The 57671-nt window shown below is 66.7% G+C and carries 49 protein-coding genes and 1 other RNA gene (2 of these 50 cut by a window edge); 27 read left to right on the top strand and 23 right to left on the bottom strand.

Translation table 11 applies throughout. The features are described 5' to 3' along the window. A protein-coding gene (locus GUY23_RS13635) for a glycoside hydrolase family 3 N-terminal domain-containing protein (RefSeq protein ID WP_228282336.1) crosses the window boundary here: on the top strand, positions 1 to 1194 show its 3' portion. It extends 453 nt beyond the left edge of the window; the window shows 1194 of its 1647 coding nt (coding positions 454-1647); the start codon falls outside the window, past its left edge; its stop codon occupies positions 1192 to 1194. A gap of 56 nt (positions 1195 to 1250) precedes the next feature. On the opposite strand, the gene GUY23_RS13630 is transcribed toward GUY23_RS13635, so the two are convergent. The 3 genes from GUY23_RS13630 to GUY23_RS13620 form a co-directional block, all read right to left on the bottom strand. Continuing rightward, entirely contained in the window at positions 1251 to 2147 is an 897-nt protein-coding gene (locus GUY23_RS13630; RefSeq protein WP_166973143.1) for a C40 family peptidase, read from the bottom strand. A 463-nt stretch (positions 2148 to 2610) separates the two neighbouring features. Next, positions 2611 to 3456: a sulfurtransferase gene (locus GUY23_RS13625; protein WP_166973141.1), complete on the bottom strand. Its 846-nt coding sequence runs from the start codon at positions 3454 to 3456 to the stop codon at positions 2611 to 2613. 64 nt (positions 3457 to 3520) lie between these two features. After that, positions 3521 to 4738: a class I SAM-dependent methyltransferase gene (locus GUY23_RS13620; protein WP_166973139.1), complete on the bottom strand. Its 1218-nt coding sequence runs from the start codon at positions 4736 to 4738 to the stop codon at positions 3521 to 3523. 216 nt (positions 4739 to 4954) lie between these two features. Here GUY23_RS13620 and rsmA point away from each other — a divergent pair, with 216 nt between their 5' ends. Genes rsmA through GUY23_RS13605 form a run of 3 tightly spaced genes read left to right on the top strand, consistent with a single transcriptional unit; the run spans position 4955 to position 7571 of the window. Then, positions 4955 to 5905 carry a 16S rRNA (adenine(1518)-N(6)/adenine(1519)-N(6))-dimethyltransferase RsmA gene (gene rsmA / locus GUY23_RS13615; protein ID WP_166973137.1) on the top strand — a complete coding sequence of 317 codons (951 nt, stop codon included), beginning with the start codon at positions 4955 to 4957 and terminating at the stop codon, positions 5903 to 5905. After that, on the top strand, positions 5902 to 6852 hold the full coding sequence (locus GUY23_RS13610) for a 4-(cytidine 5'-diphospho)-2-C-methyl-D-erythritol kinase (RefSeq protein ID WP_166973133.1): 951 nt from the start codon (positions 5902 to 5904) through the stop codon (positions 6850 to 6852). Before rsmA ends, GUY23_RS13610 begins: the two co-directional genes overlap by 4 nt. Beyond that, complete coding sequence (locus tag GUY23_RS13605) at positions 6849 to 7571, top strand: FadR/GntR family transcriptional regulator (protein WP_228282335.1); 723 nt, start codon at positions 6849 to 6851, stop codon at positions 7569 to 7571. Before GUY23_RS13610 ends, GUY23_RS13605 begins: the two co-directional genes overlap by 4 nt. 25 nt (positions 7572 to 7596) lie before the next feature. On the opposite strand, the gene GUY23_RS13600 is transcribed toward GUY23_RS13605, so the two are convergent. Then, positions 7597 to 9000: a GntP family permease gene (locus GUY23_RS13600; protein ID WP_166973130.1), complete on the bottom strand. Its 1404-nt coding sequence runs from the start codon at positions 8998 to 9000 to the stop codon at positions 7597 to 7599. Between the two features lie 56 nt (positions 9001 to 9056). Further along, positions 9057 to 9620, bottom strand: coding sequence for a gluconokinase (locus GUY23_RS13595; RefSeq protein ID WP_166973128.1), 564 nt, complete (start codon positions 9618 to 9620; stop codon positions 9057 to 9059). A gap of 125 nt (positions 9621 to 9745) precedes the next feature. On the opposite strand from GUY23_RS13595, the gene gndA reads away from it, so the two are divergent. Further along, the gene (gene gndA / locus GUY23_RS13590; RefSeq protein ID WP_166973126.1) at positions 9746 to 11296 is read left to right on the top strand and encodes an NADP-dependent phosphogluconate dehydrogenase; all 1551 of its coding nucleotides are present in this window, start codon (positions 9746 to 9748) and stop codon (positions 11294 to 11296) included. Positions 11297 to 11472: 176 nt separating this feature from the next. Then, complete coding sequence (locus GUY23_RS13585; RefSeq protein ID WP_166973125.1) at positions 11473 to 12615, top strand: alanine--glyoxylate aminotransferase family protein; 1143 nt, start codon at positions 11473 to 11475, stop codon at positions 12613 to 12615. A gap of 217 nt (positions 12616 to 12832) precedes the next feature. Here the strand turns inward: GUY23_RS13585 and GUY23_RS13580 are convergent, their stop codons facing one another. The 4 genes from GUY23_RS13580 to GUY23_RS13565 form a co-directional block, all read right to left on the bottom strand. Further along, positions 12833 to 13882: a homocysteine S-methyltransferase family protein gene (locus tag GUY23_RS13580; RefSeq protein WP_166973124.1), complete on the bottom strand. Its 1050-nt coding sequence runs from the start codon at positions 13880 to 13882 to the stop codon at positions 12833 to 12835. 139 nt (positions 13883 to 14021) lie between these two features. Further along, positions 14022 to 15650 carry an acyltransferase family protein gene (locus GUY23_RS13575; protein ID WP_166973123.1) on the bottom strand — a complete coding sequence of 543 codons (1629 nt, stop codon included), beginning with the start codon at positions 15648 to 15650 and terminating at the stop codon, positions 14022 to 14024. 100 nt (positions 15651 to 15750) lie between these two features. Beyond that, positions 15751 to 16101 carry a TraR/DksA family transcriptional regulator gene (locus GUY23_RS13570; protein ID WP_166973122.1) on the bottom strand — a complete coding sequence of 117 codons (351 nt, stop codon included), beginning with the start codon at positions 16099 to 16101 and terminating at the stop codon, positions 15751 to 15753. Between the two features lie 74 nt (positions 16102 to 16175). Then, on the bottom strand, positions 16176 to 18038 hold the full coding sequence (locus tag GUY23_RS13565; RefSeq protein ID WP_166973121.1) for an ABC-F family ATP-binding cassette domain-containing protein: 1863 nt from the start codon (positions 18036 to 18038) through the stop codon (positions 16176 to 16178). 306 nt (positions 18039 to 18344) lie between these two features. On the opposite strand from GUY23_RS13565, the gene GUY23_RS13560 reads away from it, so the two are divergent. The 7 genes from GUY23_RS13560 to deoC all read left to right on the top strand — a co-directional run bounded on the left by GUY23_RS13560 (position 18345) and on the right by deoC (position 26344). After that, positions 18345 to 19409 carry a BMP family lipoprotein gene (locus GUY23_RS13560; RefSeq protein ID WP_228282332.1) on the top strand — a complete coding sequence of 355 codons (1065 nt, stop codon included), beginning with the start codon at positions 18345 to 18347 and terminating at the stop codon, positions 19407 to 19409. Between the two features lie 74 nt (positions 19410 to 19483). Further along, a complete protein-coding gene (locus GUY23_RS13555) occupies positions 19484 to 21121 on the top strand; it encodes an ABC transporter ATP-binding protein (RefSeq protein WP_166973120.1) in 1638 nt (545 codons plus the stop codon). Further along, positions 21118 to 22350 (top strand): ABC transporter permease, encoded by a 1233-nt coding sequence (locus GUY23_RS13550; protein ID WP_166973119.1) that lies wholly within the window; start codon positions 21118 to 21120, stop codon positions 22348 to 22350. The genes GUY23_RS13555 and GUY23_RS13550 overlap by 4 nt, the downstream gene beginning before the upstream one ends. A 1-nt stretch (position 22351) precedes the next feature. Beyond that, positions 22352 to 23635 (top strand): ABC transporter permease, encoded by a 1284-nt coding sequence (locus GUY23_RS13545; RefSeq protein ID WP_166973118.1) that lies wholly within the window; start codon positions 22352 to 22354, stop codon positions 23633 to 23635. Between the two features lie 118 nt (positions 23636 to 23753). Continuing rightward, positions 23754 to 24245, top strand: coding sequence for a cytidine deaminase (locus tag GUY23_RS13540; RefSeq protein WP_166973117.1), 492 nt, complete (start codon positions 23754 to 23756; stop codon positions 24243 to 24245). A gap of 108 nt (positions 24246 to 24353) precedes the next feature. Beyond that, entirely contained in the window at positions 24354 to 25643 is a 1290-nt protein-coding gene (locus GUY23_RS13535; RefSeq protein WP_166973115.1) for a thymidine phosphorylase, read from the top strand. 53 nt (positions 25644 to 25696) lie between these two features. Next, positions 25697 to 26344, top strand: a complete 648-nt coding sequence (gene deoC / locus GUY23_RS13530) for a deoxyribose-phosphate aldolase (protein ID WP_166973113.1) — start codon at positions 25697 to 25699, stop codon at positions 26342 to 26344. Positions 26345 to 26407: 63 nt separating this feature from the next. On the opposite strand, the gene GUY23_RS13525 is transcribed toward deoC, so the two are convergent. Continuing rightward, positions 26408 to 28252 (bottom strand): phospho-sugar mutase, encoded by a 1845-nt coding sequence (locus GUY23_RS13525; RefSeq protein ID WP_166973111.1) that lies wholly within the window; start codon positions 28250 to 28252, stop codon positions 26408 to 26410. Between the two features lie 11 nt (positions 28253 to 28263). Beyond that, complete coding sequence (locus GUY23_RS13520; RefSeq protein WP_166973109.1) at positions 28264 to 29073, bottom strand: purine-nucleoside phosphorylase; 810 nt, start codon at positions 29071 to 29073, stop codon at positions 28264 to 28266. 44 nt (positions 29074 to 29117) lie between these two features. Here GUY23_RS13520 and GUY23_RS13515 point away from each other — a divergent pair, with 44 nt between their 5' ends. Then, positions 29118 to 30176, top strand: coding sequence for a GNAT family N-acetyltransferase (locus GUY23_RS13515; protein ID WP_166973107.1), 1059 nt, complete (start codon positions 29118 to 29120; stop codon positions 30174 to 30176). On the opposite strand, the gene GUY23_RS13510 is transcribed toward GUY23_RS13515, so the two are convergent. From GUY23_RS13510 to GUY23_RS13475, 8 genes are all read right to left on the bottom strand, one after another. Next, positions 30148 to 33840, bottom strand: coding sequence for an FtsK/SpoIIIE domain-containing protein (locus GUY23_RS13510; RefSeq protein ID WP_166973105.1), 3693 nt, complete (start codon positions 33838 to 33840; stop codon positions 30148 to 30150). The genes GUY23_RS13515 and GUY23_RS13510 overlap by 29 nt on opposite strands. 153 nt (positions 33841 to 33993) lie before the next feature. Next, positions 33994 to 34551 carry a pilus assembly protein TadG-related protein gene (locus GUY23_RS13505; protein ID WP_166973103.1) on the bottom strand — a complete coding sequence of 186 codons (558 nt, stop codon included), beginning with the start codon at positions 34549 to 34551 and terminating at the stop codon, positions 33994 to 33996. A 1-nt stretch (position 34552) separates the two neighbouring features. Then, positions 34553 to 34987 (bottom strand): hypothetical protein, encoded by a 435-nt coding sequence (locus GUY23_RS13500; protein ID WP_166973101.1) that lies wholly within the window; start codon positions 34985 to 34987, stop codon positions 34553 to 34555. Next, positions 34980 to 35426 (bottom strand): TadE/TadG family type IV pilus assembly protein, encoded by a 447-nt coding sequence (locus GUY23_RS13495; RefSeq protein WP_228282330.1) that lies wholly within the window; start codon positions 35424 to 35426, stop codon positions 34980 to 34982. Before GUY23_RS13495 ends, GUY23_RS13500 begins: the two co-directional genes overlap by 8 nt. A gap of 7 nt (positions 35427 to 35433) precedes the next feature. Continuing rightward, positions 35434 to 35757 (bottom strand): hypothetical protein, encoded by a 324-nt coding sequence (locus GUY23_RS13490; RefSeq protein WP_166968550.1) that lies wholly within the window; start codon positions 35755 to 35757, stop codon positions 35434 to 35436. A 77-nt stretch (positions 35758 to 35834) separates the two neighbouring features. Beyond that, entirely contained in the window at positions 35835 to 36773 is a 939-nt protein-coding gene (locus GUY23_RS13485) for a type II secretion system F family protein (RefSeq protein WP_166973099.1), read from the bottom strand. Beyond that, a complete protein-coding gene (locus tag GUY23_RS13480) occupies positions 36770 to 37711 on the bottom strand; it encodes a type II secretion system F family protein (protein ID WP_166973097.1) in 942 nt (313 codons plus the stop codon). Before GUY23_RS13480 ends, GUY23_RS13485 begins: the two co-directional genes overlap by 4 nt. Continuing rightward, positions 37708 to 38931 carry a CpaF family protein gene (locus GUY23_RS13475; RefSeq protein ID WP_166973095.1) on the bottom strand — a complete coding sequence of 408 codons (1224 nt, stop codon included), beginning with the start codon at positions 38929 to 38931 and terminating at the stop codon, positions 37708 to 37710. The genes GUY23_RS13480 and GUY23_RS13475 overlap by 4 nt, the downstream gene beginning before the upstream one ends. A 490-nt stretch (positions 38932 to 39421) precedes the next feature. On the opposite strand from GUY23_RS13475, the gene prfB reads away from it, so the two are divergent. The 12 genes from prfB (at position 39422) to GUY23_RS13415 (ending at position 50747) form a co-directional block, all read left to right on the top strand. Then, complete coding sequence (gene prfB, locus GUY23_RS13470; RefSeq protein WP_166973093.1) at positions 39422 to 40546, top strand: peptide chain release factor 2; 1125 nt, start codon at positions 39422 to 39424, stop codon at positions 40544 to 40546. A 159-nt stretch (positions 40547 to 40705) separates the two neighbouring features. Next, complete coding sequence (ftsE, locus tag GUY23_RS13465) at positions 40706 to 41395, top strand: cell division ATP-binding protein FtsE (protein WP_166973091.1); 690 nt, start codon at positions 40706 to 40708, stop codon at positions 41393 to 41395. Then, positions 41392 to 42306, top strand: a complete 915-nt coding sequence (ftsX, locus tag GUY23_RS13460) for a permease-like cell division protein FtsX (RefSeq protein WP_166973089.1) — start codon at positions 41392 to 41394, stop codon at positions 42304 to 42306. Before ftsE ends, ftsX begins: the two co-directional genes overlap by 4 nt. Before the next feature lies 1 nt (position 42307). Further along, positions 42308 to 43537 (top strand): M23 family metallopeptidase, encoded by a 1230-nt coding sequence (locus GUY23_RS13455; protein WP_166973087.1) that lies wholly within the window; start codon positions 42308 to 42310, stop codon positions 43535 to 43537. Between the two features lie 314 nt (positions 43538 to 43851). Then, positions 43852 to 44919 carry an IS110 family RNA-guided transposase gene (locus tag GUY23_RS13450; RefSeq protein WP_166973085.1) on the top strand — a complete coding sequence of 356 codons (1068 nt, stop codon included), beginning with the start codon at positions 43852 to 43854 and terminating at the stop codon, positions 44917 to 44919. A gap of 225 nt (positions 44920 to 45144) precedes the next feature. Next, the gene (gene smpB, locus GUY23_RS13445) at positions 45145 to 45615 is read left to right on the top strand and encodes an SsrA-binding protein SmpB (RefSeq protein ID WP_166973083.1); all 471 of its coding nucleotides are present in this window, start codon (positions 45145 to 45147) and stop codon (positions 45613 to 45615) included. Between the two features lie 217 nt (positions 45616 to 45832). Then, positions 45833 to 46210: a transfer-messenger RNA gene (gene ssrA, locus GUY23_RS13440) on the top strand. A gap of 231 nt (positions 46211 to 46441) precedes the next feature. Next, on the top strand, positions 46442 to 47383 hold the full coding sequence (locus GUY23_RS13435; protein WP_228282328.1) for a DUF1214 domain-containing protein: 942 nt from the start codon (positions 46442 to 46444) through the stop codon (positions 47381 to 47383). 276 nt (positions 47384 to 47659) lie between these two features. Further along, entirely contained in the window at positions 47660 to 47818 is a 159-nt protein-coding gene (locus GUY23_RS13430; protein WP_166973081.1) for a hypothetical protein, read from the top strand. Between the two features lie 31 nt (positions 47819 to 47849). Next, a complete protein-coding gene (locus tag GUY23_RS13425) occupies positions 47850 to 49025 on the top strand; it encodes a sensor histidine kinase (protein WP_166973079.1) in 1176 nt (391 codons plus the stop codon). Further along, positions 49022 to 49663, top strand: a complete 642-nt coding sequence (locus GUY23_RS13420; RefSeq protein WP_166973077.1) for a response regulator — start codon at positions 49022 to 49024, stop codon at positions 49661 to 49663. The genes GUY23_RS13425 and GUY23_RS13420 overlap by 4 nt, the downstream gene beginning before the upstream one ends. 67 nt (positions 49664 to 49730) lie before the next feature. Continuing rightward, on the top strand, positions 49731 to 50747 hold the full coding sequence (locus GUY23_RS13415) for a DUF418 domain-containing protein (protein WP_228282326.1): 1017 nt from the start codon (positions 49731 to 49733) through the stop codon (positions 50745 to 50747). Positions 50748 to 50887: 140 nt separating this feature from the next. Here the strand turns inward: GUY23_RS13415 and GUY23_RS13410 are convergent, their stop codons facing one another. The 4 genes from GUY23_RS13410 to speB form a co-directional block, all read right to left on the bottom strand. Beyond that, a complete protein-coding gene (locus tag GUY23_RS13410) occupies positions 50888 to 52564 on the bottom strand; it encodes a thiamine pyrophosphate-binding protein (RefSeq protein ID WP_166973073.1) in 1677 nt (558 codons plus the stop codon). Between the two features lie 297 nt (positions 52565 to 52861). Then, the gene (locus tag GUY23_RS13405) at positions 52862 to 54415 is read right to left on the bottom strand and encodes a sodium:solute symporter (protein ID WP_166973071.1); all 1554 of its coding nucleotides are present in this window, start codon (positions 54413 to 54415) and stop codon (positions 52862 to 52864) included. 51 nt (positions 54416 to 54466) lie between these two features. Further along, the gene (locus GUY23_RS13400; protein ID WP_166973069.1) at positions 54467 to 56167 is read right to left on the bottom strand and encodes a thiamine pyrophosphate-binding protein; all 1701 of its coding nucleotides are present in this window, start codon (positions 56165 to 56167) and stop codon (positions 54467 to 54469) included. Position 56168: 1 nt separating this feature from the next. After that, positions 56169 to 57179 (bottom strand): agmatinase, encoded by a 1011-nt coding sequence (speB, locus tag GUY23_RS13395; protein WP_166973067.1) that lies wholly within the window; start codon positions 57177 to 57179, stop codon positions 56169 to 56171. 121 nt (positions 57180 to 57300) lie between these two features. Between speB and GUY23_RS13390 the strand changes: the two genes are divergently transcribed. Beyond that, a protein-coding gene (locus tag GUY23_RS13390; protein ID WP_166973065.1) for a PucR family transcriptional regulator crosses the window boundary here: on the top strand, positions 57301 to 57671 show its 5' portion. 1051 nt of this gene lie beyond the right edge of the window; the window shows 371 of its 1422 coding nt (coding positions 1-371); it begins with the start codon at positions 57301 to 57303; its stop codon lies beyond the right edge, outside the window.

Here is a 57671-nt window from a genome sequence, read left to right as displayed (position 1 = left end):
GGCCCAGTGTCCCGGCTGAGCTCGGCGGCACTGCCGTTCCCACCGCTCATGGCCCTGGCCGCCACCGATGACTCCGATCTCATCACCGAGGCGACGACGGTGCAGGGGCAGAACCTCACCGACCTCGGATTCACCATCGACTTCGCGCCCGACTCCGACGTCACCGTGGGGCCGAAGGACAAAGCGATCAACGTCCGCTCGGCCGGCACTGACCACAAGGACGCGGCCGAGGTGGTCGCTGACGCCGTCGACGGGTACGAAGCCGGCGGAGTCGGCAGCTCGGCGAAGCATTTCCCCGGCCACGGCCGCCTCGGCGTGGATTCGCATGAGAGCCTGCCCGTGTCGGAGAAGTCGATCAACGAGCTCGAAGACACGGACCTGCGGCCATTCAAGTCCGCAGTCAAGGCAGGCGTGCCGATGGTGATGATGGGTCACATCGGCCTGCCCGATGCGACAACCACCCCGGCCACGCTCAACGAGAAGGCGTATTCGGCGCTGCGGGACAAGCTCGACTTCGACGGCGTGATCATCACCGACGCTCTGAACATGAAGGCCGTGCCGCAGAACCTCAAGGGCGGGGAGACTGTCAAGGCGCTCGCGGCCGGCGCGGACCTCGCGCTCATGCCCCCGGATTCGGGCGCCGCGCAGAAGGCGATCGTCAAGGCGATGAGCGATGGGACGCTGAAGAAGAAGGACCTCGAGGAGAAGTCCGAACGCGTCGTCGCCATGCAGCTGGCTACCGCCGAAGCGCAGAAGAGCGTGAAGGCCGGGACAGAATCGGGGGGATCCGGGAACGGTTCCGACGCGAAGAAGACCCTCACCGAGGTGGCCGAGAAGTCCCTGACCGTGCTCAAGGGCGAATGCTCCTTCGACGGCACCGATTCGATCTCGATCGTCGGCGGCAGCGACAAGGAGAAAGCGGAGCTGACGAAGGCGGCCGAGGACGTCGGGTTGAGCGTCGGATCGGGCGGAACCTCCGTGAGCCTGAGCCCCTCGACCTCGGCGGATGTCGCCGTCGGCACCGCTGCCCCGTGGACGATGCGCAGCACCTCGGCGAAGTCGGCGGTGACCGCCTACGACTCGAATCCCTACGCTCTGAAAGCCGTGGCGAAATGGCTCAAGGGCGATTTCAAGGCATCAGGCCAGCTGCCCGCTGAGTACGAGGGCAGCGACAAAGCCCCCGACTGCGGGTGAGCAGAGAAAACCCCTCGCCGGCGAGAGTGCCGGCGAGGGGTTCTGCCCGAGTCCGATCAGAGCACGCGGATGAACTGAGCGCCCTGCGCGGTCATCCAATCGACGCTGCGGTAGCTGGTATCCACGCTCGAGTTGCCTGCGTCGTACATCATGCCGTCGCCCGCGTAGATGCCGACATGGCCCTGTGTCCAGATGATGTCGCCGGCCTTCGCCTCGGAGGCCGAGACGGTCTGCCCTGCGCCCTTCTGTGCCGAAGACGTGCGCGGCAGATTCACGCCGACCTTGCCGTAGACGTACGAGGTGTAGCCGGAGCAGTCCCATCCGCTGGGCGAGGTGCCGCCGGAGACGTATGGAGTGCCGACGTACTGCTTCGCGATGGCGATGACCTGCTCGGCCTTCGACCCGTCGGGAACCTTGACGTCTCCGGAACCGGAGTCCGCTCCGTCGTCCTTGCTCTTGTCCTTGCCTGAATCCGAGGGAGCGTCATCGTCGGATGACTTCTTGGGAGCGGCCGACTCCTTCGGCTCGTCGGCAGTCTTCTCTGTCGACTTCGAGTCGTCGGAGGTCTTGTCGTCAGTCTGCGAGGCAGGTGCCGGCTTGGGCTTGGGCTTCGGCTTGGGAGCCGCCTCGGCGGTGACGCCGCCAGTGTCGACGGTGACCGCAGCCGCCTGATCGCCGGACTTCGATTCGCTGTCGACGTCGACGGTCGGTGCCTGATTCTTGAACTCGACCGGTGCTTGCTTCTCGGTCTCGGCCGAGACCGAGGCCTGGTCATCGGTTCCCTGGCCCGCGGCGGGAAGGACTGCTGCGGTGAGCAGACCGCCACTGGCGGCCACGACTGCAGCCCGGCGGCCGAATGCTCCGGAGTTCGCAGCGAGCATTTCGCTCAGCTCGGTCAGCGGTGTCTTGGCCTTGGTAGCGGCGGCGCGGCGGCCGTGTTGCTTAGGTGCCACGGTTTCCTCTCATTGCCTGTCTGATCATTGCCTGTCTGGATGAAACGATAACCACCACTGTAACGAAGTTGTGATCTTATGTCACGTTATTGTTACAAAAGGATTCTCGGTGCTGTTTCGCGATATTGATCCAGGTCAGAGGGTTGGTGGTGGCATAATCGGTGGTGAGAGGGGTGTGGTTTGAGTCCAGTCGTGCGGTGGTGTCGATGCGTGTTTCTCGCTCTGAATAACGTTTCGTGACATTCGCGGACCTCGAACCACTGCGCCTCAGAGGCTGTCGCGAAGCAACTCAAGGGCGAGCTCGGGGCAACTGGACAGCCCCTCGCGGAAGACGACGGAGGAGACGAGACCTCGAAGGGCTTAGGCAGATGCCTCATTCTTTGGTCGATCCACCGCGCTCCGCCCGCCCAGAACGCGGTGGATCGACCAAAGAATCCGGGGGACGCGGGAGCAGCTCTGGTCTTCAGACCCCGGTCTCGACGGGGTGGGCGGGGTCGGAGGACCAGCCCGACCAACTGGCGGGGTAGAGGCTCGCTTCCACTCCGAGGCTCGCCAGGGCCAGGGCGTTGTGACAGGCGGTGACGCCGGAGCCGCAGTAGACACCGACCGGCTGATCAAGCGCTCCGAGGTCTGAGAAGCGCTTGATCAGGTCCGGTTCGGGCAGGAACGTCCCCGCTGGGACGTTATCGGTGGCCGGGGCGTTCTTCGCCCCAGGGATGTGTCCGGCTTGCGGGTCCAGTGGTTCGGTCTCTCCGCGGAAGCGCTCGCCGGCCCGGGCATCGAGCAGGACTCCGTTCCATTCGGCGGCATCGTCGGCGTCGATGACGGGCAGCGAGCCGGGGGAGATCGTCACCGGACTCGGCTCCACCACACGAGAGTCACCGGTCTCGAGCTCACCGCCGGCCTCCCGGTAGGCGGCCAGCCCACCGTCGAGGACGCGTGCGTTCAACCCGGCCCACCGCAGCAGCCACCAGGCCCGGGCCGCCCCGAGCGAGGAATTGTCGTCATAGACCACGACCTCGGTGTCGGCCCCAATGCCCCATGCGCGCACGGTCTCCTGGAAATCCTCGGGACTCGGCAGCGGGTGCCGCCCGGCCGTGGGGTCGGTGCTGCTGTGGTCAGCGAGCTCGGTATCGAGGTCGACGTAGATCGCGCCGGGGATGTGCCCGGCGGCGAAGTCGTCCCGGCCATCGGGTTTGTGCAGGGTCCAGCGGACGTCGAGCAGCCTCGGCGCCGGTGTCGATGCAGTGCTCGATGCCAGTCGGCTGAGCAGCTCATCGGCGGTGATGAGGACGTCGGAGCGGGTCATGGTGCCTCCTTCTGCGGGTGTCGGGCAGCGTAGCGGGTGAGCGGTGCGGCCGTCGCGAGGGCCCTCACACCGGATGCGTGAGCAGGACGACGTGCTTGTCGCCGAGGCGGGTGAACACGAGTGTCGCCTTGTCGCCCTTGGGCAGCTTGAGCTGACGGCGCACCTGGTCAGGAATGATGTCGGCGCCGCGCTTCTTGATCACGACCGAGCCGATGCCGCGGGCGACGAGAGCCTTGCGCAGGCTCGGGATCTTCGCGGGCAGAACGTCGACGATCTCAAAGGCGGTGGTCCCGGCGGCGGCCGGTCCGCTCGGTTCGACGTCGGTGGTCAGATACGCGATCGTCGGGTTGATCCGACGCGCCTGCAGGGGTGCGCACAGGGCGGTGACGAGGCCGGCGCGCACGATCGCACCGTCGGGCTCGAGCAGGTACTGACCGAGTTCCCCGATTCCCGCTTCGTCCGAATCGGGCAGGTCGTCCTCGTGGACGAGCAGGGTGCGCTCGCCCATGATCAGTGCGCTGCGGCCGGGACGTTGACGGGCGGCGCCGAAGTAGAGGCAGACCTCGACGACCTCGCCGCTGTGGGAGACCCATTGGGCCTCGGCATCGCCAGGGATGAGGCCGTGGTCGAGGGCGGGGCCGAGCTTCACTCCGGCGGCCTTCGCCGCGCTCGCCTGCTCGATGACCCAGGACAGGGAGGGGGAGAAGGCCTCGGGGTCGGTGATGCGCGCAGTCGATCCGCGCTTGTCGGCCTTGCCGATCGTGCGCCGGGCAGGGTCGAACCACAGGCCGTCGAAGCCCGTGAGGTCGACGTCCTCGGCGCGGGCGTGCTCGACTGCGGCGTCGGGGAGGTGGCGGAGGTTGAAGGCGGCGATGGCGGCCGTGACCTCGTCGGCGTCGACGGCGGACACGTGCGCCCCCATCCCGGCGAAGGCAACCGCGTCCGCACCGATGCCGCACCCGAGGTCGGCGATGCGGAACGCCGCGTCGTCCGGCACCTCGCCGATGAGGCGGCGGGCGTGGTGGGCGGCGACCGGCAGCCGGGTCGCCTGGGCGAGCCCGTCGCGGGTGAAGAGCATGTCCTCGGCGAAGGGACCGAGCTTCGCGGCCGCCTCCTTGCGCAGCTGAGCCTGAGTGAGCAGGGCGGCGGTCACCTCGGCGGAATAGCCCTCCTTCCGCAGCGCCTTCGACCGGGCGAGGTCGTCCTCGGGCAGATCGTCGATGCGATCGAGCCGGTCGAGCACGGCGACGTCGAGCAGTTCGGTCAGAGTCTGCGGATCCATAGCCTTAACCCTATCGTCCGCGGGGTGGCAGCAGATACCTCGCCGAGGTGGCCCCAGCGTCCGTCCGGATGCGGGCCGGTCCGCCCGGGCGCGGCCGGGTCCGTATGCGCAGCTGCGGGACGGTCTGTCCGACCCGATGCTGCCTGGTCCGTCTGCCGCCGAACCGCCGGACGCGCGGTGATTGTGCCAGCCGGACAGTGCTGTAAGTTGTTGGCTGTGACGTTACTGACCGCCCGCGACATCCGCGAACTTGCCGCTGACATCGGTCTGCGCCCGACGAAGCAGAAGGGGCAGAACTTCGTCATCGACCCCAATACCGTGCGCTCGATCGTCACCGCCGCCGGACTCAATGCCGCTTCGAACGTCGTCGAGATCGGGCCGGGCCTCGGCTCGCTCACTCTCGGCCTCCTTGAGGCCGGACACAGTGTCACCGCTGTCGAGATCGACGAAGAGCTTGCGAAGAAGCTGCCGAGCACCGTGGACACGTGCGCCGGCGCCGAAGCCCCCTTCGCCCTGATCAACGCCGACGCCCTCAAGGTCACCGAGTTGCCGGCCCCGAACAACCCCGACGCCCTCGTGGCGAACCTGCCGTACAACGTGGCCGTACCCGTGCTCCTGCACTTCCTCGAGACCTTCCCGAGCCTGATTACCGTGCTCGTCATGGTCCAGCTCGAGGTGGCAGAGCGTCTGGCTGCCGCACCCGGCTCCCGCACCTACGGTGTCCCCAGCGTCAAGGCCCAGTGGTACGGCGATGTGCGTCTGGCCGGACGGATCGGCAAGAACGTATTCTGGCCGGCCCCGAACATCGACTCCGGCCTCGTCCGCATCGACGTCACCCGCACCGACCGCGACCCGGCAGTCCGCCGACGCCTCTTCACCCTCATCGACGCCGCCTTCGCCCAGCGCCGCAAGACCCTCCGGGCCGCCCTGTCCGGGTGGGCCGGGAGCGCGCAGCGAGCCGAGGAGCTGCTCACCGCCGCCGGCATCGACCCGAAGACTCGCGGCGAAGCACTCGGCGTCGCTGCCTTCGAACGCCTCGCAACCGTCGCCGACCCCTCCGCCGTCGCCGACCCCTCCGCCGATGTCGACGTCGCCGGCAGCGCTCCGACCGCCGCCGACCCGGCCCCACCCGACCCCACTGACCCCGCCGAGGGATCCTCGACATGACCACGCGGCTGCACCCGTTCTCGACGGCTCCCGCACCGGTGAAGGTGTGGGCGCCGGGGAAGATCAACATCCACCTCGGCGTGGGTGAGGCCGGCGACGACGGGTATCACGAGCTCGCGACCGTGTTTCAGGCGCTCAATCTCGGCGAGACGCTGACCCTCATTCCCGGCGGGACGCGGTCGATCATCGTCCAGGGACGCTACGCGGATGCCGCGGTGCCCGGTGACGAGTCGAACCTCGCCCGGTGCGCCGTCGACACCCTCATCGCCGCCCTCGAGGACGGGAGGGACGTCGAGGTGCTGCGCGAGCTCGACATCGTCATCGACAAGCAGATTCCGGTGGCAGGCGGAATGGGCGGGGGATCGGCTGATGCGGCCGCCGCCCTCATCGGCGCCGCCCACCTCATCGGGGGAGTCGACGACGCCGTCCTCCACGAGGTGGCCGTGGCGGTAGGTGCGGATGTCGCGTTCCTCCTGCGCGGGGGCACCGCCATCGGCCATGGGCGCGGGGAGAGACTCAGCCCCGTCCTCACCCGCGGAACCTTCCACTGGGTGATGGCCACCTCGGCGAGGCCACTGCCGACCCGCGATGTCTACGCCCGCTTCGACGAACTCCACCCCACCCCGACCCCGGCTGTCGTTCCTGATGAGGTGCTCACGGCGCTCGCCGCCGGCGAACCGGAGGCGCTCGCCGACCACGCGGCCAACGACCTCACCGAGGCGGCCGTGTCCTGCATGCCCGAGATCGCCGAGGTGATGGAGGCCGGGTGCGCCGCCGGCGCCCTGCTGCCCCTGCTCAGCGGATCGGGGCCGACGATCGGATTCCTCGCCCGCGACGCCCACCACGCCCTCGACCTCGCGGTGCTGCTCCAGGCCACTCGCGGAGTCAACGAGGCCCTGCGCACGACCGGACCGGCTCCCGGCGCGCATGTGGTGGCCGGATCGTGACGGGCAATCCCCGCAATCTCCACGAGCGCCTGCGCGACCAGGTCGGTCAGGACATCGTTGCAGGTCGCCTGGCTGCAGGGACCATCGTCAGAGCCGAGGACCTGCGGGCTCGCTACGACGTGTCGCTGTCTGTCGTCCGTGAAGTCGTCCGTGTTCTCGAATCCCTCGGCATGCTGCGGCCGGTCAAGCGGGTCGGACTCGTGGTGCTCGCGATGAGCGAATGGACGCTTCTCGACCCGCTCGTCATCCGATGGCGGATGACCGAGGCCCCGGCCGGTCAGCTGCGGTCTCTGACCGAACTGCGCGTGGCCATCGAACCCGAGGCGGCGGCGCTGGCGGCGCAGCATGCCACGGCCGAGGCTGCCGAGGAGATCATGACTCTGGCCGCACGGATGCGCTCGAGCGGTCGGCAGGGAGACGTCGAGGCATTCCTCGACGCCGATGTCGCCTTCCACCGGGTGGTTCTGGGCGCCGGCGGCAATGAGCTCTTCGCGGCGTTCGACACGGTCATCGGAGAGATTCTCGCCGGACGCACCGGGGCCGGTCTCATGCCGCAGTTCCCGCATCCCGATGCCCTGCAGTGGCATTTCGACGTCGCCGATTCGATCGGCCGACAGGAGCCTGACCGGGCACGAGAGGCGATGGCGAAGATCGTGGCAAAAGCCGACGACGAGATGGGCAGCGTCTGGGCCGACGAGCCCCGTCGCCCCAGCCGGTAAGGCCGACGACTCAGGATGACGGGCGTCAGAACAGACTGACGATCCCGTAGAGGGCGAAGCTGAAGATGAAGCCGACCGCGCCGAGCAGCGACTCGGCGACTGTCCACGTCTTCAGCGTCGTCTTCGTGTCCATGCCGAAGAAGCGGGAGACCAGCCAGAAACCGGAGTCGTTGACGTGGCTGGCGAAGACCGAACCTGCGGCCAGCGAGAGCACGATGGCGACGACCTGCAGGCTCGAGAGGTCCGGACTGCCCACGACGATCGGCTGCACGAGCGCGGCCGCCGTGGTCAGTGCCACTGTCGCCGAACCCTGGGCGATGCGGACGATCGCGGCGATGACGAAGCCGGCGACGATGACCGGCAGACCGAGCGCGGCGAGCGAATCGGCGAGGGAGTCGCCGATGCCGCTGGCGCGCAGGACACCGCCGAACATACCGCCGGCACCGGTGATGAGGATGATCGAGCAGACGGGTCCGAGGGCCGAGTCGACGACGGTCTCGACGAGGCTGGGGCCCTTGTTCTGCCGCCAGCCGAGCAGCCACATGGCCATGATGACTGTGATGAGGAGAGCGATCGGTGTTTCGCCGAGCAGACGCAGGGAGGCGATGGGAGTGGACTCGACGTCGACCCAGCCGGCCTCCCCGGCGAAGTTGAGCCCGGTGTTGAGGAAGATGAGGATCAGCGGCAGGACGAGAAGGATGATGACGTGGCTGAGCTTCGGTTTGGAGGAGAACTCGGCGAAGGCGCTGTTCTTACCGCCGGAGAGGACATCGGGAACGGCGACGTCGATGCGTCGTCCGATGATGAGCCCGAAGAGGTAGCCGGTGAGGTACCAGGTGGGGATCGCGATGATGAGCCCGCAGATGAGTACGAGTCCGACATTCGCCCCGAGCAGGCCGGAGGCCGCAACGGGGCCGGGGTGCGGCGGCACGAAGATGTGCATCGCGGAGAACGCCATCGCCGCGGGCATTGCGTAGAGAAGCAGAGACCCGCCGAGGCGGCGCGCGATCGTGAAGATGATCGGGAGCATGACGACGAGGCCGGCGTCGAAGAAGATGGGGAACCCGAAGAGCAGGGAAGTCACTCCGAGTGCCAGCGGGGCGCGCTTCTGACCGAAGAGCCGGATGAGGGAGTCGGTGAGCACCTCGGCGCCGCCGGAGAGTTCGAGCATGCGTCCGAGCATCGCGCCGAGACCGACGAGCAGGGCGACGCTGGCCAGGGTGGAACCGAAACCGTCATAGAGGACCTCGATGAGGTCGCCGGGGCGGATGCCCGAGGCCAGAGCGGTGAGGACGCTGACGATGACGAGGGCGATGAAGGCGTGCAGCCGCGCCTTGATGATGAGCAGGAGCAGCAGAGCGATGGCCACGGCGGCGAGTCCGAGGAGTGCCGGCGAGGGCAGGGTCCAGGCCAATTCGAGGTCGGTCATGGTTCCTCTTCCTTGAGGTCAGGTGGACGGTCGGGCGGTGCGATGGTGAGTCATGATCACAGACGGTCGGTGTTGCCGATCGGGCCGGTGTGGTAATCGACTGTGCCAGTGTGGTTCAGCCGCTTGAGTTCGACGAGGATGGCATCGAGGACTGCCGGAATCGTCTGGTCGACATCGACGACGGAGTGAGCTTCGTCGCCGGTCAGCGGTTCGAGCGTGGCCAGCTGTGAGTCGAGCAGGTCCGGGGACATGAACTCGTGGTCGCGGCGGGCCAGATGGCCGGCAATGACCTCTCTGGGGCCGTCGAGGTGGATGAAGACGAGGCCGGGTGCTGCCCGGCGGAGCAGATCCCGGTAGGAACGCTTGAGCGCCGAGCACGCGATCACGGGAGCTGGAGTGCGGCCGGCTTCGGCGGCGACGGCGGCCAGCCACGGGGCACGATCATCGTCGTCGAGCGGTGTGCCCGACGCCATCTTCGCCTTGTTCGCCGCGGAGTGGAGATCATCGGCGTCGACGAAGCGGCGGTCGAGGGCCTGCGCCACCTGCGCGCCGAGGACGGTCTTGCCGGTTCCCGAGACACCCATGATGACGAGCGGTGAAGAGGAAGGGCGTTGGCCCATGTCCGAAACCTCTCGATAAAATATGAGGAAAAACCTATAATCGGTAATTAAAACAGATTTATTGCACCGTAGTGCTGGTGGCGAGTGACTGTCAACATCGCCGCTCCCAGGGAAGGGGAATGCTGATGAAGGCCGATGTCGCGGTGATCGGGACCGGTGTGATGGGGTCGAATCTGGCCCGCAACCTCGCCCGATCGTCTGGTCACAGGGTGGCGATCTACGACCATGACGTCGCCCGAGCGCAGTCGGTGGCAACGGACTTCCCCGAGGCGGAATTCATTGTCGCCTCGAGTCCGGGCGACCTCGCCGAGAAGCTCACCGGACCGCGGGTGGCCATCCTCATGGTCAATGCCGGACGGGCCACGGATTCGGCGATCGCCGACCTCGCCGAGGTCTTCGCTGCCGGTGACATCATCGTCGACGGCGGCAATTCGCACTTCCAAGACACCATCGCCCGCGGCCGGCGATTGGAGGGCACTGGCATCGAGTTCGCCGGTGTCGGCATCTCCGGGGGAGAGGTCGGTGCCCTGCTCGGCCCCTCGCTCATGGTCGGTGGATCCGCCGCGGCGTGGGAGCGACTGCGTCCGCTGCTCGAGCCCATCGCGGCCAGAGCAGGAGACGCATCGGCCGCCGGCTCCGAATTGGTCGCCGATTCCGCATCGACCGGCGACTCCGGTTCGCCCTGCGTCGCTCACATCGGCACGGACGGTGCCGGTCACTTCGTGAAGATGGTCCACAACGGCATCGAATATGCCGATATGCAGCTCATCGCCGAAGCGTTCACCCTTCTGCGCGACGGACTCGGAATGGCCCCGACCGAGATCGCCGAGGTCTTCGAGCGGTGGAACGACAGCGAGCTCGAGTCCTACCTCATCGAGATCACCGCCGATGTGCTGGCCCACGTCGACGCGGCCACGGGCAGCGCCTTCGTCGACATCGTCGCCGATGCGGCGAAGGCCAAGGGCACCGGTGCATGGACCGCTCAGGTGGGTCTCGACCTCGGGGTTCCGGTGCCCACCGTCGCCGAGGCGGTCTTCTCCCGATCGCTGTCATCCGCGGTCGTTCTGCGGGCGGAGGGCAGAAAGCTCGCGGGGCCGCGTCCCCACGCCGCGGGGATCCTCTGCGGCACCGAGTTCGACGACGTCAGCGCCGACATCCGCGTGAGTCCGAGTCCCGACGGTGATGAGTGTGCGGCGCAGATCGACGAGATCGGACGGGCCCTGCTGTTGGGCAAGGTGATGGCCTACGTACAGGGATTCCACGAGATCTCGGCCGGGGCACGTGAGTACGGGTGGGAGGTCGACCTCGGAGACCTCGCCTCCATCTGGCGGGCCGGATGCATCATCCGGGCGCGCCTGCTCGACCGGATCGTCGACGCCTACAGCGCCGAGACCGGGCCGGCGACTCTGCTCGCCGACGGCTATGTCCGCGACGTCGCCGGGCGTTGTCAGGATGCTCTGCGTTCGACCGTGATCCGTGCGATGGGCCGCGGCATTCCGGTGCCCGGGCTCGCCTCCACGCTGGCCTACTACGACGGGCTGCGTGCCGAGGCCGGCAGCGCGGCGCTCATTCAGGCGCAGCGGGACCGCTTCGGCTCCCACACGTATGCGCGCAATGACCGTCCGGGAGTCTTCCATACTCTGTGGTCGGGCGATCGCAGCGAAGTCGAAGTCTGATCGTTGCGGGGTCGCGGTGACAGGTGATCGGAACGCCCCGGTGACGCGGGATCGGAACGCCGCGGTCGCCGCGGTGAGGGGCGAGACTGACGTCGCGCCGCCTCGGCGACGGTCGATTCGATCTCATGCCACGCCGTTGGTGGCCCGAATGCCGGCTGAGTGGCTATGTTAGGCATATGACTTTGCCACACGAAGATGTTGACCCAGACGGCCTGCTCGAGTACTCGGTGGTCTTCACCGACCGCTCGCTCAACCACATGTCGAAGCGGTTCGTGTCCGTGATGCAGGACATCACCCGGATCCTGCGCTCGGCCTACGACGCCGAGGCGGTGGCCATCGTCCCCGGCGGCGGCAGCTACGCGATGGAATCGGTGGCCCGTCAGCTCGCCACGGGCAAGAAGGCGCTGGTCGTGCGCAACGGACTCTTCTCGTTCCGCTGGTCGCAGATCCTCGATGCCGGGTCCATCGCCTCGGAGACGACGGTGCTCAAGGCTTCGGCCGACAGCTCCGAGCACCAGTCGGCATGGTCCCCGGCTCCCGTCGCCGAGGTGGTCGCCGCCATCGAGGCCGAGAAGCCCGATGTCGTGTTCGCTCCCCATGTCGAGACCGCCTCGGGGATGCTGCTGCCCGATGACTACGTCCGGGCCGTCGCCGATGCCGTGCATTCGGTCGGCGGCCTCTTCGTCCTCGACTGCATCGCCTCGGGCGCGATGTGGGCGTCGATGACCGACCTCGGCGTCGATGTGCTCATCTCCGCTCCGCAGAAGGGCTGGAGCGGGTCGCCGTGCGCCGGCTACGTCATGCTCAACTCTGCGGGTCGCTCCGCTGTCGAGGCCTCGACCTCGACGAGCTTCGCGATGGATCTGAAGAAGTGGCTGTCGATCGCCGATGACTACGAGGAGGGCCGGACCCCGTATCACGCGACGATGCCGACCGATGCGCTCACGCACAATGTCGAGCTCATGCGCGAGACCGAGGAACGGGGCTTCGACAAGCTCGAATCGGCTCAGCGTGAGCTCGGCGAGCGCGTGCGCCGGGTCTTCGCCGATCGAGGTCTGCCCTCGGTGGCCTCGGACGAGTTCGCCTCACCGAGCGTGGTCGTCGTCCACACCGACAACCCGAAGCTGGCCACCGGCGCCGACTTCAAGGAGGTCGGGGTGCAGATCGCCGCGGGCGTGCCGCTGCAGTGCGATGAGCCCGAGGACTTCTCGTCCTTCCGCATCGGCCTGTTCGGCCTCGACAAGCTCGGAGACATCGACGGCACGGTCGCTCGCCTCGAAGCCGCCCTCGACTCGATCGGCGTGACGCTCAAGGGCTGAGCCCCGGCAGCGTTTTCCGCCGCCGGTGTCGCCTGCTGGATTCTTTGGTCGATCCACCGTGGTTTCACGCTCGGAAACCACGGTGGATCGACCGAAGAGTGCGTTGAACGGGGTGCGTGCTTGGTGTCGGAACGTGGCCGGGAGACATCGCAGTCCACCAGCTGCAGACCGGTCCCGTATCGGTCGGCCTCGGGCCTATTCAGCGGGCCGACCGGCCTCAGGCAGTGTCGCCGAGGGCGACGACGTTCTCGGCGAGGCGCTCGTTGTCGCCGTACATGAAGTGGTTGCGCATGTTCTCGGAGAACCGGCTGGCGTCGGTGGTCAGGCCGACGGCCTCGGCGACTTCGCGGATGTGCATCGGGGTCGCGCCGCAGCACACGCCGATGTAGTTGACGCCCAGATCGTAGGCTTCCTTCGCGAATGCGCCGATCTCGTAGCGGTTGGTCTGCAGTGGATCGAGCGCGGTCGGGAACGTGCGTCCGTGCGGGGAGGCCACCTCGGCGTGGGGGTCGGAGAGGTTGAAGAACGTCGGCTCGTCGGCCGTGGTGCGGTAGGGGATCGGCAGGGCGCCGACGTGGCAGGACACGGCCTCGCGGATCTGCTTCAGCCACGGCAGCATCGTCGCGGGTCCGCGGAAGCAGTTGAGTCCGACGACGTCGACGCCGAGCTGTTCGAGCTTCTGCGCGGTCTCGACGATTCCGACTCCGTCGGCCATCTCCTGGAAGGCCATCGGTGCCAGCGTGAGGACGACGGGCAGGCCGCTGGCCTTGGCGATCTCGGCGGCGGCGATGGCCTCTCCGGCGAAGTAGAAGGTCTCGCCGATGATGAGGTCGGCGCCTTCCTCGACGGCCCAGGCGACCATCTCGGAGAACATCGCGCGAACCTCGTTCTGCTTGGCCTCGTCGGCGGGGTCCCAGATGTTCGAGTTCGAGATGTTGCCGGCCATGAAGTTCCCGGGCTTGGCGTCCGCAACGCTGCGGGCGATCTGCAGAGCTGAGCGGTTGAGCGGCTCGAGGAGGTCTTCCTTGCCGATGACGCGCATCTTCTCGCGGTGGCCGTTGTACGTGAACGCCTCGACGATGTCCGAGCCGGCACGCTGGAAGTCGACGTGGAGGGAGCGCAGCGCATCGGGGAATTCGAGGGCCACCTCGGGGACGAATTCGCCGGCCGAGAGGTACCCGCGCTTCTCGAGCTCGAAGAGGAATCCTTCGGCACAGATCACGGGTCCGGCATCGAGGCGTTGGGTCAGTGCGTTTGTCGCGGTCATGGGTGCTCTCCGATTCGATGGTGGGGAATCATCCGTGTCCGGGTGAAGACCCAGACCACAGAATCACACCATGAATCGCTGCAGCGATGTACGTCACAATGACATATTCCGATGTCAGCGCCTTGAGAGAGGAGGGGGCTCAGCGTTCGTCGTCGGGCGGGGTGCTCAGGTAGACCGGCAGGCGGCGGTACCGGACAGCACGCTGTGCGGCGTCAGCGGGCACCTCCTGGGTGGTCTCGTACGTGGCGTTGTTCTGCGGAACCTGATGCGTGCCCGGCAGCGGATACTGCTCGACCTGGTCAGGGGAGGGGGAGGCGAATCCCTGCTGACTCGGCTGGTATTCGTCGCCGGCGGCCTGGCCGTAGCCGGAGGACTCGTCGTAGCCGGGGGGCTGGCCGATCGTCTGCTCGTAGCCGGCGGACTGGTCATAGCCGGCACCAGGCAGAGGCTGGACCCCGAAGCCGTGTCGGCTCGGGCCGTCGCCCTCGGCGTAGGTGTCACCGGGGTGCGCATAGCCCCTTGCCGAGAAGACCTGTGCGTCACCATGGTCGTCATAGCCCCCGCCCGGGAAGACATGCGCGTTCCTCTGGTCGTCGTAGCCGGTGCCCGGGAAGACGTGCGCGTCGTCGGAGTGGGCGTACTGTGCACCGGAACCGCGCGCAGCCGGGACTCCCGCGCCCCCCGAGGCCGCGCCACCGGCAACCGCGGCCCTCGCCGCCGCACCTCGCGCACCGGAACCCTCCGCGCTGCGTGTGCCCGCACCACTGGGTTCTCGCCGCAGGAACGGGAACGGTTTGAGGAGGAGACCCGTGATGGTCGAGGACCACCAGCGCAGGGCCCGCTCGAACGGTGACCAGGACAGCAGTCCCGTCCACACCACAGCAAGCGCGACGCAGATGAGGAGGACGATGGCGTCGTGGAGCACATTGCGGCTGTCGTCGAGGACCGGCTGAAGGCCGCGGACGACGAAGCCGTGGAGAACGTAGACCGCCAGGCTGTTCCTGCCGATCCTGGCGAAGGTGTCCTTGGTGTTGCTCAGCCACGACAGGAGCGCAAGTCCCATGAGCATGGCGGCGATGTCCATGATGAGACGCAGGCCCACGCCTTCGGGTACACCGACGTCGAAGTGCGCGAAGTTGAGGCTGCCGTAGAGCCAGTGGTAGTCGACATCGTCGAAATAGAAGTAGCCGATCGTGGCCAGGGCGGCGAAGCTGAGGCCGAGCTTCTGCCAGATCGCGAGACTGCCTGCCCAGCCGATGATCTGCTTGCCGTAGAGCTTGCCGATGACGAAGAACGGCCAGAACGCCATCGTCCGAGCCGCAGAGAGTTCGGTGTCGAGGATCGGCAGGATGCCGCCGAAGAGACCCATGACCAGCGAGGCGACGAGCATCGTGCGCGGGAACCATTCGATGAAGGGGACCGTGATCATCCACCATGCCATCGACAGCAGGAACCACGTGTACCAGAACGGGGTGAGCAGGCTGTAGTCGGGATTGAGCCCGAATGCCCACATCCACACCCACATCAGCGGCAGCACTGTGGCCAGCAGGACGAAGTAGGTCAGCACCCGCTCTGCGAGTCTGTTGGACTTCGCCGTGATGCCGGCCAGGAAGACGAAGGCCGGCATGTGGAACGAGTAGATGAGGTACATCGGAGCGCCGAGAATCGGGGACTCCCACGGTCCCGTCCGTGCGAGCAGATGCCCGAGGACCACCGTGAAGATGAGGATCCCCTTGGCGCGGTCGATGCGAAAATCACGGGAAGACACGCCGACACATTACCGCACATGACCCGATAACGATAAAGGTCCGAGGTGGTCAGGCGCGCCCGGCGCCCGCTCCGGTGCCGCGTCTTGGTCGGTCGGGGTGTCAGCCGCGCGCCGCGCAGTCCACGCACTGCGCGGCGTAGGGACGGATCTCCAGCCGCGCCTGCGCAATGGGTCTGTCGCACCTCGTGCAGATCCCGAAACGTCCCTCATCGAGCCTGGTCAGCGCCTCGGCGATCTCATCGAGTCGATCCTGTGAATGTTCGAGCAGGGTTGCGGCCTGGGACCGTTCGAAGGCCAGCGTCGCCCCCTCCGGGTCGTGCTCGTCATCACTGTTGTCGCCCTCGCGTGCGGCCGAGACCTCATCGATGCCCTGAGTCAGCCGGCTGATCAGCGACTGGGCATCGGCCCGCTCGGCTTCAAGCAGCTCACGGAACCGCTCCTCATCCGTCATCGTCCGCTCCCTCTCGCCTCGAGCTCGCCTTCACTCCGGACGCCGACCCGCCTCACGTCGGACGCCGACCCGCCTCAGGCCTCCAGCGCCTCGGTGGCCTCGAGCCAGCGCATTTCGAGTTCGTCGAGTTCGTCCTGGGATTCCCGGATCGCCGAGGTGAGCGCGCCGAGTCCTTCGAAGTCCGTCTGGTCGTGAGCGGCCATCTCCTCGTGCTTCTTCGCGATCTGCGCGTTCAGCTTGTCCATCCGCCGCTCGATCGAGGCGAGCTCCTTCTTCGTCGCCCGCGCCTCGGCGCCGGTGAGCTTGGATCCGGCATCGGATCCGCCGTTCGCCGAGGCGGTCCCACCGGAGCCGTTCCCGTCGGCTCCCGCGGAGGCCCCGTTCCGTCCCGAGGCCGAACCCGCGCCATTCGTGGCAGAACCACCGGAACGGGCCGCCTCGGCGCGCAGGCGCAGGTACTCCTCGACCCCGCCGGGCACATGACGCAGGCCCTGGTCGAGGATCGCGTACTGCTGATCGGTGACGCGCTCGAGCAGGTAGCGGTCGTGAGAGACGACGATGAGAGTGCCCGGCCACGAATCGAGGAGGTCCTCCATCGCCGCGAGCATGTCCGAATCCACGTCGTTCGTCGGCTCGTCGAGGATGATGACGTTCGGTTCGGCCATGAGCAGCAGGAGCAGCTGGAGGCGACGCTTCTGCCCACCGGAGAGCTCCTTGACCCGAGCGGACAGGTGTTCCTTGGCGAAGCCGAGCCGCTCGAGCAGCTGGGCCGGAGTGTAGTCCTTGCCCTCGATCGTGAACGAGGTCTTCGATTCGGAGAGGACCTCGCGCACCCGGTCCTCTGCGATGCGAGCCAGGTCCTTGAACTGCTGGTCGAGGACGCCGATCTGCACGGTTTTGCCGCGCTTGACCCGTCCAGAATCGGGCTCGAGAGTGCCGGCGACGAGTCCGAGCAGGGTCGATTTTCCTGCACCGTTGGGACCGAGGATGCCCGTGCGCTCACCCGGGCCGATGCGCCATGTGACGTCGTTGAGGATCGTGGTGTCCCCGAAGTGCTTGGACACATCGAGCAGGTCCACGACGTCCTTGCCCAGGCGGGCGGTGGCCATCTTCTTCAGCTCGATGGGATTGCGCACCTCGGGGACATCGGCGATGAGCTCGTTCGCGGCCTCGATGCGGAACTTCGGCTTCGACGTCCGTGCCGGAGCGCCACGACGCAGCCAGGCGAGCTCCTTGCGCATGAGGTTCTGACGCTTGGCCTCCGTGGCCGCGGCGATCCGGTCGCGTTCGACGCGCTGGAGGACGTACGCGGCGTACCCGCCCTCGAAGGGTTCGACGATGCGGTCGTGGACCTCCCAGGTCTTCGTACACACCTCGTCGAGGAACCAGCGATCGTGGGTGACCAACAGAAGGGCACCGGAGTTCTTCGGCCACCGCCGCCGCATGTGCGCGGCCAGCCAGGCGATGCCGTCGACGTCGAGGTGGTTCGTCGGCTCGTCGAGGATGAGCAGCTCCCAGTCGCCGATGAGAAGGGCCGCCAGGGCCACGCGGCGACGCTGACCGCCGGAGAGGCTGGAGACCGGTGCCTCCCAATCGAGGTCGGATATGAGACCGGCGATGATGTCGCGCGCACGCGGGTCGGCGGCCCATTCGTGATCGGCGGCGTCCCCGACGACCGAGTAGCCGACGCTCGCCTCATCGTCGAGGTCATCGCTCTGGCCGAGCATGCCCAGGCGCAGCCCGCCGCGGTAGGTGACGCGACCGGAATCGGGTTCGACGGTGCCGGCGAGCATACCGAGCAGGCTCGACTTGCCGTCGCCGTTGCGGCCGACGATGCCGATCATGTCGCCGGTCTCGACGCCGAGGGTCACGGAGTCGAAGACGACGCGAGTGGGGTATTCGAGGTGCAGGGCTTCGGCCCCGAGGAGATGTGCCATAACGCCCTCAAGCCTAGTTCACTCGGAGGCGCTCGCCGTTCGCCCTCGCGGATGCCTTCGCTGTCTCAAAGATGGCCTGATCAGTGACCGCATTTCGGACGGGCGAGCCCCCGCCGTGACGGATTATTGCGTTTTCGTATCGGTGTCCGCGATTGACGTGCTAGCGGGGCTTCTCGGAGCTCGGAAGTGCATTAGAATGACCGAAACTCACCAAAATATGACAGATCGTCCAGTGGTTTCACATCTTCGGCAGGGGCAGATAGGGGCCTCGACCGTGTCCGCTGTCTGTAAGAGGAAAGAGAAAACGTGAAGAAGCTTGCATCAGCGGTGTCGATGATCGCCGCATCCGCCCTGGTTCTCTCGGCCTGTGGTTCGGGGGGCGGGAACTCCGCCGAAGACTACCTGGCCTGCATGGTCTCCGACTCCGGCGGTTGGGACGATCAGTCGTTCAACCAGTCCGGCAAGCAGGGCATGGAGAACGCGAAGAAGAACCTCGGCATCGATGAGAAGGATGCAGAGTCACAGGGTGATGCGGACTTCAAACCGAACGTCGACAACATGGTTCAGGCCGGCTGCAACCTCACCTTCGGAGTCGGATTCCTCCTCGAGGACACGATCCAGGAAGCCGCTGAAGCGAACCCGGACCTCAACTTCGCGCTCATCGACTCCACGTTCTCCGATGCCGACGGCAAGCCGGTGACCGTTGACAATGCCAAGCCTGTCGTCTTCAACACCGCAGAGGCGGCCTACCTCGCAGGCTATGTCGCCGCGGCGACCTCGAAATCCGGCAAGGTCGGTACGTTCGGCGGCATTCAGATCCCGTCGGTGACGATCTTCATGGACGGCTTCGCCGATGGTGTGGAGAAGTACAACAAGGACAACAAGAAGGACGTCAAGCTGCTCGGCTGGAACAAGGACAAGCAGGACGGCTCGTTCTCCGGTGACTTCGAGAACCAGGGCCAGGGCCAGGAGCTGACCAAGCAGCTCATCTCCCAGGGTGCTGACGTCATCATGCCCGTCGCCGGTCCCGTCGGCCTCGGTGCCGCCGCTGCCGCGAAGGACGCCGGGGACACCAAGCTCGTGTGGGTCGACTCGGACGGCTACGAGTCGACCGAGTACGGCGACATCATCCTCACCTCGGTGGTCAAGGAGATCGCGAACGCGGTCGAGGACACCATCAAGGAGGGCACCGAGGACAAGTTCACCAACGAGCCCTACATCGGCACCCTTGAGAACGAAGGTGTGGGACTGGCCCCGTACCACGACTTCGACGACGAGGTTCCCGAAGACGTGAAGAAGAAGGTCGAGGATCTCAAGAAGCAGATCATCGACGGCTCCCTGACCGTCGAGTCCGAAAGCACGCCGAAATAAGCTCATCGGTTAAACTGCAGGGCCGGAGATCTTCGGCCCTGCAGTTTTCAAATTTGTGAGGAGAACCGGGAGCAGTGAAACTCGAGCTTCGCGGGATGACCAAGGTGTTCGGATCGTTCGTGGCCAATGACCACATCGATCTCACCATCGAACCGGGCGAGATCCATGCCCTGTTGGGTGAGAACGGCGCCGGCAAGTCCACCATGATGAACGTCCTCTACGGACTCTACGACGCCGATGGGGGAGAGATCCTCATCGACGACGAGCCGGTGAGGTTCTCCGGCCCCGGAGATGCCGTGGCCGCCGGCATCGGCATGGTCCACCAGCACTTCATGCTCGTGCCCGTGTTCACCGTCGCCGAATCCGTGGCGCTCGGCTACGAGCCGACGAAGAGCCTGGGGCTCCTCGACATCAAAGAGGCACGCAAGCGGGTCATCGAGATCTCCTCGCGCTTCAACTTCAATATCGATCCCGACGCACTCATCGAGGACCTGCCCGTCGGTGCCCAGCAGCGGGTCGAGATCATCAAGGCTCTGTCCCGCGACGCCGAGATCCTCATCCTCGACGAGCCCACTGCCGTGCTCACCCCGCAGGAGACCGACGAGCTGATCTCGATCATGCGCCAGCTCAAGGAGCAGGGCACCTCGATCGTCTTCATCACCCACAAGCTGCGTGAGGTCCGCGCGATCGCCGACTCGATCACCGTCATCCGACGCGGCAAGATCGTCGGCGAGGCCTCCCCGGATTCGACCGAGACCGAACTGGCCAGCCAGATGGTCGGCCGAGCCGTCTCCCTGACCACGGAGAAGGACGACGCCGACCCCGGCGACGCGACCTTCCAGGTCCGCGGGCTCACCGTCGTCGACAAGGCCGAGAACGTCGTCGTCGACGATGTGTCCTTCGACGTCCGCCGTGGCGAGATCCTTGCTGTCGCCGGTGTCCAGGGCAACGGGCAGACCGAGCTCGCGGAGACGATCATCGGGCTGACCGAACCCCGCCTGGGAACGATCACCCTCGACGGGAAGGACCTCGTCGGGCAGTCCGTCAAGGACCGCCTCGGTGCCGGCATCGGATTCGTCCCCGAGGATCGCTCGACCGATGGGATCATCGCCGAATTCGCCATCCGCGAGAACATGATCCTCGACGTCTACGACCGCCAGCCCTACGCCAAGGGCCTCAACCTCAGACCCAAGGTCATCACCGAAGAGGCTAGAAGCAAGGTCGACGAGTTCGACATCCGCCTCGGCAGCGTCGTCGACCCGATCTCGACCCTGTCGGGCGGCAACCAGCAGAAGGTCGTGCTCTCCCGCGAGCTCGGCCGTGAGCTGCGCCTGTTCATCGCCAGCCAACCGACTCGCGGCCTCGATGTCGGGTCGATCGAATTCGTGCACAAGCGCGTCATCGCCGAACGCGATGCCGGCACTCCCTGCATCATCGTCTCGACCGAACTCGACGAGGTCTACGGGTTGGCCGACCGCATCGCCGTGATGTACTCCGGACGCATCGTCGGCATCGTCGGACCCGACACCTCGCGGGAGGCGCTCGGCCTGATGATGGCCGGCGTCCCGGCCGAGGAGGCGCTGGCCGCGACCGCGGACTCGACCGAAGACTCCGGTGCGACCGATGCCACCGAGAAAGCGCAGCCTGCCACCACAGAGGCACCGGCTGCCGACGAAGACTCAGCCACCACCTCGGCGGAGGAGACCGAATGACGACTGATATCTCACCGGCGGCACCATCACCGGCTCCACCGCCGGAGGTCGAGGCCGAGGACGGCAAGGAGCAGAACCTGCTGCGGGAGATCCTGTCCGGATCCTGGCTCGTCTCGCTGCTGGCGATCGTGCTCGCACTGCTGCTCGGCGGCGTCCTCATCGCCGTGTCGAACACCGAGGTCGTGGCGGCCGCAGAGAACTTCTTCGCCGCGCCCGGCGACTTCTTCGCCACCCTCTTCTCCACCGTGGGCGAAGCCTATTCGGCGCTGTTCCGCGGTTCCGTCTTCGACTGGGAGGCGCGCACGACCGAACGCGCCATCCGCCCGCTGACCGAATCGATGGTCTCGGGCACCCCGCTCATCCTCACCGGCCTCGGCATCGCTCTGGCCTTCCGCTGCGGACTGTTCAACATCGGCGGTCAGGGCCAGGTCATCCTCGGCGCGACCATCGCCGGCTTCCTCGGCTATGCACTGCCGCTTCCCCCGGTCGTCCACATGCTCGTGGCCGCTCTCGGCGGCATCATCGGCGGTGCGATCTGGGCCGGCATCGCCGGTGTCCTCAAGGCGCGCACCGGAGCCAACGAGGTGATCGTGACGATCATGCTCAACTCGATCGCCGGCTACGCCCTGGGGTACCTGCTCAAACAGAACTGGTTCACCCACACCACCTCGGCGAACCCGCAGTCGCGCGTCGTCGACGATTCCGCGCAGATGTTCCTGCTGCTGCCGGCGCCGTTCCGTCTCCATTTCGGATTCGTCCTCGCGATCCTCGCCGCGATCTTCGTGTGGTGGCTGCTCGAGCGCTCGACCATCGGCTTCGAGTTCAAAGCCGTCGGCGCCAACCCGCACGCGGCCCGCACCGCCGGCATCTCCGTGTCGAAGGTGACCATCCTCGTCATGATCGTCGCCGGTGCGCTCGCCGGACTCGGCGGAGCCGCACAGGTGCTCGGCACCGAATACAAGCTCACCGGCGGCATCAGCGGCTCGATCGGATTCGACGCCATCACCGTGGCCCTGCTGGGCCGGTCGAAGCCGCTGGGCACGTTCCTCGCCGGTCTGCTCTTCGGAGCCTTCAAGGCAGGCGGTTACCTCATGCAGTCACAGACGGGAACGCCGATCGACATCGTCCTCGTCGTCCAGTCCGTCATCGTGCTGCTCATCGCGGCCCCACCCCTGGTGAGGTCGATCTTCCGGTTGCCCACGCCGGTGCTCAAGCGGAAGGAGGACTGAGATGACTGCTCAGACCGTGGAGAACACCCCTTCGACCCAGGTCAGGGCCCTGGCACCGATCGCTTGGAAGTTCCCGATCGTGTATTCGATCCTCGCGCTCGTGTCCTTCGTCTTCTTCGGCCTCATCGGCCGGGACGGTGAGACGACCTTCCGGGTCGCCACCGGCGGAGACTTCTTCGCCATCCCCGATCTTGTCGTGTCCTCGACCACGGCCGGACTGACCCTGGGCATCCTGCTCATCGTCATGGCCGCAGCCTCGATCTACCTGAGCGTCAAGCGCATCAGCATCGGTTCGTGGTTCCCGATGCTCTTCGGCGTGCTCTTCGTCATCTCGTTCCTCGCCTGGGCCGGCGGCGGCTCCGGCGGCGTGATTCCGCTGACGACTCTGCTCGCCGGTGCCCTGGCACTGTCGGTGCCGCTGATCTTCGGCGCCATGTGCGGTCTCGTCGGCGAACGCTCCGGCATCATCAACATCGCCATCGAAGGCCAGCTGCTCGCCGGTGCGTTCCTCGCCGCCGTCGTCGCCTCGGTGGTGAAGAACCCGTACGCGGGTCTGCTCGCAGCGCCGATCGCCGGTGCGCTGGTCGCAGTGATCCTCACGTTCTTCGCCGTGAAGTACTGGGTCAACCAGATCATCATCGGCGTCGTGCTCAACGTCCTCGTCGTCGGCGTGACCAGCTTCCTCTACTCGACGGTGCTCACCGAAGACCCGGCACTGTGGAACGCGCGACAGAAGCTGCCGAACCTGCCGATTCCGCTGCTCTCGGACATCCCGGTGCTCGGACGGGTGCTGTTCGACCAGAACATCCTCGTCTACATCATGTACGTCGTCGTCATCGCTCTGCAGATCTTCGTGTTCCGCTCGAAGTGGGGTCTGCGGATGCGGGCCGTCGGCGAACACCCGAAGGCCGCGGACACCGTCGGCATCAAGGTCAACTTCACCCGCGTGCGCAACACGCTCATGGCCGGTGCGATCGCCGGACTCGGCGGAGCATTCTTCACCGTCGGCTCCGGACTGGCCTTCGGCAAGGAGATGTCGGCAGGACAGGGCTACATCGCCCTGGCCGCAATGATCCTGGGCAAGTGGAACCCGAAGGGCGCACTGCTGGCGGCACTGCTGTTCGGGTTCTCGAAGAGTCTCGGCAACACGCTGCAGTCGATCGGCACGCCCGTGGCCAACGAGCTGCTGCTCATGCTTCCCTACATCGTCACCGTCTTCGCGGTCGCCGGCTTCGTCGGTCGGGTCCGCCCACCCGCTGCGGAAGGTGTTCCCTACGTGAAATGAGCCCCACCTCGGCGATGGGATGATTCCCACCGATGGACCCGGCGAATCGGGTCCACCCGAGGGTACGCCGCACCCCTCGACACACCAGCAGTCACACCCTGAAGGAAGAGGTATCCCCATGACTGTCCCCGACACCGACGCATCCGAGCACGTCTGGAGCGACGAACCCACCCCGGTCCGACCCGATGACCTCAGCGAGGGCACGTGGACGCTGCTGCGGGAGGAGGCGAAGCGGGCGATGGCGAAGGCCTATGTGCCGTACTCGTCGTATTCCGTGGGCGCCGCCGCGCTCGTCTGCGACGGACGCATCGTCAGCGGCTGCAACATCGAGAACGCCTCCTTCGGCGTGACCCTGTGCGCCGAATGCTCGCTCGTGTCCGATCTGTTCATGTCCGGCGGCGGCCGGCTCGTCGCCTTCGACTGCGTGGACCGTGACGGCAACACCCTTGTGCCGTGCGGTCGCTGTCGGCAGCTGCTGTTCGAACACGGCGGTGATGACCTCGTGCTCAACATGCCCAGCGGACGCGCCCCCATGTCCGTGGTGCTGCCCGAAGCTTTCGGACCCGACCACCTGGGCGCCTCCGAGCCCGACCACACGGCGAAGCACTGACGATCCCACCCCCGCCGAGGCGGCCGGCCCTAACCCGTGTCACCGCCTCGGCGGACGGGAGCTCAACCTCGGCGGGCAAGCGAACGATGACAGAGAAGGAATGAGACTGTGACAGTAGAGGCATTCGACGCAGTCGACGTCATCGCGATCAAACGCGACGGGAAGACGCTGAGCAGAGAGCAGATCGACTGGGTCATCGACGCCTACATCCGTGGGGTCGTCGCCGACGAGCAGATGGCGGCGCTGGCCATGGCGATCTTCATCAACGACATGGAACCGCGCGAGATCGCCGACTGGACGCAGGCGATGATCGCGTCCGGTGAGCGGATGGACTTCTCGACGCTGTCGCATCCGACGTCGGACAAGCATTCGACCGGGGGAGTCGGGGACAAGATCACCCTGCCGCTGGCCCCGCTCGTCGCGGTCTTCGACGTCGCCGTGCCGCAGCTCTCCGGCCGCGGCCTCGGCCACACGGGCGGGACTCTGGACAAGCTCGAGTCCATTCCCGGCTGGCAGGCGGGGCTGAGCAACGAGGCGATCCTGACCCAACTCGAGGACATCGGCGCTGTCATCTGCGCGGCCGGATCCGGGCTGGCCCCGGCGGACAGGAAGCTCTATGCTCTGCGCGACACCACCTCGACCGTCGACTGCATTCCGCTCATCGCCTCGTCGATCATGTCGAAGAAGATCGCCGAGGGCACCGGTGGTCTCGTCCTCGACGTCAAGGTCGGCTCGGGTGCGTTCATGAAGGACCTCGCGAAGGCACAGAAGCTGGCGCGGACCATGGTCGACCTCGGCACGGCCGCCGGGGTGAAGACCTCGGCCCTGCTCACCGACATGTCCACGCCACTGGGTCTGACGGTCGGCAATGCCCTCGAGGTCCGCGAATCCGTCGAGGTCCTCGCCGGTGGCGGACCGCGTGATGTCGTCGACCTGACGGTGGCCCTGGCCGAAGAGATGCTGCGCCTGGCCGGGAAGACCGGCGTCGACGTGCGCGCCGCCCTGTCCGACGGTCGGGCCATGGACAAGTGGAACGCGATGATCCGGGCCCAGGACGGCGATCCGGAGGCCGCCCTGCCCGTGGCCGAGCACACCGAGGTCGTCACCGCCTCCGAGTCCGGGGTGCTGACGAGGCTCGACGCTCTGTCGGTGGGAGTCGCCTCGTGGCGGCTCGGAGCCGGCCGCGCCCGCAAGGAGGACCCGGTGCAGGCCGTGGCCGGCATCGAACTCCACGCAAAGCCCGGTGACACCGTCACCGCGGGACAGCCGCTGATGACCCTGCACACGGAGACTCCCGAGCGTTTCGCCCGGGCGATCGACGCGCTCGACTCCGCGGTCGAGATCGGCGGGGACGCCGCCTCGGTGCCGGAGTCGATCGTGTTCGAGAAGATCAGCTGAGCCTCTGCCACCGCAGCCCTGAAGCCACCGTACCAGTCACTTTGGAGGAACCCATGACCAGCCGAAACGATGTCGCCGCGATCATCGACCACACCCTGCTCAAGCCCGAAGCCACCCCGGCCGACGTCGACGCGCTCGTGGCCGAGGCGAAGGATCTCGGGGTGCTCGCGATCTGCGTGTCCCCGTCGATGCTGCCGATCACCGATCCGGGCGAGCTCGTCGTCGCCACCGTCGTCGGATTCCCCTCCGGCCAGGTCAAGCCGGAGATCAAGGCCGCCGAGGCTGCGCAGGCGGTCGCGGATGGGGCCGCCGAGGTCGATATGGTCATCAACATCGGCCAGGCCATCGCCGGTGACTTCGACGGGCTCGAGGCCGACATCCGCGGAGTCGTCGAGGCTAGTGGCGACGCCCTGGTCAAGGTCATCATCGAATCGGCTGCGCTCAGCGATGAGCAGATCGTCGAGGCCTGCCGTCGCGCCGAGGCCGCGGGGGCCGGATTCGTCAAGACCTCCACGGGCTTCCACCCGGCAGGCGGCGCCAGCGCGCACGCCGTGGCGCTCATGCGCGAGACCGTGGGCGACCGCCTCGGCGTCAAGGCCTCCGGCGGCATCCGCACCGCAGAGGCGGCCGAGGAGATGATCGCCGCCGGCGCAAGCCGCCTCGGCCTCTCCGGCAGCAAGTCCATCCTCAACTCCCTCTAATTGCTACCTGACGGCGGCCCAGCAACCTCGCGCGAGGTTGTTGAGCCGCCGTCAGGTAGTAATTCAGAGGGCGAAGAAGGTTTTGAGTTCGGTGGTGATCGAGGTGAGGCGTTCCTTGAGTGCAGGAGCCAGTGAGGCACTCGCCGAGGTGGTCGGCACCTTCACTCCCGCGCTGGCCGCCGCTCGTCGGTCGGCTTCGGATGCGGCTTCGAGCTCGGAGGGCTCGGCGACGACCTCGAGGTAGCACTTGAGCTTCGGCTCCGTACCCGATGGGCGGACGATGACCCGTGAATTCGATTCCGAGAGCAGCAGGATCCCGTCGGTCGGAGGCAGGCCGTCGTATCCGGCGGAGAGGTCGTGGACCTCGGCCACGGGGGATCCGGCCAGCGTCGCCGGCGGGTTCTCGCGCAGCTTCGCCATGGCCGTGGCGATGAGCGAGACGTCGTCGAGGCGGAAGGACAGCGGCGCGGTGGCGAAGCAGCCGTCGCGGCCCCGGATCCGGTCGAGTTCGGCCTCAATGCTGCTGCCCTCGGACTTCAGACGAGAGGCCAGAGCAGCAAACGTGACAGCTGCCGAGATCCCGTCCTTGTCGCGGACGGCAGCCGGGTCGACGCAGTAGCCGAGAGCCTCTTCGTAGCCGAAGACGAGTCCGGGCACACGCGAGATCCACTTGAACCCGGTGAGCGTGTTCACCGCGTCGAAACCATGGCTCGTGGCCGCGGCCGCGAGTCCCCGAGAGGACACGATCGAATTCGCGAAGACGGGTGCCGGAGCATGAGATCCCGACAACGGTCCCGTCGCATGATGCGTGCCCGCAGCAAGCCGGTTCGCAGCATCCTCACCGAGGAGCAGCCCCACCTCGTCGCCGGTCAGCTGCCGGTAACCGGCGGCCGCCGACGAGTCGGGGATCGCTGCGGAGAACCGGTCCGCATCGGGATCGTTGGCGATGATGAGCTCGGCCCCGACCTCACGCGCGAGGTCATAGGACTCATCGAGTGCCCCAGCCTCTTCAGGATTCGGGAACGACACGGTCGGGAAGTCCGGATCCGGGGCCTGCTGCGAAGCCACCGGGTGAACATCGGTGAACCCTGTGCGGGCCAGGGCCGCCTCGGCGACGCCGGCCCCCACCCCATGCAGCGAGGTGAGCACAATCGACAGGTCCGCACTCGCTCGCACCCCCAAAGAGTCGATGCGCGCCAGATAGCGCTCGACGATGGACTCATCGAGGTGCTCCCACCCGGATTCGGCACGCGGCACCGAAGCGACCGATTCGACGGCGGCGATCTTCTCCGCGATGAGGGCATCGGCCGGGCTGACGATCTGTGCCCCGGCCCCGGCAAGGGCGGCGTCAGGATCGGATTCGATGGCTTGCAGCGGGCGCTGGCCCAGGTAGACCTTGTACCCATTGTCGGCCGGCGGGTTGTGACTGGCCGTGACCATGACCCCGGCATCGGCGCCCAGGTGGGACAGCGCGAAGGCGAGCAGCGGGGTCGGCAGCTGTTCGGGCAGCTGGATCGCGACCCCTCCGGCGGCGGTGACGACGGCGGCGGTGTCGGCCGCGAAGTCAGACGACTTATGCCGGGCATCGCAGCCGATGACGACACGGAACCCTTCGCCCACGGTCTCGGCGAGGAATGCCGAGAGGCCAGCCGCGGCCCGGATGACCACGGCACGGTTCATCCGGTTCGGACCTGCGGCGATCTCCCCGCGCAGGCCCGCGGTGCCGAAGACGAGGGGACCTGCGAAGCGGTCCTCGAGATCGGCCACGGCCGCCGCATCCCCGGCCTCAGCCTCGGCGAGGATGTGCTCCAGGGTCGTCGCGGTCTGCAGATCGGGGTCATCGGCGATCCAAGCCCGGACCACCTCGGCGTCGAATCCGGCAGTGAAACGATCGGCTACGCGGGTCATGGCGTCCTTCCTCAGAGCTTCGCGACGATGTCGGCGAGCAGGCGGGAGATCCGCGGGGCCGCGGCGGCTCCGGCCTCGATGACCTCGGCGTGGGAGAGCGGGGTCTCCTGGATGCCTGCGGCGAGGTTCGTCACCAGGGAGATGCCCATGAGTTCGAGCCCGGCCTGACGGGCGGCGATGGCCTCGAGCGTCGTCGACATACCCACGAGGTCGGCGCCGAGGATGCCCGCCATGCGCACCTCGGCGGGCGTCTCATAGTGAGGACCGCGGAACTGCGCGTAGACGCCGTCGTCGAGGGTCGGGTCGATCGCCTTGGCGATCGCGCGCATCCGCGGGGAGTAGAGATCGGTGAGGTCGACGAAGTTCGCGCCCTCGATCGGCGAAGTGCCGGTGAGGTTGATGTGATCGGAGATGAGCACCGGGGTGCCGGCGGCCCAATTCCGGTTCAGCCCGCCGCAGCCGTTGGTGAGCACGAGCGAAGAACAGCCTGCCGCGGCGGCGGTGCGCACACCGTGGGCCACGGCACGCACACCCTTGCCCTCGTAGTAGTGGGTGCGCGATCCCAGCACGAGCGCATGCTTGCCGCTGGCTTCGATTCGCACGGTCCGCAGCATCGCCCCGTGCCCTTCGACGGCGGGGGCGTGGAAGCCGGGGACCTCGGCTGCGGGAACCTCGCTGATCGTCTCGCCGAGCAGGTCGGCCGCGCCGCCCCAACCGGAGCCGAGGACGAGGGCGATGTCATGGGAGTCGATGCCCGCCGCAGAGTTGATGGTCGTGGCCGCGGCACGGGCGGCGGCGGTAGGATCGCTTAAGTCAGTCATGACGCCAAGATTATCAAGTTCCCCACCGCCCAAGGAGCGAACACATGCCCATTCGAGAGCTCAGCGACGGTGACGATCTGCGCTTGAACGAGGTGTTCGCCGACGCGACCACCCCGGCCGGGCACATGGCCAGGTCACTGTTCCGTCCTTCCTCGGATTCGCCGCTCATCCGCTCCGTCATCGCCGAGGTGGTCCCCGAGGTTCCCGTCGGAGCCGCCGCGATCGCCGAATCCCCCCTTCACCCCCACCGAGCCTGGGTGCACGTCGAGGTCGCCGCTGAGGAGCAGGGCCACGGTCAGGGACGCGAGCTCTTCGAGGCTGTGTGCGCCGAAACCCGTGGCACTGCGCTCGAAGGTCTCGACCTGCGGACCAGGGTGCAGGCGGGCAGCCCGGGGGAGGGCTTCGCCCAGGCGCTCGGGTTCACCCCGCTGACGACGACCCGTGTCATCCGGGTGCCCGCCGGTGCCCTGCCTCCGGCCGGGGGCGGCCGTGCCGAGGATCTCGAGATCGTGGCGACCGGTTCGGTGAAGCTGACGAAGGCGTTCCTCGCCTGGTACACCGCCGTGAACCGTGACGATGCCGTCGGCCCGCTGACGATCGGACAGGTGAATAGCGCCTTCCTCTCCGAGGCGGCCGGTGCCCATGGTGCGGCCCTGCTCGGTGGGGCTGCCGGGCCCGCCGAGGCGGGTGGGCTGAGCGCCTTCGCCGTGTCCTATGCCCGGGAGGCCGATGAGACCGCCGGAACCGTGCCGTCGGCCGGTGAACCCGGTGCCGGGCCGGGGGCAGGCCAGCCGGGTGCTGGTCAGGGCGAGGGCCAGGCCGTCGTCGATCAGGCCCCGGAGGAGCCCCCGACCGAACTCATCCTCGGCTCGATGTTCGAGGCCCGTGAGGACGCGGACCCCGACGACGAGAACTTCGCTGCGGCCGTCGCCGATGCCGAACTGCTCCTGGCTCGGCTGTCGGTCGATGCCGACGTCGTCATCGAGGTCACGAGCGGAATGCCCGTGATCTCGGCACTCGCCGACCGACTGCTCGAGGCGGGGACGGCCACCGAACTCTACCGTTATGAGACTCTCACGGGACCACCTGCCGATCTGAGCTGATCGGCCTTGACGGCTCCGGCCGACGCGGTCCTGCCTCGACGCCGATGTCTGTCACGGACCGGATGCGGAACAGTGTGCGGCCCTCGTCGGCGGTGAGCAGCCGCACGGCTCGGGCACGATTCTCGGTGGCGAACCACCCGGTTCCGGCCAGTCCGTCGAGCGGTGACTGCCGGAGCAGTCCCAGACCGGTGAGGTCCTGACGGGTGTGGACGCCGACGACGAGCAAGGGCCCGAGGTTCTGCGCCTTCGACAGAGCAGAACCGTAGCCGGGAGCGAAACGCGTCGGCACGGTGAGCACGTGGAATCGCCCGTCAAGGGGATCCCAATCGGCCGGCTCCTCCTCCTGGTGCGCATCGTCGTGGACGATGACCGTGTCCAGTTCTCGCATGAGCGCGGCGAACTCGCTCTTCCCGCTCTGCGGTGAACCGCGGACCGTGAGCACAGAGCCGTCGCGCTGCGGATCCCAGGTGACGAGCTCACCGAAGGCGTCGACGCCGATGGGCAGCCTGGACCGTTCGACGACGGCGGCGACCGAGCCTGAGAGGTCCCCGATAGTCGTGCTCGCGGTGTGGTCGAGACCCTGCCATCGAGGGGTGATACCGCGAGGAGTCTCACCATGAGCAGTCGCAGCTTCCGGACCCTCCCGGACATCGTACAGACCGCCCGGAGAACACTGGCCTGGGATGAGCTGCACATCGGCGCCTTCGCTGCCGGTCGACTGCACACGGGGGCCGCGGATCACGGCACGGAACTCCGGCCAGGTACCGGCGAAACGCTGTCGGCTGAGCCCGAGGCTGGTGCCGTCCTCACCGGTCTCCGGCGGGAAGATCAGTTGGGTGGCGAACCGCGAACTCCTGCGCGTCGCATTCCGGGCTCCCGAGAGCAGAAAGACGAGACCGGAGCGTGAACCATGCCCGAGCAGCCGCTCCGCCAGGTCGGCCCAATAGTGGTCGAGTGAATCGATGAGTTCCGCCCAGTTGCCGCACACCAGCAGACTCGGCGGGGCGGGCACACCAATCGGTCCGGTGAAGAGGTGATCGAGCACGGACTGCATCGTCCATCCCGTCGACATCCCGCAGCTGATCTCGGCTCCGGCGAGGGCGGCGGCGATCCTGCCGAGCGCGATGATACGCCGTGACGGTGCGGCCGCGCGTGCCATGCGCACCAGCACCGAGTCCGTGATCTCCGGGTCGCCGTTCATGAGGATCGTCGATCCGTCGAGCTCGGGATCATAGGTCCAGTTCCGCTGTCGCTGTTCGGAGGGGATGTCGATGATCCCGGTGGCGTCTCCGCCCGTCTCGTCCGGACCGGGCAACGGCGGGAGCACCACCTGCTGCGATCGTGACCGGTCGTTCATGGTCACGGCGGTGGTGATGATGTTGTCGACGCTGATTCCGCTCACCCCGCCCGGCAGGCTCGGAACCCGGCCGGCAGGCCAGGGGCGGACACGTGGGCGCAGAGCCGCCTCGGCGGGGGAATCGTCACCGAAGGGAACGGCCACACGGAATCGGGTGACGCCGAGTCCGGTGTCCAGGCAGGCGGCACCGGGTCTGTCGGCCGGCAGCAGGGCGCCGGCCTCGGTGCCGATGACGTCGAAGGAATCGGTTTCATCGCGTACTCGCAGACACACGCGGATGTTGATGTTCGCCTTCATCTGCCCGGTGACGACCCCGAGCGGTCGCTGGGTGGCGAGGATGAGGTGGACGCCGAGGGACCGGCCGAGCGCAGTGAGGTGTTCGAGCAGGTCAGCGGCTCGTGGGTGGGTGGCCATGAGGGCGTGGAATTCGTCGATGACGACGACGAGCTGCGGTGGCGGCGTGGCCAGGTCACGGATGTGGGCGCATCCGCTGACAGCGAGGAGCTGTTCGCGGCGGGTGATCTCGGCGCGCACCGACACGAGCGCGCGGAATGCGAGGCCCGAGTCGAAGTCGTCGAGCACACTGTCGGTGTGCGGCAGGTCCTGCAACGGGGCGAAGGTGGCACCGCCCTTGAAATCGATGAGGACGAATCGCAGGCGCCGAGGCGGGTGTGCCAAAGCCATCGACAGCAGCCAGGTCTGGAGGAGGAGCGATTTTCCGCTGCCTGTGGTACCGGCGACGAGAGCGTGCGGTCCGTCCGCGAACAGATCGATCCCGACGTCGCCGTCGGCTCCGCGGCCGACGAGGACCGGCCCCGGTGAGGGGTGTTGCCAGCGGGCGACGATGGCTTCGGGAGCATCTTCGCAGAGCTCGCCGAGACCGTGGTTGGGCCAGGGTTGGCAGTCCTGTCCGGACTGGTGGCGTCGGTGAAGGGTGACGAAGCGGGCGGCAGGCATGAGAGTCGCGATGAGCGGACGACCGGGGACCGGCCCACGGGGTGCGCTCGAGGCGGTGGTGCGTGCCTGGGCGAGGGGGCCTACGGTGAGGGAGATCGTCGCAGCGGGACGCGGGCCGGTCATCGTGAGCCGCGCAGGGACTGCAGTGTCGTCGAGGTTGAGGTCGACGGCGACGTCGTCCTCGGCATCGCCTCGGGCCAATGGGCTGGCGGTCTGCTCACCGGTATCGGGGGCGTATCGTGTGCCGGCCATTTCCGGCAGCTGGGCGAGCGCGCGGCAGGGCCGCCAGGCATACCGGTAGTCGGACAGCCACGCGAAGGCCATGGTGCGCAGAGTCTCGGCTTCTGCACTGACGGTCACCGAGGTGGTCATCGGGTCGATGCGGATCGGCATGGCCTCAATCACGATGCGACCGTCGACGTGGTCGGCGTCCTCCTGCAGCGCTTCATCGATGGTGAGATCGCTGAGGATCGTTCCGAAGCCCAGAGTCACGCCCGGGGCGGCGTAGGCGGTGCGGCGCTGGTCGGCTTCGAGGCTGTCGAGTCGGATGTGGGCCTCGTCGAGGGCGGCGGCGCGATCGCGAAGGCACTGCTCGCGGTCTCGGGCGAAGCGCTTCTTCTCGACGAGATAGGCGACGTAGCCGGAGAGCGGCGCGGAGACGCTGAAGAGCAGGAACCACCACATGCTCGTCATCACGGCCAGCACCACGCCGATGCCGATCGGGATGAGGAAGGTCCACCATTGGGGCGGTCTGGCCGGCTGGGGGTCGGCGATCGTCTTCGGGGCGATGTGGATGTCGTCGCTGCGACCCCAGGGCGGGGAGCGGATCTGCGGAGTCCCGGAGCTCGGGGCCGTGCCTGCCGTCGCGGCCGTCCCCGGGGCAGGGGCGAGGACCGTTGCGCCGATGTGGACAGCGGCATGGGAGCTTGTGGCATCGAGTCGCAGCGGCACCGGTGTCCGAGAGATGCAGGGGTCGATGACGGTGAGTGAACCGTCGTGGCAGAGTCGAGACAGTCGGGCTCGGCGTGGATCGACGGCGAGCGTGAAGCCTGAGTCAGGGCCGGCGAGAACCGACACCGCTGCCAGTTCCGTTTCGGCCCGGTCGACGGTGGCCAGAGTGTTCGCCCCGATGAGCGTGATCGGGTTGAGGGTCTGCCACCGACCCCAGGAGATGGTCTCGATGTCCTGGCCGTCGAGCCGGTTGCCGTCGTTGAGGTCCGCTGGTTCCAGCGTCGGGCCGAAGGCAGTCCGGAAGACGTCGAGTGCCGGTGTGGTCGAGTCGGCTTCGACGCTGGTGCTGGTGACTGCTCCGTTCGTCTCGATGTGATGGACGAGTCCGAGTGTTCTCATGACCACAGAGTCTCCGCGCTGCTTGGGCAGGGTCAAGGGGGCCGACGCGCCCTGTGGATTCGGTCGTTGCGTCCACAGGGTGTCCATGCGCGAGTGGGATGAGCATCCACAGGAATCGGCGTCGAAGTCGGCCCAGGGTGAAGGCGGTCTCGGTCAGTCCAGGCGGAGCGCGCCTCGGGCGTAGGCGGTGGCGTGGAGATCGATGAGTGCGGGAACGAACGGTGAGAGCAGAGCCGGTGAGTAGCGTGCTGTGATCCGGATCCGGACCGAATGGGCACCGTCGGCATCGGCGCTCAGCCGCAGACGGTGCATCCCCTGCGGAGTCGGGACGGCACCCAGATAGCGACCGGCAGCGCGCTCGGCCGCGGGTGGGGAGAACACGAGTCCGGGATCATCGCCTGGAGCAGGCTCGAACGAGTCCGAGGCCGCCAGGGCTGCAGAGTCCGCGAGCCCCTGCAGCTCCCTCCGTGCCATGTGCAGGTCGGTCAGAGTCGCGATGAGGAAGGCGAGCAGCAAGGCGATGGCGACGAAGCCGATGGCCAGTGGCGTGATCGAACCGGCATCCGGTTCCTGCGGCTCCACATCTGACTCGAACGGTCCCGCATCTGTGTCACTCGATTCCACACTCGTCTCTCCCAGTCCCGCGCTCGCCTCGATCGGCTTCCTCTCATCGGGCAGCGATTCATCCGCAAGTCGCTCGTCACTCGACATCTCACTCGACTCCCGCGGCGACGACGTCGGTGTGGTCTGCCCGCAGAGTGATGTGCGGCGAATGCGCGGAGCCGAAGAGCAGAGGGAACCCCGGCAGCGACACCTTCGTTTCGACCCGTGCGGTGATCAGAGAACCTGCCTGTCCACAGGGTCCTGCGCACGAGTAGGTGATCGACGTCGGTGCGTCGCCGACTCCGAAGTCGGCGAAATGCATCTGTGCCACCGCCTGCGCCCTCGCCTCGGACGGGTTCGCATCGCGGGCGGCGATACGGGAGGCGGACATCGCCGCCGAGGTGGTCGCATAGCTGGCAGCCTGCAGCTGGGAGAGCGCGAGCATGAGGTAGATGACAGGGATGAGGAGGACGACGGAGGCGAAGATGAATTCGACGACAGCGGTCCCGGAATCCGTCTGATCGGTCGCGTCGACTTCAGTCACGGTCGATGTCCTCGGCGATGGACCGACCGCGCAGATCCCACACCTCGGCCGGCCCCCACAGTCCGAGCACGGGCAACGGGGTGCGGACTCGGACTTCGACGACCTCGGCCCCACCTCGGCGGGCGGTCGAGACGGTGACCTTCTGCGCATAGCGCTCGCCGACGGACACGCGGATCAGGTCGGCGGTGAGCCTCTGCCCGTCTCGGGCGGTCTGGTCGGCCAGGCTCGCCTGTCGGGCCCCGGCGATCGCCGAGTCGATGACCGTGTTGCGGACGTGGATGACGAGCCCGATCTGCAGAGCTCCGGCGAGGATGAGCGCCAGCAGCGAGGCGACGAGCGCGAATTCGGCAACGGCCGAACCCATATCGGCGCACGCCTGACCGCCGGTGCGACCCACATCTGGATCGCCCGGCAGTGAGCACGCGTCATCATCGCCCACGTCCGGATCACCCTGCCCCGCGGACCTTGTTCATCGCGTCCTGGAACATCGAGGTGAAGGCCTCCCCGGCCAGCGCCCACAAGGCAACAACTAACCCTGCTGTCATCAAGGTGATGAGAACCCATCCGGGGACGTCTCCGCGGTCGGGCGGATCGTACTCGGCGCCGGCATCGGGGTCCTCCCCAGGATGAGGACCCGACCTGGAATCGACCTCGGCGGCGAACCCGCGGTCGGTCACCTCGGTGCGGGTGGACCCACCTCGGCGATGGGGTGCTCCGACGATCAGCCCGAGCAGGAACGGGATGAGTCGGTAGCTGAACTGGCGGAACATGGTGTCTCCTTCTTCCGGGTGATCGTCGGAGCGATCTTCGGGGTGGTCACGTGCGTCGGGGGCACTCGGGGCGGCGGTCACGGGCTGAGGTCGAGCACGGTCAGGGACGGGAAGACGGCGAAGATGACGGTGACGGGGAGGACGAAGACGACGACGGGGACGAGCATCCCGATCTCCTTCTTCCCGGAGAGCTCGAGCAGCCGCCGCCGTGACTGTTCGCGCACGTCAGCGGCTTGAGAGCGGAGAACTTCGGCCAAGGGTGTGCCGCGGGTCATCGACACGGCGAGCCCGTCGACGAATTGGACGATCTCGGGGATCGCGATGCGTGTGGCCATGCCGTCGAGCGCTTCGACCAATGGCGTTCCGGTGCGGGTGGCGGCCAGGGCTGACCGGAGTTCGTCGATGAGGTCGCCCGAGCATGTGCGGCATACCCGTTCGAGCGCTTCGACGATCCCCTCACCTGCGGTGATGGACAGGGCGAGGAGTTCGGCGACGGTGGGGAACTCGGCGAGGACGCGGGATTCGTGCCGGTTGATCGCCTGGCTGAGGCGCCAATCATTGGCCACGTGTCCGGCGATGCCGCCGCTGATGATGAGGATGAGAGCGACGATGGGGGAGAATCCGCGCTGTGTCGAGATCAGGCCGGCCAGTCCGCCGCCGACGATCATCCCCACGAGGATGCTGAGCACCTGATCGATGCGGAAGCGTTCGACCGTGGCATTACCGCCGAGGCGGTCGATGCGCTGACGCAGAGTCGCGTCCGTGGTGATGCGCGAGGTCACCCACAGCGTCGAGGTGACCAGCCACGATTTCGCCAGCCCCCAGAATCCCTCGGTGCGTGGGGTCGGGGGAGCGTAGATGTCGATCAGGGACTCCTGGTCGCGCAGGTACGGTGCGATCCGCGACGACAGGCTCGGACGGCGCAGCGGAGGCAGGGCGAAGACGAAGGCGCACAGGGCGAACCCGTTGAGCAGTCCGAGTGCGAGCACGGACAGCGGATCGCCGAGGATGCTCATACCGTCTGCCCGCCGGTTTCGTCTGCGGCGCCGATGAAGCGGCGGTGTGCCGCGCTGAGTGAGGAGCCTTCGATGACCCGGGGTTCGCTCGGGAGTCTGCCGATGCGCTTCATCGCCTGGTAGGCCAGCAGTGAGACGACGAAACCCGCGGCCAACAGGATGAGACCAGTCTGCGAATTGTAGGCTGTGGCGGTCTCCGGCCGGGTGGACAGCAGCGCGAGCACCACCCATGGTGCGGCCACCGCCAGTCGGGCTCCGTTGACGGTCCACTGCTGCCGGGCGGAGAGTTCGTTGCGGGTCCGAGCGTCATCGCGCACGAACTGCGCCAGGGCACGCAGCATCGTGCCCAGATCGCTGCCGCCGACCTGTCGGGTGACGCTGAGCGCCGCGACGATGCGGTCGGCGACGGGGTCGGCGCTGACCTGCCGAAACCGTTCGAGGGCGAGGGCGAACGATCCGCTGGCACGATACTCCTCGGCGAAGACCTCGAACAGGGGACGCAGCGGCTCCGGTCCGCGATGGGCCAGTGAGCTCAGGGCCTCGGGCAGAGACAGTCCCGCCCGGACTCCGGAGTTGAGGTGGTCGAGGGTCTCCGGCCACAGCTCGCGCCGCATCACTTCACGACCTCGGGCACGGTGCTGCAGCAGCCGATGCGGCAGCCATGAGGCGAAGAGGCCGAAGCACAGGGCGATCGCCCACGACCCGGTGAGCACGGTGGCGACGACGGCGACGACGCAGAAGACGGCGATCGAGATGAGCAGCAGGTGCACCGGTCGCAGGCGAGGAAACCCGGCCCCGGTGAGCATGTCATCGAGTTCGCGCACCCACCGCCGCTGCGTCCTCGCCCCGGCCGGTCGCTGCCACAGCGACATCCAGATCAGCAGAAGCCCGACACCGAGGCCGGCACCGATGAGCAGTGCGTACTGCGAATAGCTCACGCCGCCTCCAGAATGGCGTGCAGATCCCGGCCGATGGCCGCGAACCGTTCGCCGAGGTGGCCGAACCCCTGACCGCGGACGAGCTGTCCGCGTGGGGAGTGGAAGATCGTATCGAGTTCGACGACGTCGCCTTCGACGCCGCCGGGCACGGCGCAGATCTCGTCGACTCGGCGCACACCCGTCGGGTCTCGTCGCAAGTGGACGACGACGTCGAGGCTGACGGCGACGGTGGGGACGACGAAGGCCGAGGAGATGTTCGCCCCGGCCAGCAGGGGCAGAGTGCAGATCTTCGTGATCGCGGCCCGAGCGGAGTTCGCGTGCAGCGTCGACATCCCGGCCAAGCCTGAATTCAATGCGATGAGCATGTCGAGGCTTTCGGCTTCCCTGACCTCGCCGACGATGATGCGGGTGGGACGCATGCGCAGAGCCTCTTTGACCAGGGCACGCAGGGTGACCTCGCCGGTGCCTTCGAGGGAGGGCTGGCGGCACTGCATCGGTACCCAGTCGCGACTGGGCAGGTTGAGTTCGAAGACCTCTTCGCAGGAGATCGTGCGCTCGCGGGCCGGGATCGACCCGGCCAGCGCATTGAGCATGGTCGTCTTACCGGCCTGCGTCGCCCCGGAGACGAGGATGTTCGCTCCACAGGCCACAGACGCGTCGAGGAATGCGGCGGCGCTCTGGGTGAGTGAGCCGTTCGAGACGAGATTTCCGAGATTGCGCGGCCGGGAGATGAACTTGCGGATATTCACAGCAGGGTGGCTGCGCGTGATGTCGGGCAGCACCACATGCAGGCGGGAGCCGTCGGGAAGGATCGCGTCGACGAAGGGCTGAGACAGGTCGACGCGACGACCCGAGGTGCGCAGCATCCGCTCGATGAGGTCGTCGAGTTCTCCAGCGCTCAGCTTCGTCGTCGTCAGCTGATGGACGCCGTCGACGGCGATGAAGACCTCGCTGGGGCTGTTGATCCAGATCTCCTCAACGTGCGGGTCGTCGAAATAGTCCTGCAGGGCGCCGAAGCCGGAGAGCTGATTGTCGATATGCCGGAAGGTCTCTTCCTTGTCCTCGAGAAGGGGAAGATCGGCGACGAGGCTGCGTTCGTCGTATTCGGCGATGACGGTGCGGATGAGCTCGCGGGAGCGCTGAACATCAGCGCGCGGGTCCACATCGAGATCCCTGATCCGTTTGTGGACCTCGCTGGTGATGACTTCGGTGGCTTCCACAGTGAACCCTTGCCCAGATCATTCAAATGACAGCGAGATTTGCTGTTTAACCTATCTGTAGTCGAAAGAAGAATCCAGAGTTTCGGTGAATCTGTGGATAACTTTCTTGACGCTTATCTAATGACAGAGATGTAGTTACAGAATGCGTCTTTGCGTGTGAGTGAGAGCGGAGGGCAGGGTGTGATCGGTGCGCGAGTGCCGTGCTGGCCAGAGGCTGTCTGTGGGGCGGGCGGTCCTGTTGCGCGGGCGCGCGCTCCGGTATACATTTTCCTCACCAGTTCTCGCGATGAAGCGACTCGAGCCGCGCCGCCGGCGGGATGAATGAGATCTCCCGCCGGCGGCGCTTGTGGTTCTCGCCCCGTGCGGCGGTTTGTGTCGGCAGGCCGGCGCCCGACTGCGGGGCTGTGCGGGGGTTCCGGTGTTCGTCGACGTCGGGCGTGCATCCGCCGTTTCCTGCCCGGGGGAGGGCATGCACTAGAATCGAGGCATTATGGCCTCCACTGATTACTCTTCCGAAATCGCCAACCTCCGTCAGACGTACAAGGCGATTCTCGACGTGTCCGACCTGGACAATCTGCGCGACGAGGTCGCTGAGCTCACAGAGGAGGCGTCGTCGCCGACCTTCTGGGACGACCCGGATTCGGCGCAGAAGACCTCGGCGAAGCTCTCACATAAGCAGGGGACTCTGGAGAAGCTCGAGAAGTTCGGGCAGCGGATCGACGATGCCGAACTCCTCGTCGAGATGTCGCAGGATGAGGGTGACGCCGATTCGCTCGAAGAGGCTGATCGGGACATCAGGAAGCTGCGCGATCAGCTGGCCGAGCTCGAGATCTCGACCCTGCTCAACCACGAATACGATGAGCGCTCAGCCGTCGTCACTGTGCGCTCCGGAGCCGGCGGCGACGATGCGACCGACTGGGCGCAGATGCTCACCCGCATGTACATCCGCTGGGCGGAGAACCGCGGTTACGGTGTCCAGGAACTCGACACCTCCTACGCCGAGGGTGCCGGAGTGAAGTCTGCGACGATCCAGATCAACGCCCCCTACGCCTACGGCACGCTGTCCGTCGAGGCCGGCACCCACCGCCTCGTGCGCATCAGCCCGTTTGACAACCAGGGCCGCCGTCAGACCTCCTTCGCCGCCGTCGAGGTGGTCCCGCTCATCGAGTCGACCGACCACATCGAGGTCGACGAGAACGACCTGCGCATCGACGTCTACCGGTCCTCGGGGCCCGGCGGGCAGTCGGTGAATACGACGGACTCGGCTGTGCGCATCACGCACATCCCCACCGGGGTGGTCGTGAGCATGCAGAACGAGAAGTCGCAGATTCAGAACCGTGAGGCCGCGATGCGCGTCCTCCAGTCACGACTGCTTGAGCGCAAGCGTCAGGAAGAAGCAGCGCAGAAGAAGGAACTGGCCGGCGATATCAAAGCCAGCTGGGGCGACCAGATGCGCTCGTACGTCACGCACCCGTACCAGATGGTCAAGGACCTGCGCACCGGCTACGAGGTCAACAACCCCTCCGCTGTCTTCGATGGCGACCTCGACGGACTCATCGAGGCCGGCATCCGCTGGCGCAAGGAACAGGAGATCGCCGAGGAGGCCGAGGCCTGAGACCCGCGCCACCTCGGTGAGGGCGTCGCCGAAGTCATCAACGCCCGACTGTGAACTTCATCAGATCGCAACACACGCCCGCTCGCCTCCCGGGACATCACGGAACTGTTACGTACAGTGGAAGCGGCCGAGCCACCCGCGACATGATTGAAGACCGACTTGATCAGATTCGACTCCGTTTCGAAGTCCTACGACACGCGTTCACGTAAGGCACTCGATGACATCTCGTTCGAGGCCGATCGCGGTGAATTCGTGTTTCTCGTCGGCGCCTCCGGTTCGGGAAAGTCCACGGTCATCCGCCTCATCCTCCGCGAAGAGGTCCCGACGTCCGGGCGGATCCACATCGCCGGCAAATCCGTGGTGAAGATGCCCAGCTGGAAGGTGCCCTACCTGCGGCGGGGGATCGGAACCGTGTTCCAGGACTTCCGCCTGCTGCCGAACAAGACCGTCTTCGCCAATGTGGCCTTCGCGCTGCAGGTGATCGGGAAGTCTCGCGCGGCCATGTCGACCCTCGTCCCCGACGTCCTCGAGACCGTGGGCCTGGATGGAAAGGAGAAGCGCTATCCCAGCGAACTCTCCGGCGGTGAGCAGCAGCGCGTGGCCATCGCCCGTGCCGTGGTCAACAAGCCAGGTATCCTGCTCGCCGATGAGCCCACGGGCAACCTCGACCCGACGACGAGTGCTGACATCATGAGCGTGCTGGAGAAGATCAACCGCAATGGCACGACGGTGCTCATGGCCACCCACGACGGTGAGATCGTCAATCGGATGCGCCGGCGTGTCATCGAGCTTCGCGAGGGCGAGATCGTCCGCGACGTCGAAGAAGGCACCTACGGAGTGGCCTCATGAGGGCCGGTTTCATCCTCTCCGAGGTCGTCTCCGGCCTGCGGAAGAACTTCTCCATGGTCCTCTCCGTCGTGCTCGTGACCTTCGTGTCCCTGCTGTTCGTCGGCGCGGCGATCCTGCTGCAGATGCAGGTCGGGCAGATGAAGGACTTCTGGTACGACCGAGTGCAGGTCTCCGTGTTCCTCTGCCCGTCCGATTCGGAGGCGACGAACTGCGTCGACGGTGAGGTCACCGGCGATCAGAAGGAGCAGATCAAAGCCGACCTCGAGAGCTCCGAACTCGCCCCCTACGTCGACAAGGTCTACTTCGAGGACAAGTCCGAGGCCTACGAGCACTTCCAAGACCAGTTCAAAGGCACCAGCCTCGAAGGCACTGTGCCCAAAGACGACATGAACGAGTCCTTCCGGGTCAAACTCAAGGACGCCGAGAAGTACGACATCATCAAGGAGACGTTCTCCTCGACGCCGGGAGTCGAAGAGGTCGTCGACCAGAACCAGTTGCTCGACCGGCTGTTCGGGGTGCTCAACGTCGCGACCATCGTGGCGATCGCCATCGCCGGGATCATGCTCGTGTGTGCGATGCTGCTCATCGCCACCACTATCCGACTCTCCGCGTTCTCCCGACGCCGGGAGACCGGCATCATGCGGCTCGTCGGTGCCTCGAACACCTTCATCCAGATGCCGTTCCTGCTCGAAGGCGTCATCGCCTCGGCCGTCGGCGCGACCCTGTCCGCCGGTGTCCTGGGCCTGCTCGTGCACTACGGCATCAGCGGCTGGCTGCAGGGTCAGGCGACCGGGTTCAGCCTCATCTCCGGCTGGGACGTCCTCCTCATCGCCCCCGTGCTCGTCGTCATCGGTGTGATCATGGCCGGAGCCTCCTCGCTGATCACCCTCAACAAGTACACGAAGGTCTGAGATGAAGCACAGGCTCGGACTCGCCGTCACCGCAGCTGTACTCGCGCTGGTTCTGCCGACCGCCTCGGCGGTGGCCGATCCCAGAGACGACAAGAGCAAGGTCGATGACCGCGTCAAGGAGCTACAGCAGGAATTCGAGGGACTCGACGAGGATCTCGCGCGCGTCATCGCCGAACGCGACGAGGCGCAGGAGAAGCTGCCCGACGCCGAGGCGGAATCGAAGGCAGCCGACGATGCGCTGGCCGAGGCGATCGAGAAGGATCAGGACATGGCTGCGCGGCTGACTTCGGCCGAGAACGCGCAGAAGGACCTCAAGTCGTCGATCAAGTCGGGTACCGAGGAGATCGACAAGCACAAGACCTCGGCCGCGCGGATCGGTCGTCAGGCCTACCAGAACTCGGGCATCACCTCCGATCTGGCGATGCTTCTGCAGATGGCCGACGGTACGAGTGCCGACGGCGGGATCGGTCGAGTGGATTCGGCCGTACGCAGCCAGCAGCGCACCATTGACAAGCTCTCGGAGCAGCGCGCGCTGAACAAGAACAACGAGGAGCGCCTGTCGGGCGTGACCGAGAAGATCTCCGACCTCAAGGACGAAGCCGCCGAGGCGGTCGTGGCCAAGGAGGCCGCGCAGGTCGATGCGAAGAAGAAGGCAGACAGCCTCAACGATCTGATCTCGGCGAAGGACGATGCGGAGAAGACGATCTCCGATAACAAGGCCACGACTGAGAAGCAGCTCGCCGATGAGAAGGCCGAGCAGGACCGTCTGGCGAAGAAGGTCCGCGAATGGGAGAAGGAGCAGGAGAAGAAGGGCAACTTCACCTTCGGCGACGGTGTGTTGGCCAACCCGGCCAAGGGGTACCCGATCACCTCGCCGTTCGGCTATCGGATCCACCCGATCACGGGGGCGAAGAAGCTGCATTCTGGAACGGACTTCGGTGTTCCCTGCGGCACTCCGATCCACGCGGCCGGCGACGGGGTCGTCGTCGGGGCGGGTTGGACCGGCGGCTACGGAAACCGGGTGGTCGTCTCCCACGGCAAGATCAAGGGCGACTCGATCGCGTCGACCTACAACCACAACACGAAGGTCAAGGTCCACGCCGGCCAGAAGGTCAAGAAGGGCGACGTCATCTCGATCTCGGGAACGACGGGCGCTTCGACCGGTTGCCACCTGCACTTCGAGATCATGAAGAACGGTGGTTACGTCAACCCCATGCCCTACATCTCCTGACCCCAATTACTACTGTGAGGATTGATAGTGGCTGGTCTGGGACTGGCTGGCAGAGTAGGAACTGACCGTCCCATCGATCATCATGACTCGAATTACTGCTGACTCAGACGATGTCATCGTCAGGATCTGTCTGATGATCGGTGGGCGGTCGGCCCCGGCTCGGCCCACATCGGTAACTTGATCAGAAGGTTGTCCGTTCCTGACCGAACGTGACTCATCACAGTAGTGTTCCGACGTGACTATCTCCCGGACCGGAGCCGACCGTTCGACGGTCGGACATCATCCGCTCTAACACGGGAGAATCACGAACCGTCATGACTATCATCTCGCACTTGTACGCGTTTGTCGTCGGCGTCGACACACACGCGAAGAACCACGTCTACGCCATACTCACCAACCGCGGTGAGCACCTCGATACCCGCGAATTCCCGACCACGAATACTGGCCTGGCACGCGCGTTGGACTGGGTCGGGCGTCGCACCGGCGGGCACCTGGACACCCTGTGGGTGATCGAAGGCATCGGCACCTACGGAGCGATCCTGGCCGAGAACGTCGCTGAGGCTGGGTATACGGTCGCCGAGGCCGCGAGCATGAGTGCCCGCGACCGTCACAGCACGGGTAAGGATGACCAGATCGACGCCCGCAGAATCGCGACCACCGTCCTGCCCTTGGAGCAGTCGCGGCTGCGCGTGCCCAGACAGGCCGATGGGCCGCGTCAGGGACTGCGGATCCTCGTGGGTGCCCGCGAGTCCATGACGCGGGAGAAGACCCGCACCATCAACGCGCTGACCGCGTTGTTGCGGGCGAACGATCTCGGTATCGATGCCCGACGGAAACTGTCAGTCGCCAAGATCCGCACGGTGTCGAAATGGCGGGGCCGGAACGAGCCTGTGGCCCGTTGTGAAGCACGTCGGGAAGCGATCCGGTTAGCCAAACGCGTCATCGAACTCGATGCCGACATCAAGGATTACGCCACACGGATTCTGGCTCTGGTGAAGGACAGTCCTGCCGCTGTGCTGCTGGCCCAGCCGGGGATCGGACCGATCACTGCCGCCGTGTTCTATCTGGCGTGGTCTCAACCAGGACGGGTGCATTCCGAGGCTGCGTTCGCGAAGCTGGCGGGGGTGAATCCGATCCCAGCATCGTCGGGCAATGTGGTGAGATTCCGACTCAACCGCAGCGGGGACCGCCGGTTGAACTCCGCGTTGTACATGGTGGCCATCACGAAGCTGTCCTTCGATGAGGAGACCCGAGCGTACATGGCTAAACGACTTGGGGAAGGGAAGTCGAAGAAGGAGGCTATCCGGTGTATCAAGCGGTTTGTGGCCCGGAGAGTTTATCGGCTTCTCGAGGCGACGAGCGTGGTTGGGCAGGCCGCTTGACAAGCATAGAAGGATCCTGACGGCGGCCCAGCAACCTCGCGCGAGGTTGCTGGGCCGCCGTCAGGTAGCAAATGGAGGGTTTTGGGAATAGGGGCGGCGGCGGTGCCGTTGTGCCTGCTCGGGTCGTCGTCCGTAACGTTGGGACCCTGTCCGGGATGGGCTAGAATAGACGGCTGTGCGTGCGAACGCGTACGCCAGCGATCAGAAGCAGAGAGGAGGCCGGTCATGCCGAAGGACACAGGCAAGAAAGTCATTGCGAGGAACCGCAAGGCTCGCCACGACTATCACATCGAAGACACGTGGGAGGCCGGTCTCGTACTCACCGGCACCGAGGTGAAGTCGCTGCGCGAAGGCCGTGCCTCGCTCACCGACGGATTCGCGCTGATCTTCCAGAACGAAGCGTGGCTCGAAGGCGTCTACATCCCCGAATACATGCAGGGGACCTGGACGAATCACACCGCGCGCAGGCGCCGCAAGCTGCTCCTTCACCGCGAGGAGATCCTCAAGATCTCCCAGAAAGTCAAGGAATCCGGCCGGACACTCGTGCCGCTCGAACTCTACTTCGACGGGTCCCGGGTCAAGGTCGAGATCGCCTTGGCCAAGGGTAAGCGCGAATGGGACAAGCGACAGGCTCTGCGCGAAGCGCAGGATAAGCGCGAGGCCGAGCGCGCGATGAAGTCCAAGCAGTTCCTCTGAGCCTCGCCGAGGCGGCCGTGTCCTGGACGCGGTCGTGCAGATGCAGGTTCGATTCCCGCCATCTCCACACCCTCGCCGAGGCGGTCGCGTCCTCGGTTGCGAACGCTCGGAATACGATTGGCTCGGCCGGTGTTGAGCGAGTATGCTGGTGTTCCTGTCCAGCCGAGAAACCCGCGTCAGCGGGTGCCAGAGCCGGTCAGGATTGGTAAGAGAATATGGGGATGATCGGTTTCGACGTTGGACACTGCGTCGGGAGAAGCGGGCCGAGAATGCAGAGTCATCTCGTTAATGTCCTCTGCAAAACAATAGGTGCTAAGTCTAACAACCGCACCGATTTCGCCCTCGCTGCCTGATAGAGCGCGAGCTGCGAATCCGTCAGCCTAGAGTTGCCTCTGCTCTAGATCCTGGCGTCGCTTAAGAGGCCACTGCTTCAGGCACATGTTGGGGGTGCCTGAGGGACTCTTACTCAACTCCGTTCGTTGGCTTACGTGTTCGTGCGGTAGCCAGAACCTAAGACACCAGTTCACGAACTGCGCCCGGAGAAGTCCTGACAATCTGCCGACGGACGCGGGTTCGATTCCCGCCATCTCCACGTTTTCACAGAGCCTCGCGGGCCGGTCGTCGGACCGATCCTGCGGGGCTCTGTTCGTCCGTGCCCCGGTTGAAACGTCCTTCGTCTTCCCGCGCCGAAGAGCCCCCGTGCTATAAAGAGACAGACGGAGACTCCGATGTCGAGCACCTGCCCTGATGCGCCTCCGCTCGCTCCCGAACCGGTATGCACCACCCGAATGGACACGCTCGGCGAACGGGCATGGAGAGGACCACGATGATGGACAGTCCCATCCCCGTCACGGTGGACAATTACGCCCGTGCCGAAACCGCCCGCATGTTCACCGCGCTGACCCGTGCCGCCGGAGGGGCGAATCGGTGGAAGCACAACCGCACCCCGACCGAGATCTCGGCCCAAGAGGTGATCCGGATGAATCGGGACACCCTCTACAGCTTCCTCGTCCTCGACGTCTCACAAGGGGCGAGTGTGACGATCCCCGATGCCGGAGATCGCTACATCTCCGTCATGGTCGTCACCGAGGACCACTACGTCCCGACGATCTTCCACGATGCCGGGACCTACGAGCTGTCCGCCGTCGATCTGGGCAGCGAATTCGTCGTCGTCGCCGCACGGATCCTCGTCGATCCTCAATCGGAGAAGGACGTCGCCGAGGTGGCCCGACTCCAGGACGGCTTGTCCGCGACATCGACCGCCGGCCGGGACTACCACGCCCCGAACTTCGACCCCGAGAGCCTCACCGAAACCACTCAGGCGCTCACCGTCCTCGCACGAGGCATGACGGACTTCACTGAGGCGTTCGGACGCAACGACGAAGTCGAACGACTCAGCCATCTGGCCGGAGTGGCCGTGGGGTGGGGAGGTCTGCCCGCCAGCGAGGCACGTTACATCAACGTCTCACCCCGGCTTCCGGTCGGCGAATTCCGACTGCGGGTGACCGATGTGCCGGTCGACGGCTTCTGGTCGATCTCCGTCTACAACGGCGCCGGCTTCTTCGAACCCAATGACGCCGAAGCCTACAGCCTCAACAACATCACCGCCCACCGCGACGACGACGGAGGAGTCACCGTGCACTTCGGTGGGGACACCGATGTACCCAACACACTTCCCATCGTCGAGGGCTGGAACTATCTCTTCCGGCTCTACCGACCCCGCCCCGAGGCAGCTGCCTGGACCCCTCCGGATCTGACCGAGGTCTGAGCCTTTCGACCGCGGAAGGATCGTCATTGTCACGATCCCCGTTTCGAAGGACTCCCCATAAAGAAGGCACTCATCGCCTTCGCCGCCACTGTCTCCCTCATCGCAGTCCTCATCGGTGCACCCGTCATCGCCGACTTCCGCGCGAAGGCCGAGCTCGAGTCGAAGGCGACCGAATTCCTCGACGGCTGCGGAGTCGAGGCCTCCTCGATCGACGGCCGCGCCGACCGCCTCACCCGCTTCATCACCGTCGACTATCCCGCCGATGGTGCCGAGCCGATGCTCAACCCGGATGGTTCGCTCACCGAGGTGGCCACCATCGACGGTGACGAGTTCGAGCATTTCGACATGCCCCAGCCCACCGAGGTGAGAACCGTGGCCGCCGGCGACGACGGAGTCGTCGTCGAGGTCGAATACGCCTCGAGCGATTGCCGCTGATCACGGGACCGCCTGACTAGACTGAGAGCCGATGAGACGAATCTTCGCGTGGCTGTGGCTGGTCCCCGTACCGCTGACCCTGGCACTCGACGCCCTGACCGGCATCCACTGGCTGCTCACCGCGGCCGGTGTCCTCGCCGCCGGCATCGGCGTGCCCGTCCTCATCCGCGTCCAACGCGTGCCCGACCGAGCCCGCGAACTCCTCTTCGGCGCCCTCGGTCAGATCCTCGCCCTCGGCATCGTCGCATCCGTGCCGACCATGAGCACGACGGCAATGTGGCTGAGTCTCGTGACCATCGCGATGCTCACGAGGTTCGCGACCACGTGGCTCGGGATCCTCGGCATCGTCGTCCTCGCCGCCGCGAACATCGGCTCTCCGCTGCTCATGCCCGACGGAGTGACCTTCGGTCTCGCGGCAATGACCGTCATCGTCGTCGCCGTCGCGATCGGAGTGACGCTGCGCTCGGCCGATCGGTCCCTGATCGAACGGCAGGCCACCGCCACCGAGGCGGAGCGACGTCGCATCGCCACCGAACTCCACGACCTCATCGCCCACGAGGTGACCGGAATCGTCGTCCTCGCCCAAGCCGCCGGCCGCAGTGACAATGCGGCGCTGACCTCGACCGCCCTGCAGAGGATCGAGGAGTCCGGGACCCGTGCGCTCACCGAGATCCGCCGCCTGGTCTCCGAGAACCGGACCGAAGGCGGGGCACGAACCCCGGTCGCGGCCGGGCCGCAGGCCCTGCGAGATCGGGTCACTTCCTACGGCGACCACGCAACCATCGACATCGCCGAGAGCATCGACACTTCAGCCACCCCGAAGACCCTGGGGCACGATGGCATGGGAACCGCCTCGGCCCCCGCCATCGACGAGCACGTCTGGCCGGTGCTCGACCGCGTCCTCGTCGAAACACTCACGAACGTCCGCCGCCATGCCGGACCCGACGCCGAGGTGAAAGTCCGCCTCCACCGCGATGACTGTGCCCCGGAGACACTGCTGATGAGCGTGACGAACGCTCCGGGCACCAGGGGAGTCGGAGCCGGAAGCGGCACAGGACTGAGCAGTCTGCGCGCACGGGTGAGCCACCTCGGCGGGAGCATCGAAGCCGGCCCCGACCCCGACGGCGGATGGAGCGTACGCACCCGCCTTCCCGCGACTGCCCCGTCACCAGCACCCGCATCCGAACGATCGGAGGAACCCCGATGATCACAGTCGCCGTCGTCGATGACCAGGAGATGGTGCGGATGGGGTTCTCCCTCATCCTCGACGCCGAGGACGGGATCTCCGTGATCGGACGGGCCGCCGACGGCGTCGAGGCGATCGAACTCGCGCGGCGGGACAAACCGGATGTCATCCTCCTCGACATCCGCATGCCCCGCCTCGACGGACTCGCCGCACTGCCGCGCCTGACCGAGCATTCGAAGGTCATCATGGTCACGACCTTCGACGACGATGACTACGTCGATGCGGCGCTGGCAGGCGGTGCGAGCGGCTTCCTGCTCAAAGACGCCGGCGCCGACCTCCTCATTGCCGGGGTCAGGGCGGCAGCCAACGGCGACGCCCTCATCTCACCCTCGCTCACCCTCGACCTGCTCAGCCGCCGGGCCGAGACACAGGGCACGGACACCCACGCGGTGGACCGGCTGAGCGGGAGAGAACTCGAGGTCGCGAAGCTCGTCGCCGTCGGCCGGACCAACCAGGAGATCTGCGAGACCCTCTTCATCTCGCTCGGCACCGTGAAGACTCACCTCGGCAGCATCCAGGCCCGCCTCGAAGCCCGCAACCGCGTCGAGATCGCCGCAGCGATGTGGGAATCCGGCGTGATGGATCGGCCGAACGGCTGACCCCACCCGGGCGGAATCGGCCGCTGGGCCGATGCCCCGAGTGCGCGCGGTGACGAGGATGGAAGACATGACAACGACAGAGACAGCACCCCTCGCCCCGACCGGCCGTCGCTCCCGGATCGTCGCCCTCGACGTCGTCCGCGGCTTCGCCCTCTGCGGGATCCTCCTGGTCAACCTGCCTCCGATGTTCGATCTCGGCGTCGACGGGCAGGCGATGAGCTTCTACCGGTTCTACGAGGACGCCGTTCAGAACCGCTTCTTCCCGATCTTCTCCTTCCTCTTCGGCATCGGCTTCGGCCTGATGTGGCTGAGCGCATCCGAGCGCAGCCCTCGTCCCCGCCTGGCATTGCTGCGCCGCTTCGCGTTCCTCGCGGTCATCGGCGGCCTTCACCAGCTCCTCCAGCCCGGCGAGGCGCTCCTGCCCTACGCGATCGCGGGCATCGTCGTCCTCCTGCCCTCGACCTGGATTTCCCAGCGCTGGCTGAACATGATCACCGGCATCCTCGGCGCAATCCTGCTGATCACGGCGATCTTCAGCGGAGGCGGCATGGTGATCATCCCGGGGCTCTTCCTCCTCGGCTTCGCCACCGGCGGCAGCGGACTCATCCGCCGCGCCCTCGACCACCCCGGGCTCCTGGCATTCCTCGGCTCACTCACCGCGGCGATCAGCGTGGCAGGATTCCTCGTCACCGACTACGAGACGCGCCAGATCAACCAGTGGATCAACGCGGGCCTGGGCATTGCGATGGCCTTCACCTACGTCGTCATCCTCGTCCTGCTCCTGCGCACCCCCGCCGAGGCGGTCCTGCGTCCCGTGCTCTCCCCGCTGGGTCGAATGGCGCTGAGCAACTACGTCGGAGCGACGCTCCTCATCGTCGCCGTCCGAGCGGTGGTCCCGGACCTCAGCCGGTTCGATTCTCACGGCGGCTACCTCGCCGGTCTGATCATTTCGATCGGGATCCTCACCGTCCAGGTCATCGTATCCACGCTGTGGCTGCGGTTCTTCGGACAGGGACCGTTGGAGAAGCTGTGGCGTTTCGTCACTTGGGGCCGCTCCGACCGTACCGCGAGGACTGTCGCCTGAGAGATGAGTGTGGCCAGATTGCACATTTCCGGCCCGGATTTGGCAATCTGGCCACACCCATCGGAGCAGCAAGTCAACGGAACCCGACGAGGAGGCTGGTTCCAGGTGATCCCGACGAGGAGGCTGGGTCCAGCGGCACCTCACGAGTTCACGCGGATGACCTCTTCCTGATACGGCGCAATGACTGAGCCTGAGATCCGCAGGTCGAGAAGCAGGAACGGCCGCGCCTCGACAGCAGTCGCCTTCCACTCTTCGACGACTTCGAGATCGGCGAGCCGATGGACCGCGACCCCGCGACCACCGGCCGCCGTTGCCAGGGCAGCGAAGTCGATCTCGTCGATGAGCATCGGTGAGGTCTCGAGTCCCTTGAGTCCGTAGAGGTTGATCTCGGCGCCGTACGCGGCATCGTTGAAGACCACCGCCATTCCGCGACCGCCGGCCACGCGGATCGCGGTGTCGAGGTCGGACAGGGCCATCGCTCCACCGCCGTCGCCGGTGGCGAGCACGACGGTCGACTCGGGGTTGGCCCGGGCGGCACCGGCCACGCTGTGCCAGCCCAGCCCGATCGACTGGAACGCGGTGCCGACCATCGCGAGTCGTTCGGGTGCCGCCGGCTCCCAGAACATGTTCGCCCACGCGATGAAATGCCCGCCGTCGGAGACGACGACGCGGTCGGAGGGCAGAAGCTCGCCGAGGCGGTCGGCCGCCGCTCGCGGATCGAGCCTGCCGTCGTCGGCGAGCTCACCGCCGACATCGTAAGCACGGTCCGCTGCGGTATCGACGCTCTCACGCCACGGGGTGCGAACGGAGACACCGTCGGTGGCAACAGCACCCTCGGCCGGACGCAGCCGCTCGACGAGCTCAGCAGCGGCCAGCTGCGCATCGGCGCGGACGAACCCTCCCACTCTGGAGTGCGTGGCCCGATCATCGGTGTCGATCTGCCACACCGAAGTCGTGGGATGGAAGAGCTCGCCGAAGCGCATCGTGAACTGGTTGAGTGAGGCCCCGATGACGACGGCGACGTCGGCCTCCCGGATGCGCTCCATCGCAGCCGGTGCCCCGAATCCACCGGCCACGCCGAGGTCGAATTCGGAGTCGGGGAACAGGTTGCGCCCGAGCGCTGTGGTCGCTGTCAGGGCACCCGTGGCCGCCGCGAGTTCGCCGAGCACGGGACCTGCCCCGGCCAGCCACGCACCGCGACCGGCGAGCAGGAACGGTCGCTCCGCCTCGGCGAGCTCATCCGCAAGTCGATCGAGGGCCGCCTGCGCGGATTCCGAATCCGGTGCCAGGGGAGCAGGTCGACCCGGACCGGGCACGGCCGGGATCTCACCGATGTCGAGGGTGGCGACGTCGTAGGGGATCGCCAGCACCACGGGCACCCGGTAGGTCAGCGCATGTTCGACGGCGGTGACCGTCGCCGCGGCAGCGTCGACCCGGCCGACCGTGTACGTGCGCACACCCACGGCCGAGGCCATGGCGATCTGATCGACGTCCCATGGTCGGGGTCCGGAGGTGGGTTCGTCGCCGACGATGAGGACGAGGGGAACCCTGGCCTGGGCCGCCTCGGCGAGGGCGGTGAGCGTATTCGTGAACCCGGCACCGTAGGTCGTGGTGGCCGCCGCGATCCGCCCGGACGTGCGGAAGTGGGCGTCGGCGGCGACGACCGCTCCGGCTTCGTGGCGGACGGCGGTGTAGCGCGCCGAGGTGGTCCTCAGCAGGGCGTCGAGGAAGTAGGCGTTGCCGTTGCCCATGAGGCCGAAGACATCGTCGACGTGAGTTGCGAGTGTGTGCGCGACGTGCGCGGAAGCATGTGCCATGGCGGGCCTTTCGCTGGTGAGACGCGGAGATATGGAAGAGATGATCCATATGTGTCTCACACGCGGGCTTCCGCGGCTTCGCGCCCCTTTTTCGGGCGCCGGCTGATGTGCGCTCGCGGTACTCGCCGTCTTCCGGCGTCGCCGAGAGCGGCTCAGCCTGACTCTTCGAATATAGGTGACTGTGCCGCTCGCCACCAAGTCGCATAACGCCCCAGCGCGCAGATCGCACCCCTCAGAACTACCTGACGGCGGCGCAGCAACCTCGCGCGAGGTTGCTGCGCCGCCGTCAGGTAGTAATCAGCGGTTCAGGCGTTCTTTCCAGGCCGCGATGATCTCCGGTGACGTCGGCTTCGAGACGAAGGATCCGATGAGGTAGCCCAGCAGCGAGGCGATGAGGCCGAGGTAGATGGCCGACTCGGCATAGATGCCTGAGACGATCATGACGACCACGGTGGTCACGGCACCGAGGATCATGCCGGCCATGACGCCGACGATGGTGCCGCGCTTGAACACAAGTCCGCCGAGGATCGGGATGAAGAGTCCGGCGACGAGGAGGTTGTACGCGACCGTGAGCGCCTCGACGACGCTGGGCATGATCATCGCCAGCACCAGCGTGACGATGCCGAGACCGATGAGGTAGATGCGCGAGTCGCGGATCTCGTCCCCGGTCTCGCGGACGAGGGACTTCACCAGCGTCGATTTCGCCCCGGATGCGCTCGCCGAGGTGGCCCCACCCGATCCGTCGACCGATCCCACACCGTCGGCCGGGTCCGTCCCGACGCTTGCGGCGTTGCCCGCGCCCGATCCGTCGACCGACGTCATATCCGTGCGGGCGAGGATCGGTTCGACGATGTCCTGCCGGCACACGGTCGAGGCCGCCATGAGTGAGCCCGAGGCCGTCGACATCATTGCGGCCAGAGCCGCGGCGAGGACGAGACCGGCGAGCACCGGCGACATCGAGGCGTCGACGACGGCGACGAACACATCATCGGGAACCTCGATGCCCGGCACGATCTTCGTTGCGGCCATGCCGATGAGCGCACCCGCCGCCGCATAGAGCAGGCAGTACACTCCGGCGGAGAATCCGCCCCACCGAGCCACCCCGGGGGAGCGGGCGGTGAACACGCGCTGCCAGATGTCCTGCCCGATGAGCAGGCCGAGGGTGTAGATTAGGATGTAGCCGAGCACGGCCTGCCACCCGATGCCCACCGGTGAGGTCTGCGATGCCGGGAGCGAGGCGAACAGATCGCCCAGTCCGCCGGACTTGCTCAGCACGATCGGGAGCATGATGAGGAAGATGCCGACGGTCTGGATGAGGAACTGGACGAAGTCGGTGAGCGTGATCGACCACATCCCGCCGAGCATCGAGTAGAGGATGACGATGCCGCCGCCGATGAGCACCGACCAGAACTTGTTGAGGTCGAACAGGGCGTGGAACACCGTCGCGTAGGCCACCGTCGACGTCGTCGAGATCATCAACCCGTAGGCGGTCATGATCGCGCCGGAGATGAACCGCGAGCCCTTCCCGTAGCGGAGTTCGAGCATCTGCGAGACCGTGTAGATCTCGAGCTTCTGAATCCGCGGGGCGAATAGCAGGGACAGCGCGATGATGCCGAGGCCGATCGACAGGACGAGCCACATGCCCGACAGCCCCGCGGTGTAGCCGAGGCCGACCCCGCCGATCGTCGACGCCCCGCCGAGCACGACGGCCGACATCGTCCCCGTGTAGAGCAGCCCGCCGAGGCGGCGACCGGCGACGAGGAAGTCGTCCTGGTTCTTCGCCTTGAACCTTCCCCAGATTCCGAATCCCACCATGGCGGCGAGATAGATGATGACTACCAGTGAGTCCACTGCGACTCCTCCTTCAGTGTCGGGGCAGGCCCCGACAGGTCCGATGTCGGTTCAGTGACCGACGGTGACGTGAATGACGGTGGGTACGGTGCGATCGAGCGCCTCGGCGACGGCGGACGGCAGGTCCGAATCGATGTCTGATTCGGCGATTGCCACCCCGGCCCCGCCCATCGACGCCCCGAGTGCGCCGAAATCCGGACGGGCGAGCCGGACGGCGAAGGGAGCGATGTCGCGCTCGACCATCTGCGCCTCGATCTCCGCGTAACCGCCGTTGTCGACGACGACGAAGGGAATGCCGAGCCCCAGCTCCGCAGCCGTCATGATCTCCTGGACGGAGAACATGGCCGCCCCATCGCCGAGGATGCACACGACGGGCCGGGCCGGATCGGCGACCTTCGCTCCGAGCGCGGCGGGAATGCCGTAGCCCAGGGTCGCGAAGCCGGGCATGTAGAGCAGCTGGTCGGGGGTGCGCGCGGTCAGGGCGTGCACGGTTCCGTCGTAGGTGACCTGCGAGGAGTCGCCGGCGATGACGACGCCATCCCCGGCGCCGGCCGCGACGAGCCGGGTGACGCGGGCACCGATCGACGTGTAGTCGAAATCGGCGTCCCAGCCCTCCCGGATCCGTCCGGCCCGATCGGCCCCGGATTCCTTCGCCGAGGCGGCCCTGCCGTTGCTCTCGGGCGTCTCCGTTGCGGGACCATCCGCCGAGGAGGCCGCCGGGTTCCCGTCGCCGAGTGCGGTCATGAGTGCGGTGAGGAACTCCGCGGTGTCCGCGCAGGCGAGGACGTCGCCGGGCAGGTTCTTGTTCAGCTGGTCCGGGTCGATGTCGCAGCGGATGACGGTCTGTTCGGCAGATGGATCGCGGACGCCGATCGCACTCTGGGCGCCGATGATCCCGCCCCACAGATCCGAATCGGCCAGCTCGGAGCCGAGCACGATGAGCACATCCGCTGCGGCGGACTCGGCCTGGACACTGGGGAAGCGGACGTTCGAGCCGAGCGAGAGCGGATGGTCCTCGGGCAGGATGCCCTTGCCGTTGGCCGTCGTCGCCACAGGAGCGTCGAGCACCTCGGCGAAGCGGGCCACCTCGGTGCGGGCTCGCCGGGCTCCGCCGCCGGCGATGACGAGCGGACGCCGGGACCGTCGGACCGCCTCGGCGGCGCGGGTGACGACATGCTCGTCGAGGGCGGGACGGCGACCGATGAACGGGGTCGGGACGCTGCCGTTCCAGGCACCTTCGAGCACGTCGAGCGGAACCTCGATGTGCACGGGTCCGGGTCGAGATGAGGCGAACATCGCGAACGCCTCGGCGACGGCCTGGGCGGCACCTTCGGCGGTGCGAGTGCGCTGGGAGGACACGAGCAGCCGACCCACCGCGCCCGAGGAGTCCTTCGTCTCATGGAGCATGCCGACGTCGGCGCGCTCGAAGCCGGTGGGCACGCCGGGGGAGAGGATGAGCATCGGACGCGACTCCGCATACGCGGTCGCGGCGGCGGTGAGGACGTTCGTCAGACCCGGACCCGAGGTCGTGATGACGACCCCGGGCTTGCCGGAGACGAGGAAGTATCCGTCGGCACCGTAGCCGGCTCCCTGTTCGTGTCGCGGCGTCACCGCGCGGATTCCGAACTCCGGCAGGTGCCGGTAGAACTCGAGGTTGTGGGTGCCGGGGATGCCGAAGATCGTGTCGACGCCGTGCGCGGCAAGGGTGGCCACGACAGCCAGTCCGCCGTTGCGGAACTCCTCGGTCGTCATCTCAGACTCCGAGGGCTTCGCCGGAGGGTCCGGTCGGTCCGGTGGCGCCGGTGGCTTCGGCGGCCCATAGGGAGAGCATCTCGTAGCCGACGTGTGCGGCGGCCAAGCCGGTGATCTCGGCATGGTCGTAGGCCGGGGCGACCTCGACGATCTCGGCGCCGACGATGTTGAGGCCCTGCAGTCCGCGGATCGAGTTGAGCAGCTCGCGGCTGGTCATGCCGCCGGCCTCGGGGGTGCCGGTGCCGGGTGCGGCGGCCGGGTCGAGGACGTCGATGTCGACCGAGAGGTAGACGGGGGCATCGCCGAGGCGGGCGCGCATGCGGGCGACGACATCGGCCACCGAGGTGAACTGGTAGTCGTCGCTGCGGATGATCTGGAAGCCGAGCACACTGTCGTCCTCGAGGTCCTGCCTTCCGTAGAGGGGCCCGCGGATGCCGACGTGCAGGCAGGATTCGAGGTCGAGCAGACCCTCTTCGCTGGCCCGGCGGAACGGGGTGCCGTGCGTGTACGGGGCACCGAAGTAGGTGTCCCAGGTGTCGAGGTGGGCGTCGAAGTGGAGGACGGCGATCTTCCCATGCGTCTTGTGCAGGGACCGCAGGTTGGGCAGGGCCAGGGTGTGGTCCCCGCCGAGGGTGAGCAGCTTCGCCCCGTCGGCGCGCATCTCGTCGGCGTTGGCTTCGACGGTGGTGATGGCCTTTTCGATGTCGAAGGGGTTGACCCCGAGGTCACCGCAGTCGGCGACCTGCTGCGCGGTGAACGGGTGGACGTTCGTGGCCTGGTTGTAGGGGCGCAGCAGCTTCGAGGACTGGCGGATGTGAGTAGGGCCGAAGCGTGCTCCCGGTCGGTAGCTGACGCCGGCGTCGAAGGGGATGCCGATGACCTTGACGTCGATCTTCTCACCTGGGCGGGCGGCCTCGACCTCGTCGATGCGTGGGAGCAGTCCGAAGGTCGGGGGACCTGCGTAGCGGGGCGTCTTGCTGTAGTCGGCTGGGCCGAGTGGCTGAGACGGCATCGGCTCTCTCCTTCGTTCTCGCGGGCGATGTGCCATCAGCCTAGGACGTGGCCCAGGCAACACCGATATCCGCTATGGACGAAATGGATCGTGGGGTATCCGGTCTGGATAGTATGGGCGCATGGTCAGCCTCGAACAGCTGTGGTCGCGCAGCGAACTCGCTCTCGATGTCATCGTCGACTCACCCACCGCAGCCGAGCAGGAGGTGACGATCGTCCACTCCTCGGAGCTGCCGGAGGTCGACGAATGGCTCGCCGGAGGGGAGGTGCTGCTGACGATCGGGGTCGGGCAGGACCTCGGGGCGGTCACGGTGAAGGACTATGTCCGCCGCCTCAAGGCCGTCGGCGTCCATGCACTCGGCATCGGGCTCGGCTCCGATCTGCCGTGGCAGCAGGTGCCGCCGATCCTCATCGCGGAGGCCGAAACGGTCGGACTCCCGCTCTTCGGAGTGCCCGAACCGGTGCCGTTCGTCGCCGTCGTCGATGCCTTCAC

The organism is Brevibacterium atlanticum, from assembly GCF_011617245.1.
GTDB classification, from domain to species: domain Bacteria; phylum Actinomycetota; class Actinomycetes; order Actinomycetales; family Brevibacteriaceae; genus Brevibacterium; species Brevibacterium atlanticum.
This window is presented reverse-complemented; position numbering and strand designations above follow the sequence as displayed.

What these genes read in the sequence shown, in the direction of transcription:
- GUY23_RS13455 (WP_166973087.1), top strand. Translation starts at nt 42,308, where the DNA reads ATGAAGCACAGGCTCGGACTCGCCGTCACCGCAGCTGTACTCGCGCTG.
- GUY23_RS13625 (WP_166973141.1), bottom strand. Translation starts at nt 3,456, where the DNA reads ATGACCCGCTCCGACGTCCTCATCACCGCCGATGAGCTGCTCAGCCGA.
- GUY23_RS13570 (WP_166973122.1), bottom strand. Translation starts at nt 16,101, where the DNA reads ATGACGGATGAGGAGCGGTTCCGTGAGCTGCTTGAAGCCGAGCGGGCC.
- GUY23_RS13510 (WP_166973105.1), bottom strand. Translation starts at nt 33,840, where the DNA reads ATGAGAACACTCGGACTCGTCCATCACATCGAGACGAACGGAGCAGTC.
- GUY23_RS13450 (WP_166973085.1), top strand. Translation starts at nt 43,852, where the DNA reads ATGACTATCATCTCGCACTTGTACGCGTTTGTCGTCGGCGTCGACACA.
- GUY23_RS13580 (WP_166973124.1), bottom strand. Translation starts at nt 13,882, where the DNA reads ATGACCGCGACAAACGCACTGACCCAACGCCTCGATGCCGGACCCGTG.
- GUY23_RS13610 (WP_166973133.1), top strand. Translation starts at nt 5,902, where the DNA reads ATGACCACGCGGCTGCACCCGTTCTCGACGGCTCCCGCACCGGTGAAG.
- GUY23_RS13595 (WP_166973128.1), bottom strand. Translation starts at nt 9,620, where the DNA reads ATGGGCCAACGCCCTTCCTCTTCACCGCTCGTCATCATGGGTGTCTCG.
- GUY23_RS13550 (WP_166973119.1), top strand. Translation starts at nt 21,118, where the DNA reads ATGACGACTGATATCTCACCGGCGGCACCATCACCGGCTCCACCGCCG.
- GUY23_RS13520 (WP_166973109.1), bottom strand. Translation starts at nt 29,073, where the DNA reads ATGACTGACTTAAGCGATCCTACCGCCGCCGCCCGTGCCGCGGCCACG.
- GUY23_RS13400 (WP_166973069.1), bottom strand. Translation starts at nt 56,167, where the DNA reads ATGACGACCGAGGAGTTCCGCAACGGCGGACTGGCTGTCGTGGCCACC.
- GUY23_RS13505 (WP_166973103.1), bottom strand. Translation starts at nt 34,551, where the DNA reads ATGTCGAGTGACGAGCGACTTGCGGATGAATCGCTGCCCGATGAGAGG.
- GUY23_RS13620 (WP_166973139.1), bottom strand. Translation starts at nt 4,738, where the DNA reads ATGGATCCGCAGACTCTGACCGAACTGCTCGACGTCGCCGTGCTCGAC.
- GUY23_RS13485 (WP_166973099.1), bottom strand. Translation starts at nt 36,773, where the DNA reads ATGAGCATCCTCGGCGATCCGCTGTCCGTGCTCGCACTCGGACTGCTC.
- deoC (WP_166973113.1), top strand. Translation starts at nt 25,697, where the DNA reads ATGACCAGCCGAAACGATGTCGCCGCGATCATCGACCACACCCTGCTC.
- GUY23_RS13425 (WP_166973079.1), top strand. Translation starts at nt 47,850, where the DNA reads ATGAGACGAATCTTCGCGTGGCTGTGGCTGGTCCCCGTACCGCTGACC.
- ftsX (WP_166973089.1), top strand. Translation starts at nt 41,392, where the DNA reads ATGAGGGCCGGTTTCATCCTCTCCGAGGTCGTCTCCGGCCTGCGGAAG.
- GUY23_RS13525 (WP_166973111.1), bottom strand. Translation starts at nt 28,252, where the DNA reads ATGACCCGCGTAGCCGATCGTTTCACTGCCGGATTCGACGCCGAGGTG.
- GUY23_RS13430 (WP_166973081.1), top strand. Translation starts at nt 47,660, where the DNA reads ATGCTCAACCCGGATGGTTCGCTCACCGAGGTGGCCACCATCGACGGT.
- GUY23_RS13410 (WP_166973073.1), bottom strand. Translation starts at nt 52,564, where the DNA reads ATGGCACATGCTTCCGCGCACGTCGCGCACACACTCGCAACTCACGTC.
- GUY23_RS13600 (WP_166973130.1), bottom strand. Translation starts at nt 9,000, where the DNA reads ATGACCGACCTCGAATTGGCCTGGACCCTGCCCTCGCCGGCACTCCTC.
- GUY23_RS13420 (WP_166973077.1), top strand. Translation starts at nt 49,022, where the DNA reads ATGATCACAGTCGCCGTCGTCGATGACCAGGAGATGGTGCGGATGGGG.
- GUY23_RS13435 (WP_228282328.1), top strand. Translation starts at nt 46,442, where the DNA reads ATGATGGACAGTCCCATCCCCGTCACGGTGGACAATTACGCCCGTGCC.
- smpB (WP_166973083.1), top strand. Translation starts at nt 45,145, where the DNA reads ATGCCGAAGGACACAGGCAAGAAAGTCATTGCGAGGAACCGCAAGGCT.
- GUY23_RS13490 (WP_166968550.1), bottom strand. Translation starts at nt 35,757, where the DNA reads ATGTTCCGCCAGTTCAGCTACCGACTCATCCCGTTCCTGCTCGGGCTG.
- speB (WP_166973067.1), bottom strand. Translation starts at nt 57,179, where the DNA reads ATGCCGTCTCAGCCACTCGGCCCAGCCGACTACAGCAAGACGCCCCGC.
- prfB (WP_166973093.1), top strand. Translation starts at nt 39,422, where the DNA reads ATGGCCTCCACTGATTACTCTTCCGAAATCGCCAACCTCCGTCAGACG.
- GUY23_RS13545 (WP_166973118.1), top strand. Translation starts at nt 22,352, where the DNA reads ATGACTGCTCAGACCGTGGAGAACACCCCTTCGACCCAGGTCAGGGCC.
- gndA (WP_166973126.1), top strand. Translation starts at nt 9,746, where the DNA reads ATGAAGGCCGATGTCGCGGTGATCGGGACCGGTGTGATGGGGTCGAAT.
- GUY23_RS13540 (WP_166973117.1), top strand. Translation starts at nt 23,754, where the DNA reads ATGACTGTCCCCGACACCGACGCATCCGAGCACGTCTGGAGCGACGAA.
- GUY23_RS13415 (WP_228282326.1), top strand. Translation starts at nt 49,731, where the DNA reads ATGACAACGACAGAGACAGCACCCCTCGCCCCGACCGGCCGTCGCTCC.
- GUY23_RS13515 (WP_166973107.1), top strand. Translation starts at nt 29,118, where the DNA reads ATGCCCATTCGAGAGCTCAGCGACGGTGACGATCTGCGCTTGAACGAG.
- GUY23_RS13565 (WP_166973121.1), bottom strand. Translation starts at nt 18,038, where the DNA reads ATGGCACATCTCCTCGGGGCCGAAGCCCTGCACCTCGAATACCCCACT.
- GUY23_RS13585 (WP_166973125.1), top strand. Translation starts at nt 11,473, where the DNA reads ATGACTTTGCCACACGAAGATGTTGACCCAGACGGCCTGCTCGAGTAC.